This is a genomic window from Microbacterium sp. ZW CA_36, assembly GCF_044987475.1.
Taxonomy (GTDB): Bacteria; Actinomycetota; Actinomycetes; order Actinomycetales; family Microbacteriaceae; genus Microbacterium.
On sequence record NZ_JBJDRL010000017.1, the window covers coordinates 1 to 57,671 of the forward strand.

A 57,671-nucleotide genomic window follows, 5' to 3' on the forward strand; every position below is an offset into this window, starting at 1 on the left:
GGCGGGGGAAGTCTCGGGGGTGCTGTTCTTGTCATCCATGCTCCGATGGTGCCGACCGGTCGCTGAAGCAGGCCTGAAGCATCCTGAAGCCGTGTTCAGGATGCCGCGGGAAGCACGACCGAGAACCGCGCGCCGCCCAGCTGAGAGTCCTCGACGCCCACGCTGCCGCCCTCGGCCTCCGCGATCGCACGGACGATCGCAAGGCCCAGCCCACTGCCTCCGGCGTCGCGTGCACGTGCCTCGTCGAGGCGCACGAAGCGCTCGAAGATGCGCTCGCGCTCCGCCGCCGGAACGCCCGGGCCGTCGTCATCGACTGTCAGCAGCACCTGCCCGTCACGCTCGAGCACCCCGATCGCGACAGCCGACCGTGCGTGCCGCGCCGCGTTGTCGGCGAGATTGCGCACGAGCCGGCCCAGCAAGCGGACGTCACCGCGCACCCGTGCGGCATGGATGCCGGACCCATCGACCACCGCACCCCCGGCGCGGAGCCGTGTGATCTCCGCGAAGGCGAGGTCGTCGAGGTCGACGGCCTCGTGTTGGATCGCGGGACTCTCGTCGAGCCGCGTCAGCAGCAGGAGCGCGTCGACGAGATCCTGCATCCGCAGTCCTTCGTCGTGGACCACCCCGGCAAGATCGTCGATCGATGTCGCTTCCGGGTGCAGCTGCGCCAGCTCTGCGTGCTGGCGGATCGTCGCGAGCGGGGATCGCAGCTCGTGCGAGGCATCGGATATGAACCGGCGCTGCGCAGCGGCTGCGGCATCCAACCGATCCAGCATTCGATTCATCGTGCCGGCGAGCGCGGCGATCTCGTCGCCCGAGGCCGGCACGGCGACGCGCCGGTCGAGGCGGTCGGCGGAGATGTCATCGACCTCTAGGCGGATGCGCTCCACTGGGCGGAGAGCACGCCCGACCACCCACCACGTGATCGCGGCGACCAGCGCGACGACCCCGGCGACGGCGACGACGAGCAGCACCGCGACCGTGGCGAGGGTGCTCTGATCGTCCTCCACAGACACGGCCAGGAGCAGCGCGCCGCCGTCGTCGAGGTCTTCCCGCACGACGACCATCGGTTCGTCGTCGTACGTGATCGCGGGGGCTCCGTCGATGTCGGGCAGGTCGCCGCTGTCGGCTTCCTCCGACGTGGCGACGACACGCCCGCCCTCGTCGAGCACCTGCGCGATGTCGTCGTCCAACCCGGTCACCACGGCCGGCCCTTCGGCGTCGATCCGGGCCGCGAGCTGCTCGGCGCGCGTCTCGGCAGCACGCACGGTGGCCTCACGGATGCTGACGGACAGGATGCCGTAGAACGCCAGCGCCCCTCCCACCAGCGCGGCGGCGACGACCACCGTCGAGGCCGCGGTGATGCGGGTCCGCAGCGAACGGCGACGCCGCTCAGCCACCGTCGGCCGCCAGACGGTAGCCCGCGCCGCGGATGGTCTCGATCGCTGCTCGGCCGAACGGCCGGTCGACCTTGCGCCGCAGGTGGCCGACGTAGACCTCGACGATGTTCGGGTCGCCCTCGAAGTCGTCGTTCCAGACGCCGGCGATGAGGTCGCGCTTGGAGATCACCTGCCCGCGGTGACGCATGAGGTGCTCGAGCACGGAGAACTCCCGCGACGTGAGCTCGACATCGGTATCGCCGCGCCGCACAGTGCGGGCACCGGGGTCGAGCCGAAGATCGCCCGCCTCGAGCACCGTCGGCCGCTCGACACCGCCCCGGCGGATCAGCGCACGCAGGCGGGCGACGAGCACGGCGAACGAGAAGGGCTTGGTCACGTAGTCGTCGGCGCCGGTCTCGAGGGCCTCGATCTGGTCCCACTCGCCGTCCTTTGCGGTGAGCATGAGGACCGGCGTCCAGTTCTCCTCCGCCCGCAGCGCCTCGCAGACCCTCCATCCGCTCATGCCCGGCATCATCAGGTCGAGCACGATGGCGTCGTACGCGGTCTCCCTGGCACGCCACAGTCCGTCCACGCCGTTGTGGGCGACGTCCACCCCGAACCCCTCCGCCTCGAGTCCGCGACGGATGCCGTCGGCGAGGCGCACCTCATCATCCACCACGAGAATCCGCATCGGCCCCAGTCTGGCCCTCGCCTGCTGAATCCTGCCTGAAGCGCGGCCCTCTTCGACGCTCGCCCTGGTGGCCGGCCGTCATCGACGATCACCCGCGCCAGCCTGAGACGAGAGCGCGATCATGGCTCAGGAGCCGGTCAGCCCGTCGGGCGCCTGGTGCGGTCGAACTGCAGGCCGCTCTCACCCTCGCCGAAGGCGGGGGTGACCAGGCGGCCGATCCAGACGCTCCAGGTGCCGTCCGCCCTCCGCGCGGCACGCGGGATCCGCTGGATGCGGACTCCCTGCCGCGGAACCTCCGCCGCGATGAGCACTTCCTGCGCGTCCTCGGCGAGGAGCCGGCCCTTCGCCGCACCATCCACGGCGTCCGCCATGCGGGCGCGGCGCAACAGGACGCCATCCTCGCTGACCTGGGCGACGTAGGGGTGCCAGTTGTCGGGCACGAAGGTCTGCAGCTCGTATCCCAGCACCTTCTCGGCCGGCGCGTCGCCGGGGTTGATCGGGCGCGGAGGCGGCATCGCCCCCGCCTTCACGGGGGCGGGATCGCCCGACACCGCCGGCACGGTCTGCTCGATGGCCCAAACGAGGTTCGCGGTCTCGTCGCGCAGGAAGCGCACGTCCTCGATCGGCGGACCCTCGAACACCGCCGCGGCCGCGGGCGGCACGAACAGCCCTTCGAGCTCGCCGCGGGGCGCGCCAGGTTCGGGGGCGGCCTCCGTCGTCGTGAACATCCGCCACGGCGCGGCGGCGGCGCCGGCGGGCACCGGGGTCGGCTGCTCGGTGAGTTCCCACAGAGATCCGAAGGTGTCGACCCACCGCACACCGTGCACGCGCAGCACACCGCCGGGCGGCGTGTCGACGGGCAGCACGAGCCAGTCGTCGCCAGTGACGATCGCGGCTTCGACGACGAGCACGCGAGCGAGCTCGTCCGGGTCGGCGTAGACGGCGCCGAGCGACACCGCCGCATCCTCGAACTCCCAGAATCTCGAGACGGGCGATCCCGGGAACTCGAGGCGTGACGCGAGCACGTTGCGGGTGATCGGCTCGGGCGCGTGGCCCGCGGCATCCGGTGCGTTCTCTCGTGGGAGCAGATCGAAGCTCGACCAGCCCACAGTGCCGCCGCCGTACTCGGGGGCGCTGAGCACTTGCGCCGTCGTCGCCACGCTGAACCCGTACTCCAGGCGTCGGTCCACCCAGCTGGACGGGGCGGCTTCGGCTCCACTCTCTTCGGCGAACCACGCGCGCCACTCGTCGATCGCGGCGCGCGCGGCCTCGCGGCCTTCGCGCCTGAGAGCGGCGGTGAGCCAGGCCGGATGACTCCGCGCGATCGCCGTGGCGAACGCTTGGGCATCGAAGGTGCGACCCACGAGCATGCGCTGCGTCTGCGCCCAGTCGCTCGCGTCGTCGCCGACGGTCGTCACGGGGAACCGCTGCACGATCCTCGCGACTGCGGTGGCCTCGCCGAGCTCGGCGAGGACGTCCTGCAGCGCCCACGCCGCAACCACCGCGAACCGCGTGTGCCCCGAGCCATCGGGTGGAGGATCGGATGCCTCGGCCTCGACGTGCGGCTCGAGCAGGTCGCCGGCGCGCCATGCCTGCCAATCGCGGGATTCCCCTTCTTCGGGAAGCGGTCCCGGGTGCCAGGCTGTGATCGGATCGAACTCGGCTGAGACTGTCACCGCCAGCGGGGTCCCGGTGTCTTCGCCGGCGAACTCGCCGAACTGCCATTGCCGGCCCAGCATCCACAGCGGATCCCAGACCTGAGCCATGAGGCCGACCTCGGGGTCACCGCTGACCGGGTTCGGCTCGATCCGGGTCGCGAAGGGCACGATGCCCGTCACCGCGCTGACGGCCGTCGCGGGCCGGAACACACTCGCCATGTCACACTCCTCCCCTTGGCACGGGTCTCATTCGTTCTTCAGGAAGGCCGGAACCGAGAGCGCGACAGCGAGCAGGGCCCTCGGATCGACCGTGTGCGCGTCGACCCGGGACCAGTGGTCGATGCTGATCGCCGGCAGGATCTCCCCCATCCCGGCGATGTCCGCCGGGGTCGCGACGCGCATTCGCATGAGACTGCTGACCTCGTCGAGCAGGTCCAGCAACCGCGCCTGCGACCACCCCTGCTCATCCGGCGGAACGGCGAGCAGGAGCGCTTGGGGCGCTCGTGCCGACGGCGCCTGCGCGTGCACGGCCAGACCTGTCGTCACGAGCGCGGTACGCGTGTCGTCCTCCATGCGGCGCAGCGCCGGCCGCTTCTCGGCCCACTGATCGACGACGAGGCCGGAAAGAGCGCCGCCCGGCGAGAATTCCCGCGGCGGCGAGGTCGGTCCGAGCAACTCGACGACGACCGAGGTCACCGCATGATTCGGGTCGGGAAGTTCGGCATCCCCCGCCCAGTGCTGGGCGCCGAACAGCGCGATGCGCAGTGCTGCGGGGCTCCCGGACGCGCGTCGCAGGGCGGCGAGCGTCGCCCATGCGGCGACCGGCGGCCGCACCGTCGACATGCGGGCGAGCCAGCGGCGGACGACCGCTGCGTCCGTCGCCGCCGGACGCAGCGCGGCCACGATCGCCGGGGCATCGGGGGCGGCGGGGGGATCGAGAACCTGGACGACCGGCAGGCGCCCCACGATGTCGCCCAGCGCAGCGCCCGCGCCGGCGCCGGCGGCATCCGCCGCCGCGAGACGACCCTGGGCGACCGCGGCGAGGCCTCCCACGTAGCCGGCCAGCAGCTCCGGATCGATCGTGGCCGCATCCACATCGTCGCCGATGCCGATCGCGGCGAGTTCGTCAGCGCGCCGCAGCAGTGCGGAGGTGCTCGCACCCGGCGGAACGTCGGCGATGCCCTCGATGCCCCGGCGGGCCGTCTCCAGCCGGGCACCGAGGTCGGCGCCGTCGACGACGTGCCGGGGGTCGGCCGAGCCGTTGCCCACCAGGTCGTCGGGTGCCAGGCCGCGGGCCGACGACAGCACGGCGCGGGCGGCGGCGGCCAGTTGCCAGGCCTCCGCGATCGTGATGCGGGATGCGGCCGGCCCCGCCGGCCGGACGGTCAGCGGCTTCTCCGGCAGTCCTGCGGAGCCCCGACGGCATCGCGCCCAGAACCGCTCGAGCCCTTGCAGGCTGCCGTCGGAGGCCATGACGAACTCGAGGGCGGACACCCGGGCTCGGGCGAGCGTCCGCTGCGCTGCGGGTCCGGTGACAGAGATCGCGATCCGGGTGGCCGGTCCGAGGACGCCTCGGCACCAGAGCTCGAGGAAGGGATGCGCGCCGCTGCGGATTCCGGACACCCAGCCACTGTCGTCGTCGTCCGCCACCCTGGTCGCCCCGCCGACGACCGCCAGGCGGTACGTCGCGCCGTCCTGTTCCGGCGCGGCGAAGGGGATCTGGGGCTCTTCCGGGATCGTGTCACCGGAGACCGCATTCATGGCGGCGGCGGCGCGCGCGGGGTTGCCCGAGACGAGCTGGTGGACGCCCTCGGCGAGCAGCAGGTCCGACACCGCGTCGGCGAGCTGGTCGAGACGGTCGACGCACGCCACGACCTTGTCGAGATCGTCGACTCCCGGTGCGCCCGGAGCTCGGAGCGTCGGCGCGCGCCAGCCCTCGTACGTCTGTGGCGCGGTGAGCACGGGCTCGAGGATCTCCCGACGACGTGCGGGATCATCCAGCCTCTTCAGCAGCCCCAGCCCGTCGACGACCGCGCCGGTGTGCGACATCGGCGTCGCACCGTCCGCCGGCGTCTCGCGCCCGACGACCAGCGGCGCGAACGCGCGGAGAACCAGGAGGAACCTGTTGAGGGAGGCATCCGTCTCATGCAGCCGGCGTTCGAAGCGGTAGCCCAGGAGCGCACCCAGGTCCTGCCCGGCGCGCATGCCGCGCACGATGTCGACGGCCTGCCGCATGCGGGTGCTGCTGACGTCGAGCTCGAGCGGCGAATCCGGCCCGTCCATCGGGGCATGCGTCAGCCGGGCACCACGCAGCACGGCGGCCGCCGCGGCATGCGCCGTGGTGGGGGCCTGAATCCAGCCGACCCCGCTGGCGGCGGCGACGTCGTCGGCGGCGCGGGGCGTCAGCGCGATGTCTTCGAGCCATGCGAACGCGCCGATCGTCACACCGTCGGGCGCGCCCTGACGCACCTCGGAGAGGCGCCGGGTCGCCAGCGACGTCACCCACGCGTCGAGGCGGTGGGAGGCGGCATCCAGGGCGCCCGCGAGCAGCTGCTCGCGCACCTGCGAGTCGTCGACCGTCGCGAGGTTGCGGATGCCGTCGCGGGTGCGGCCGGCGAACGCGAGGGCGACGACGTACTCGACCAGCTGCGCGAGCGCACGCAGCGCCCGCGTGTACGCCCCGAACCGTTGCCGGACGCCGCGCAACCGCGCGGTCACCCTCGTGCGGGCGGCAAGGCTCGTCACCAGTTCCCCGAGGCGGGACCTCAACAGATCGATCACCCGAGCGCCGGTCTCGGCATCCAGGGCCGCGGGGACGTCGAAGAGGGCGGGATCAAAGATCGCGTCGAGCAGCTCGTCGAACGCGCCCTGATCCGCGACGAGCTCCCGGAGGGGCTCCAGCGTCTCGCGCAGCGCCGGAGCGAGCTCACCCGGCTCCCCGTGCCCGACGGAGTCGAGCAGCTGTCGCAGCTGGAATCGCGCATCGGCTTCGGCTGCCGCCCACGCCGAGCTCAGCAGCAGCTGAAGGACGCTTCCCTCGCACACCGCGTCGGGAGACTGTGCGAGAGCCTCGATCGCGGGAACGTCGTCGTCGGCGACGAGCGGCAGAGCGAGCATCCGAGGACCTCCGAGATGCGGCACACGCTGCAGCGTGAACGGCCTGAGGCCCATGCCGTCCTCGAGCTTGCGCGTGACGTCATCACGGTCGGCCTCGTCGGCGGCGAAGCGACCGGCCGAGAGCGCCGCGCCCAGCGGGCCGCTGGTGGGCAGCATCCGTCGCACGCGCACGTTCCGGCTCGCCGGCGCGAGCCCCAGGATCCACGGGAGCGTCTCCGCGAGATCGCCCACCCGCACCGTGCGGGGCTGCGCATTCGCCCACATCGGCCACGCGGCGCGTACCGCCCGTTGCACCAGCGCGTGCCCCCGGACGCCGGACGCGAGGGCACTCGTGAGCGTCACGGGCAGGATGCCGTAGGGCTGGCGTCCGACCCGCACCGCCGGGTACGGTCCCGCGGGCCGCACGAACGTCCGCACGTGGTCGGCCACGTCGAGGCGATCGAACGGGCCGATCGCCCGCGGGCGGATGGCCCGGCTCAGCCACGGACCCCATGTCACGGGCCACAGCGCATCGGCCATCCAGGAGGCCCGGGCGTCCACGGCGGTCGCGCCGGGCCAGTCCGCGAAGCTTCCCGCTTCGAGGCCGAGGGCTCGGGCGAGCGTGCCCGCACCGTCGCCGGTCGTCAGGCCTGCGTCGCCCGCGGTGGCGGTTCCCCAGCCGGAGCGAGCGGCATCCGTGTTGTTCGTGGGTGTGCCCGCCGCGACGAGGGCGCGGTCGGGGTGGGCCTGCAGAGCGGCGAGCACCTCACGTGCCGCGGCGGCCGGATCGAGTGGGTCGGATCGGCGCAAGCCGATGACCACCAGGCGCTGAATCGTGGCTGTTCCCGCGCTCAGCGGCACGGTGATCGCCAGGCCCGCGCCGACCGCGGCCTCGTAGTCGCGCAGCCAGAGGGCGGTTCCGCCCGTCCCTTCGGCGAGCGATCGCAGCGACGCGATGCCCTCGTCGAAGGCGTCGGTCTCACCTTCAGCGGGCGGCTGATCGATCTTCCCGAGTGGGATGCCGAGCGCCGCCGAATCGATCGGCGCGCCCTCGGCGATGGACTCGATCCCATCCTGCGTGACGATGACACGGAACGCGTCGGGCAGCAGGCGCAGCGCCCCGGCGGGATCGGTCGCGATGTCGTCAGGCCAGATCCGCACGCGGAGGTCGACGTCGCCCCCCGGCGCGTCACGCCAATACGACTTCGTCTCGACGCGGACGGGCACGAGCAGCAGCGGGAGCTCGGAAGCGGCGTCGAGCCATGGGTCCATGTCCATGCGTCATCCCTCGCCGATGAGTTCCTGCACGCGCCAGCCGACCCGCGCCGGTTTCTGGAAGAGCGCCCACGCGATACGAGCGCTCGTGTAAGTCCCCTCGGGTTCGGGCACGCCCGGCGGGTTGCCCGGCGGTCGCGGCGGCCAGATCCTGGGGACGAACGCGTTGAGGTGCTCGCCCTCCTTCTTCCAGTGCTCCCACGTCAGCTCGTCCCGAACCGGCTGAGGTTCGATCGGGTCCTCCGGCTCAGTGATGTCGAGCCCGAAGCGCGGAGCGCCGATGTGCTCGGCCAGCGTGAACCAGTTGGCACCCGACGCGGGATGGACCGGATCGGTTGTGGGGTCCTGTGCCTTCGCGACCTCGTCGGTGAGGTCGAATCCGGCGAGAAGCAGGTCCGGCGTCAGCGGGATGCGGAAGATCGGCTCCACCGGCTGCGCCGCGTACTTCACGGGGTAGTCCGGCGCGGTCGAACGGACGACCGTCGCGATCACATGGGGGAAGCGCCGGATGAGCTCGCCGCGCACGACGAACACGAGCTTGCCGGCTCGTTCCGGATCGGCCAGAACCCCGAGCCCTGCCGGTCCGCGGAGGGTGTGGATCGGCGCGATGTCAGGCTCCGTCGTCCAGAAGCGTCGCAAGCTCGACGCGCGACCGTCTGTGGGGTACTCGCGCCAGACCAGCTCCCGCGCGAACTCGTGGTTGACGCCGATGAGGAACGAGGACACGAAGCGTCCGTTGGTCTCCATCGCCGTCACCATGTCGTGGGGCTGGATGGCCGCCACCCCCGGCATGATCCACTCCTGGTCGTACCGGTTGAGCGCCTCGATGAGCGGCCGGCGGAACTCCGGCGCCGCCATCACGGTGTCGAGGTCGTCGGGAGCGCGCCCGAACATCTCCGCCAGACCCGGGAGGCGCGTGCGCAGTCGTCGCGGCACCGTGAGAGCGGGCAGCAGCCGCCCCGACAGATCCAGCACCGTCAGGTCGAGCCTCGGGCGCGGCGCCTCGACGGGCTCGGGGTCGCGAACCACCGCCTCGTTGAACGTCTCGAGGACGACGCCGCTCGGCCCCTCGAACAGCGGGCGGATCTCTCCTTCGTCGGGCCCGAACTCCTCCCAGTCGAGCGCGACGCCCTCGATCCGCTCTCCCTCGCAGATCCGCCGGACCTCCTCACCGATCGGATCGAAGACCCAGGCTCGCAACTCGTCTTGAGCGAAGGAGCGATACCCCGGTTCCGGCGGCAGACCGCTCGCCGGGAACCGCGCCACGCAGGCCATCGGCAACTCCCACTCCTGGCGACTGCGCGCGATCCCCCACGCGAGGGCCACGTCGGCGGCCGCATCGTCGAGCCGACCGGCGAGCGCCGAGTCACGCTGCCAGGCGTCGATCTCCTCCGGGAGCGGAAGGGCGTCCAGCAGGTCCGCAAGGATCGCTGCCGCCTCGCGCTCGCCGTCGACGTGGAAGACGTCCTCGAGCCCCTCTCCTTGTTCGAGCAGACGCATGGGCTCGGTATGGGTCAACACGCCGGGTCCGGGTACGGGAAGCACCCAATCGGCCCCGTTGCCATCGTCGTCCGCGAGGAGCGCGGTCGCCGCGAGCGTCCTCTCGTCCGCCGCCGTGAACCGCGCGACGCGCCCGAAGGGCCGGGCGATCCGTCGCAAGGTGGCGCCCGCAGCCGCGAACGGCAGAGCACTGGCCGAAACGGCGCCGCGCGCGGTGAGCTCGTCGCCGACCGGAATGTGGGCCAGGGCGCGCTGCGTCACGCCGAGCGTGTCGCCGGCGCTCATGCGCGCGATCGTGCGGCGGTGCAGCGCGGTCGACGCCAGTTCCGCGAACCGGGCGCGGTTCAGCACGCGGTTGGCCTCGAGCACATTTTGCAGCTGCGACCATGCACCGGCCATCAGCGGCTCCTGGTCCATCCGGACCACGGATGTCCCGAGCCCGGCCGCGATCCGCTCGGCCGGGTCGAGATTCAACTCGGCGAGCCAGGGCGGGTTCTCTCCCTCAGCAGGCAGCGCCGTCGCGAGCATGTGCGCTCCCCCGTAGAGCGGAGGACCGACCTCCGGATCGGCGTCGGTCGAGGCGGGCGCGTCGACGAGGTCGCGCAGCCTGTCCTCTGAGGCGGCGGTCAGCTGCCCAGGGTCGCCGGGCGCCGGTGCCGTCTCTGCACCGGGCGCCACGAGCGCTCCGAAGACGTCGCGCGGACCGACGGCGCCGGTGACTCCCATCCCGGCATCGGAGGTGTCGACGAGCCGCCGGCCGAGACCTTCGGGAGTGGGGACGCCCTCGATCCGTTCGGCGAGCTCTTCGAATCCGAGCAGCCCCGCAGTCGCGAACTCCCACGTGTCGTACGCCGGAAGAATGACCTTCGAGTCCGGCCCCGCCGCAGGACTCCACGACCAGGCCAGCGTGGCCATGGGAGCACGCCCGAGAGCCGCGTCGACTCCGGCCTGGAAGGTCGGCACCACGATCGCACGCCACTGCCGGTCGGGTGCCAGCCGGCGCGGTGCGAGCAGTCGCGACAGATTCAGCCGCGGCGACCCCGAACCGAGGCTGCGGGCGAGGAGTCCGGCATCCGTCCGGTGTGTTCCGAGCACCTGCGCGTGCGCCCATCCCCATGCCTCGTCGGGCCGCGGAAGGTCACCGATCCTCAGTTCGAAGGTCTCCGGCAGCTCCGGCCGCAGCGGCGGCTTGCGTAAGGCGTTCTCGGCCGGCACGACGACCAGCCGCAGCCACGGCGGGAGCCTGCCGTCTCCGCTCGGTGCGGTCGGTGTGAACAGCCAGGGAAGGTCGGGCTGGTCGAATTCGATGTGGGCGAGGTCGCCCGTCGTCGCATCCGCCGTGCCGGGTGCCGGGTAGCGCCGGATGATCTGCGCCGGGTCGATGCCGAGCACGGCCCCGGGACCGCGCACCTCCACCGCCTGCTGCACCCGTGCGAGGCCGCCGTGTCCGTCGGACAGGTCGAACGACACGTCGATGCGCGCGGTCGCCGAGGCATCGGTGGAGAACTGCGGATGACGGATGCCGGCTGCGGCGCCGGTGCGGAAGTAGGGCACGAAGGTGAAGCTCTCGCCGTGCGCAGGTTCGGCGATCACGGCCTGAAGCCGTGCCGCGACGTCGACCATGCCCATCACGCACCCACCCTCGTCATCGCGGCGAGTCCGCCCTGGACACCCCGGGCGCTGAAGAGCGCATCGCTCCAGGGCGCGAAGTCCGCGCGCAGGGCGCCGGAGGCGACATCCGTCACGCGCACCTCCGACACCGGGCGCACCTCGATGCGTCGCTCGGCCAGCTGGGGGCGCCAGTCCTCCGCGCTGCGCAGCGCCGAGCTGCCGGCGGGACCCGCGTCCAGTAGGAGCCGGAGCATCGCATCCGAGATGAGCAGGCGCATGGGCTCGATGGGTTCCTCGGGCCGGCCGGGCCAGGAGTCCTCGTATTCGAGCTCGACGGAGTGCACGAATGGCAGGAGGGCTGCGGCATCCGTCTCCGCCGTGGAGAGGTCGATGGTGAGCCCGCCTTGGCGGTCCTCGAAGTCGGGTGCGCCGAGCTGCTCGTCCGCCGAGAGCTGGAGGAGCTGGCCGATCGCGAACGACTCCGTCACCGAAGAGGAATCGACGGCGGCGCCGGGCGCTCCGCCGACAGCACCGACATGGACGCCGCCGGGGACGGCGAGCCGGCATTCGGCGGGGGCGACGGGCGCTGCTCCGACGCGTTCGATGGTCATCTGCCACGGGAAGCGCCGCTGTGAGCATCGGACGAGCTCCCACGGCGCGACGACGGTGGGGCTGTCGCCGCCCCCCACAGGCACACCGGGGACGGGTGTCATGCGGACCGGCACGTACTGACCCGCGCGCTCCGCGCGCTGCCACGCCTCGGAAAGGTTGAGGGCCTCCGCGACCTTGGCGAGCGGCGCGACGGCCTCGAGCGCGGGTGACGCCGGGCGCGAGGGGCCGAAGGTGATGGGTCCGACGTCGATGCTCGGGTCGGGCAGCGGCCACGGCAGCGAGAAGCGCCCGCGCCCCTCGATGGTCCAGGGGCTCGGGCCGGTCAGGCGACCGGACAGCTGCACGCCGAGGAGCGCGATGCCGAAGGCCTCCACGTGCACGCCGGCGCTGATCGCGACCTCGAACCCGAACGGGTCGAGCTGGATGAGGGCGTCCAGGGTGAGGCTCCCCCGCACGGCGGCGACCGCCACGGAGTAGCCGATCTCGATCGATCCGCCGAACTGCACCGTGTTCGGCGTGACGGCGACGTAGCCCTCCAGCCGGAGTTGCAGGCCGACGGGCGGAGACATCTCTGCGCCGATGCGCCGCATCCCGGTGAGCTCCCCGGGGATCGCCGTGAACTTCGGGTGGAACCCGCCGGCGCTGAGGTAGACGCCGGGGTCGTCGAACCGGATGAGCAGTCCGAGGCTGCCGTAGACGGAGAACAGTGCGATGCGCGAGTTGTAGAGCTCGGCACGCAGCAGCACCTTTCCGCGGCCGAACTGCGCCATCACCCCCGCGCGCAAGTCGATGATCGGGGCCTCTTCGGTGGGGAGCGCCGCCCTGGCAAGGCCGACGATCACGATCACCGGGTCGGGGACGGCGAGCACGACCCCCACGTCGAGCGTGAAGAGGCTGATCGGGCGACCCCACGCGAGCTGCACCATGGGACCGACGACGAAGCTTCCGGCCTTCGCCGGAAACACCCGGCCCAGCGTCTGAAGGATCGTCGGGGCAGCGGCGACGACGTCGGGCGGGAACATGAGCTGCTCCAGCACGCCGTCCTTGATGCCGGCGGCGATCGCGTCGGGCATCACGTCGACCCCGAGGCCCACGATGCCGCCCACCGCGTTCAGCGTGAAGAGGAGCCCCAGTTCGATCGGCACCGGGAACCGCATCGACATGACGACGACGAACGACATCGCGCCGTCGACTTCGCGGAAGAGCCCGAAGGCATCGACCTTGACGGGTCCGATCGTGAGGGCGAGCGCGCCCCCGAACCCGCCCTGAACCACTCTGAGGTAGCCGCCGCCGGAGACCGGTCCGGCGTCGAGCGAGATGCCGATCGCCTCGGGCACGAGGAACGACGGGTCGCCGAACGGCTGCTGGCCGGCGAGGATGCGGGCGGGGTCGATGGGCAGCCGGAGGCCGGCGCCGTCGACTCGGGCTTTGAGGACGCCCAGCAGCCCGGTGAGCAGCCGACTGCGGAGATCGATACGCAGGTCGCCGCCCTCGGCATTCAGCGCCAGATCGAGTCCCTGCAGCTCGACCACCTGCGCATCGAGCCGGGCGGGCAGGGCGATCGGCCCCACGGCCCCCCGAGTCGTGACGCCGCGCGCGTCGACGGTGAAAGCCAGGTCGGTCGATGCCGACCCTGCAGCGCCGATGAGCTTGCGGATGAGTCCGTCGGTCCCACGGCCGAGATCGATGCTCGCACCGCTGCCCGCGACGGTCATGCTGAGGCCCGGCGCACCGAACCGCACCGTGAGCTCGACCGCGTCGACCTGGAACGGCGGAGCCGATGCGCTGGTTCCCTTCCAGGTCACCTCGAGGAGCGGTGAGCCGTTGTCGTCGGCCTTCATGGCGGCGACGGGCGAGCGCAGGCCGAGGCCCTGGAGGAGCGCTCGCGGCGGGGCCTCTTCGATCGCCTTCTGCGCGACCACATCGAGCTTCACCCCGAGAATGGTCGCGGCCGCGTCGACTTCGCCCAGCGCATCCCACAGGTGCCGCGTCCCATTCGCCAGGTCACCGGCGTCCAGCGCCGTGACCGCGGTGGCGAGCTGCGTGCCGGCAGTGGTCAGATGGCCCTGCACCTGCACCGCATCCGCGAGCGGCTTCTCGACCAGTTCCGCGAGCTTCTGCGCCGTGTCGAGGGTGGCGAGCCGGGCCGCCGCGTAGCGCAGCGCGGCTGCAAGCAGCTTTCGAGCGGTATCGTCCACCGCGTGTCCCTGCGCTCAGAACTGATCAGAGCCCGGTGGAGCCCCATACCACCGGAGCGAGGCCCGGAGATCGTCGCACCGGACGACCGCGGGTTCGAGGAAGGCGCATATCTGCGCGTTATCGTCCTCGCCTCCGGACCTGGCTGTCAAGACCGTGCGCACGCACCGGGCTACAGCACGGGCACCCGGTTCTCGTGCTCGTCGAGCACCCATACCTGCAACGCCGTCGCCAGGTACAGCCGGTGGGGAGCGTCTGCCGAGACCGCCGACATGTCCCACGTCGACAGTCCGGATGCCTCGCACTTCGCGTTGAATATCGCAAGCGCAGCCGCGAGTTCGTGGTCCGGCACCTGCGCCGCGGCCGCTTCGACGTAGACCGCGCTCGCGGAGCCTACTTCGACAGTCGAGTCGAACACGACGAGCGCGATCTCGGCGCGCTGTGCGACGTTCAGCGAGTGCCGCCGCGTGGTTCGGGACACCCAGACATACTGGCGCAGACCGCGCTCCGCGAACCAGATCGGCGTCACCCACGGGCGACCGTCCACGTCGGCAGTGGCGAGTGTTGCGTAGGACTTCTCGTCGATGATGCGGCGCGCGGCATCTGTCGGCGACTCGTCTGCCGTGAATGTCATGCTCATGGCTACCAGACGGTGCCCGGCCCTGAGAAGGGCGGGCTTCCCCCGCGCCCCACTCCGCGGTCGGCGCCATGCCGGTGAGAAGGATGCGGCGGAGAAGATCGCCAGCCCGACGATGAGCATCTGCGGCGGCGGCCGGGTACCGCCGATCCGTGTAATGGCAGTCACTCCCTCTCTGCGGCGCGCCGTTCTAGCGTCGATGACATGACGAACCACCTGACCCTGAACAACGGCGTCGAGATCCCCGCCCTGGGCTTCGGCGTCTTCCAGACCCCGCCCGCCGAGACCGCCGAGGCCGTGGCATCCGCCCTCGAGACCGGATACCGGCTCATCGACACCGCCGCCGCGTACGCGAACGAGCGGGGCGTCGGCGACGCCCTCCGCGCGTCCGGCATCGACCGTGACGACGTCTTCCTCGAGTCGAAGGTGTGGATCTCCGATTACGGATACGACGAGACCCTCCACGCCTACGAGAAGAGCGCCCGGAAGCTGCAGGTCGACGTCATCGACCTGTTCATCCTGCACCAGGCCCTCCCCGGCGAGTTCGACAAGACGATCGCGGCGTACAAGGCGCTGGAGCAGCTGCTCGCCGACGGCAAGGTGCGCGCCATCGGCGTCAGCAACTTCATGATCGAGCACCTCGAACGGCTGCTCGCGGAGACGACGATCGTGCCGTCCGTGAACCAGATCGAAGTCCACCCCTACTTCCCGCAGAAGGAATTGCAGGCCTTCGGCGCCGAGCACGGCATCCTCACGCAGGCGTGGTCGCCGATCGGCGGCATCACCTCTTACCGCGGCGACGACGCCAAGAGCACCTTCAACGACCCGGTCATCCTCGAGATCGCCGCGGCACACGGCAAGACTGCCGCCCAGGTCATGCTCCGCTGGCACATCCAGAACGGTGTCCAAGCCATCCCGAAGTCGGTCAAGCCCCAGCGGATCGCTGAGAACTTCGACGTGTTCGACTTCGAGCTCACCGACGATGAGATCGCTCGCATCGACGCCCTCGACACGGGCGTCCGCGGCGGGCCGGCGCCCGAGGCCATCACCCTCGAGGCGTTCGGGCGCGACATCCCGGAGGAATGAGCCGCACACTCAAGGAGGAGGAGCGTGGCGCCTCCGGCTCCTCGGCAGCCTCGCCGCGACCAAGGTCGAACCTTGATCACGGAATAGGTCTCCTGTCTGCACGGTGAAGTCGGCACCCTCCTTCACCGTCGCGGTCGTTCGGGTCCGTGCCCGGCGTAGCGGATATCCGGAGCCGAAGGCGCCGTCATGCCGTCTCCCAGGAAGTAGTCCACATTGCTCGACTGCAGATACCCCTTGAGCGTCATGCCGTTGCGGTAAGCCGGGTTGTGCGCCAGCGTGTACAGGCGCATTTCGCTCGGCCGGTCGGTCGTGAAGATGACGAGCTCGTCGAACTCCGGGCTCGGCAGCACGACCTCCTCGCGCCAATCGCCGAGGATGTCCGCGATGAGAGTCGGATACACCGAGTTTCCGAGCGCCGTCGCGGCCCCATAGTCGGCGAAGGTGAGTATGCGCGGCACGGACTGCCGGTCCGTCGGGTTCTCCCAATCCCACTTCGCGATGCGCGCATCGCGTGCGGTCGGGAACGGGTCATTCGTGAACAGCTCCCGGAGGGGATCGCCATCCCACCAGACGCCCATATGCGGCCAGGGCTGCTTGGTGGTGTCCGGTTCCGCCAGCTCATTCGTCGGCGCGTTGTAGAGCCCCACGGCCGCACTCTGCTCGTAGTTCACCTCACCGTTGATCGACCAGGTCTCCATGCCGGGGAACCGCGGGTCGATGTCGGCCACCATTCCACGACCGGCATCGGCCGGCAGCTCGGCCGTATGCTTCCACAGCACCTCGCCGGTCGCCGCGTCGTAGTAGTAGTCGAGCAGGCCGTTGGGGTGATCCTGCTGGATGCCGTAGCCCTCGAGCCCCGGACGGGAAGGATCGATGTCGGCGATGAACCAGCGATCGCCGTGGATGATGTCCTGCGCTGCGAGGCTGTACCGCAGGGACCCGTCGCCGTTGAGCATGAACCCGATCTCGCCGATCTCGTCGCGCCCGTCGCCGTCGACGTCGACGATGCGCGTGTTGTGCCCGTCCGGAAGGTCCTGGTCGCCGCGGAGGAACTTCCACTCCTGCGTCAGGGCTTTGCCGTCGAACCGCCATGCCAGGTACATGAGGTTGAAGCCGTAGCCGCTGCCGCCGCTTGACCCGACCCGGTTCTTCAGGTAGCCGACGAGGCTCGGGTTGATTCCGTCGAGATACCCGACGCCGAACCGCGCGTACATCGGCCCGTCCGCGATGTAGTCGTCGGGCACGGGAGCGTGCGCGCGCAGAGCCCCCGTCATCCCATCGAGGATCGCGACGGACTGGCCGAGCTCGTCGGCGTGCTCGTCGAAGACGGTTCCGTCGCCGAACGTCACGCCGTCGGCGATACGGATAGTGACCTCGGCCTTGCCGTCGCTGTCGAGGTCGTAGACCGTGACGCCGTCATTGTGGCCGACGTCGATCGTTGACGACCCGCCCTCGATGTTGTTCTGGTCGAGGCTGTTCGGACCGAGATCGGCCGACCACAGGAACGTGCCGTCACTCCGGTAGGCCTCGATCGACTGCGGAGCGGTCTGGCGGTCGATCACATAGTCGTACGCGCCGTCGCCGTCGAGGTCGCCGACCCAGACGAACTTGATCGGCCCGCCTTCCCGCAGCGGGACCCTGACGACCGGCTCCACGGCGTGGTTCGCCGACAGCGTGAACGCCTTGCTCGGCGCCTTGGTGTCGCCGTTCACCGCTCTCACCCGGTAGCTGTTCGATACGCTCAGATCCGCGGTCGTATCGACGAAGCTGGTGCCACCGGTCAGGGGTTGCTCAGTGAGGCGGACGTAGTCGCCGGAGTCGGCCGACCGCTCTACGTGGAACCCGATACTCGGGTCGTCAAGGCCGAGCAGCCTCCAGCTGACATGCACCTCGGCGTCGCCTGATCGCACGGCAACGACGCCGCGATCGAGCCGCTCCATGATGCGGCCTTCACCCGCGGTGACGGCCGACACCGGTGTGCCGTCCTCTTCCGCGGCAGCCGAAGGCGCCATGACCAGTGCGGCACCGACGACGCAAGCCGACACGATGGCAAGGTTTCGCGCTCTGGTGCGCGACATGCGACTCTTCATCCATCTCCTCCTCGAAACGGTCCGGCGTGACGCCGGCACGGCAGCCGCCTTCGGATGCCGGGACCATGATGGGTCGCCGTTCGTGCGGACAGGCGAGAAACGATCAGAAGCGTTCAGGCGATCGCAGCGGCGCATGCACGATTCCGAGCAGCGGACCTGCCCCATTGGATGCTGCATGGTCGACGAGGCTGAGGCCCACGTCGGTGATGCCGCGTCCCATGTGGCGTCGCCGACATCCCGTCGTTGACGCGTAGAAACAAGAAAAGCGCCGGTGAAACGGCGCTTATCTCGACGGCAGCGGCGAGGAGTGCCGAGAACGCCGCGAGAATGGCCGCGATCCGGACATTCCGCTAGGTCGTGCTTCAGAACGAGGTTGTTCATGATCACGTGGGCGAGAACGGCGGAGTCGCCGAGACATGCAGACGGCCCTTCGGGACCATCTGCATGTCGGCGTCCAGGTGAACTCTCACCTGCCGAAGGGCGAGGACCTATCGGGCCCCGAGCGCTCCCTCGAGTGTCTCCACGACCACCTCATCCGCGCCATGCCGACGCGGTCGGCGCAGGAGCGTCCCCGCGAGCAGTGCGACGGCGCCGGTCACGATCGCACCGACGGCCATCGCTTCGTGCATGCCCGTGAGGAAGGCGTCCTGCGCCGCCTGCGCCGTGGCTGCGCTCAAGCCCGAGGGCACGACGCCCTGCGCGAGCGCATCGGCCTGGGCGTGATCGAGCGGAAGGTCGGCCGACTCCCGCGCCGCGCCCGCACCCACCACCGCCGCGAAGACGGCCGTGCCCAACGCTCCACCGAGTTGGAGCATCGTGGCCTGGAAGCCACCCGCCACACCCGCGAGGTGCACGGGGGCGCTGCCCACGATCGAGTCTGCGCCCGCGGTCATCGTCAGGCCGACGCCCATCGCGAGGGTGACGAAGGGCAGGGCCATCGCGACATACGGCGTGTCGACGCCCGTGAATGTCAGAGCCCACAGCGAGACGGCTACGAGGGCCAGCCCCACCGTCATCGTGATGCGCGGGCCGATCCGGCTCACCAGGATCGCGCCGATCGGCGAAGCGATGATCGATACCGCTGACAGGGGAAGCAGCATGACGCCGGCGGTGACGCCGTCCACGCCGCGGAGGTTCAGCAGGAACAGGCTGAGGAAGAACGTGACTCCCAGCAGCGCGAAGAAGTTCGCTGCGACAGCGAGTCCGCCGATGGAGAAGCCCCTCTCGCGAAACAGTGTGAGCGGGAGCAGCGGGTGGGAACTGCGTCCCTCGACGAGCACGAACAGTCCGAGAACGCAGAGCGCGCCGACGAGCAGCCCGATGGTGCGCATGTCGTTCCATCCCCAATCCTCCGACTGCACGATGGCCAGGACGAGGCCGGCAAGGCCGAGAGCGAGCAGGATGACCCCAGGCACATCGAAGCGGACGGAGCTGGTCCCTGCCACCGACTCGCGGATCACCAATGCGGCGAACACGATGGTGAAGACGGCGATGGGCGCGTTGATGAAGAAGATCGACTCCCACCCGAGGGTCGCCACGAGCGCACCGCCGACGATCGGGCCGGCAGCGATCGCCACCGATGAGACTCCGCCCCAGATGCCGACCGCCATGCCGAACTTCTCGCGGGAGAAGGTGGCTCGCAGAAGCGAGAGGGTCTGGGGCATCAGCAGAGCGGCGCTGATTCCCTGGATCGCCCGGAACACGATGACCCCGGTCGCGTTGCCGATGAGCCCGATCGCGATGGAGCTGACCGCGAACGCGGCGACACCGACGATATACATCCGGCGGCGTCCGAACCGGTCTCCCAGGGTGCCTCCGAGTATGAGGCAGACCGCGAGCCCGAGCAGATACGCATGGGTGATCCATTGCAGTTGCACGAAGGACGTGTTCAGGGACGTGGCGATCGCGGGGTTCGCGATCGACACCACGGTCGCATCCAAGCCGACCATGAACAGTCCCAAGGAAACGGCGACGAGGGTCGCGATCGGATGCCCGCGAAGCGGCGTACGCGGCTGGGCGACGGACGATGGAGGTGAGGTCATGAAGCGTGCTTTCGTCGAGTGTCGGGATGCACGACGGCGCAACGAGCCCAGGGCTACGCGAGGAGCGCCGTCGGATGCCCGGAGGACCTGGGTGGCAGCGACGGCTACACGAGCATGTCGGCCCCCGTGCCGGCGCGCTCCCTCAAAGCGTATGAAAGTATACAGTAATGATCGCGACGATGCCTATCTCCGCTGAACAGCTCGACGAGTTCGCCGATGCGGTGGTCTCCCTTGCACATCGCATCGATCCGCGCGGACGCGAGGTGCCTGGGGTGCGACGGCTCACGCCGGGAGAGATATTGGTGCTTCACGAGATCGCGACGGATCCGGGCTCGACCGCCACCACGGTCGCACGGCGCATCGGTCTGCAGCGGAGCAACGTCAGCGCCACTCTGCACCGCCTTGAGAGTGAGGAGCTCGTAAGGAGAGTTCCGGCGCACAAGTTCGATCGCGGCATCGGCTTCGAGTTGACGCCGATCGCCCACGGCGAGCTCGACCAGGTCCGGAAATACCGGTCGCAGAGGCTGCAGACGGCTCCGGCCGAGCTCTTGACAGCGGTGGTTGCCCACGCAGACGTGTTGTCGCGCCTCGCGCGAGAGGTCAGCGCTCTGCCGACGTCATGACACGAGGAAGGTTGGGGGCGACCCGCGTCGGCCAAAGGAATGAGCCTTCGCAACGCCACAGCGCACCACCGCACGCCATGCGGATGTGTGCACGCGTGTGTGCACCAGCCTCACGCCGGCATACCGATACGTGCTCCCACATTCAGATCTCACTCGCACGCGAAGAAACCCGCGCAACACCGTGAAGTCTGCTTTAGCCGAGGGGCCCGCAGGCTGACACCTGCGGGCCTGTCTCGTCCGCATCGCGGTCGAAAATGTTCCCTACTTCAAGGCTCCGGCGCCGATGCCCTTCACGATGTGCCGCTGCGCCATCAGGTAGAACACGATGACGGGCACGATCGAGATCGTCGTGGCGGCCAGCAGCACCTGCTGCTGGGGCGTCTCTGCAGATGTGAACGCGGTGAGGCCGCGCTGGATGGGCATGAGCTCGTTGTCGTCGAACAGCACGAGCGCCATCAGGTACTCGTTCCAGGCACCGAGTCCCTGGATCACCGCGACCGCCGCGAGCCCCGGTCGCGCGAGAGGCAGGATGACGCTCCAGAAGACGCGAAGCGGTCCCGCGCCGTCGAGTGCGGCGGCCTCCTCGAGGTCGCGCGGCTGGCTCACGAAGAAGCTGCGCATGATGAGCGTCGACATCGGGATGCCCGACGTGATGAGGATCAGCACGTAGCCCACCGGGTTATTGGTGAGTCCCAGCGAGATGAGCAGCTTGTACTGCGCGAGGAACATCGCGGGCGCAGGAATGATCATCACCGCGAGGATCACGAAGGTGAACACGCCCTTGCCGGCGAACTCGAGCCGCGCGAGTGCGTAGCCGGCAAGGCTCGACACCAGAAGGATGCCGAGCACGGCCGCACCGGTATAGATCACGCTGTTGCGCAGGTACGTGCCGAGGTCGCCCTCCACCCAGGCTGTGACGTAGTTTCCCCATTGCGGATCACTGGGCAGGAAGCTCTGGTTCGTCAGCAGCTCGGTGAGCGACTGCAAGGATCCCGACACCATCCACAGAAGGGGGAACAGGGCAGTCAGCGCCGCGATACCGAGCAGCCCGTAGAGGCCGATCTTGTGGACGGGCATGCGGCGGCGACGGGCCGCGGACGTCGCGGTGCTCTCATCGTGGGGGCGCGATGCCGGAGTCGGGGTGCCCGCGTCCGCCTTGTCGTTGGTGAGGGTCATGCGCGGGACCTCCGTCCCGTGATCGCCAGCTGGACCAGCGAGAGCAGCACGAGCGCGCCGCCGAAGATCACGGACATCGCTGCGGCGCTGCCGTAACGCCAGTTGACGAAGGCTTCGTTGTAGATCGCAAGGGTCGGCACCATCGTGTGGTAGCCGGGACCGCCGTTGGTCAGCACCTGCACGGTTCCGAAGATCTGCAGGGCGGCGAGCAGGGTGAGCAGACTCACGATGGAGGTCACCGGCGCCAACTGCGGCCAGGTGACGTACCGGAAGGTGGTCCATCGATTCGCTCCGTCGAGCTCCGCCGCCTCGTACAGCTCTTTGGGAACGTCCTGGAGGCCGGCGAGGAACAGCAGGAACGCGAAGCCCCAGTGGTACCAGACGAAGACGGCGGCGACGGAGATGAGGGCGAATGTCGGGTCGCCGAGCCAGTTCTGCGTCCACGCGCCGAGCCCGACGAGTTCGAGGAGCCGGTTCAGCACTCCCGAGTCGGGCGCGAGGATGAAGCCGAACAGGAGGCCGACGACCACCACGGAGAGCACGCCGGGCAGGTAGAAGACCGTGCGGAAGAAGGTCGTGCCCCGCGTGATGCTGTTGACGGCGAGCGCGAGGCCCAGAGCCAGTCCGTTGCCCACGAAGAAGCCGATGATGCCGAAGAGGAGGACATTCCGCATGGAGGCCCAGAAGATCGGGTCGCTCATCACGAACTCGTAGTTCGCCAGGCCTACCCACGGCGTGTCGGGGCTGACACCGTCCCACGACTGGAAGCTCAACAGGATCGCCTGGGCGAAGGGCGTGATGGTGAACACGCCGATGAGGACGATGGCCGGCGCGAGGAACAGCCAGCCGACGACGTTGCGCCGGACGCCCCGCCGCCCGTGCGGCGCCCGCAGAGGGCGCCGCACGGGGATCAGGAGCGGTGAAGTCACGACGACCGATCCTGAGCGGCCTGGATGGCGGCCAGCGCGTCGTCCACAGTGGTCTCCCCGAGCACGAGGCGCTGAGCCTCGGCGACGATCGCCGTCTTGACGTCGGTGGTGAACGTGGTGGACATCACCTGCAGCGACTCGACGCCCGCCGCGAAGCCGACGAGCTGCTCGGGTACATCGCCGCTCGCGAGCAGCTCCGGGTTGGTCGGGAGGATGAGACCCACCTCCGCGAACACCTGCTGCTGCTCCGGCTCGGTGAGCCACTTGACGAAGTCGAGCGCGGCCTCGGGGTGCTCGCCCTTCGGGTTGATGACGGCGCCCTTTCCGGGGATGCCGGGCGAGCGCGGCTCCAGCGGCGCGTCCTCGGCGCCCAGGATGCCGATCGAGAAGTAGTCGGTGAACTCCGGGTTGGTGCGGAAGCCGACCGACACGCCGGGCGACGCGTCGAAGATCGAACCGAGCGTCTGCGTGAAGAACGCCGTCTCCACGCTCGGGTTGTCGTCCTGACCCCCCGGGAGGGTGCCGTTCGCGATGACGCCGGCATCCTTCAGGTCGACCAGGAACTGGAAGGCATTGCGCCAGCCTTCGCTGTCCCAGCTCTCCTCACCGTTGAAGGTGGCGGCGATCTCCTCGTCGGTCAGCCAGTTGGACGCGAGTCCCTGCATCAGCTGCGGGGTCAGCGACGCGGCGATCGAGAAGTTGCCGTCGCCCTCGTTGGCGTCGATGAAGTCCTCGATCGTCGCCGGGGCGTCGTCCGCCGTCATCTCGGCCAACGCCGGGTTGACCATCATGCCGTAGGTCTGCGTCTCCCAATGCACGCTGTAGATGCCCGCCGGCACGTCGAGGTTGTTGCCGTCTTCGAACGTCGACATCTCGATGACCTCGGGGCTGAAGTCCTCGCTCCAGCCGCTCTCGAGCTCGTCGGTCAGATCCATCGCCCAGCCGGCCTTGTAGAACGGCGCCATGTCGGTGGCGGCGAACGAGGAGTATATGTCGGGCATGTCACCCGACTGGGCGCGCGCCTGCAACTTGGGGAGATAGTCGGCGGGTCCGGGAGAGTCGATGGTGACCTTCACACCCGTCTCCTCGGTGTACTGCTCGGCGAGCTGGGTGAGCGCTGCCTCTTGGCCGCGGGACTGATTCAGGAACGTCAGCTCGATGTCCTCCGCCGCGGTCGAATCAGCCTCCGGCGCGGGCTGCGAGCAGCCGGTGAGCACGAGCGCCGTCGCGATGGTCAGCGAGCCGGCGAGGATCGCGCCGCGGCGTCGCCGGGTCATGGGTGTGTTCATGGGAATTGGTCCTCGTCTTTGAAAGCCGTGAAGAACGCGGTCCGCGTCGCCGTCATCGGGAGAGGGACGGCTGCCGCGGGGCGCCTCCGCTGTGTGGTTGTGATCGGCTGGCGACAGCTGATCTGTCAATCGGTTGCCAGGCCCATTGTTCACCATGGCAGTTCCAAAATCAATAGACGACTCTCGAATTCGTGAAGCGTGTCCAGGTGTCCAGCCCCTCGACCTGGAGGTCCCAACCCTCGGGCATCGCAGCGCCGCCTCGCACAGCCGCGACCACGTGCGCAGCTGCCGCGAGGATGCCGCCGTTCGCCGGCAGGTAGATCGTGAGGAACCCGGGCATCTGCGGGTTGTGGCCGTTGGCCAGGAAGACGTTCTTCGGCGACGGATGCAGCAGCGCGTCCAGTGCGCGCGGGATGTCGCCGAGGCGCGTCGCGGTCATCGCCATCACCGAGTAGTCCCAGCACCAGCTGGACTGCAGCTCCCAGTCCCTCCAGACCGCGTCGAGTGTCGCACTCATGACGCCCAGGTCGATGAGGTCGGTATCGGGCAGCCACCCGGCCGCCATGAGCATGGACGGGTGATCCTTACGGATGAGGTGCGGCCACGTGGCCACGGCGGCGTACGTGCCATCCGCCAGCACGTGCGGCGGGCGCATATTCGCGGCCACTCGCTGCCAGTCTGCGCGCGGCGGCAACCCGAGGCGCTCCCGCCATTCGCTCGCCCGTCCCAGAGCCCACGACCAGTACGCGAGCTCGAACGTCGGGTTCTCGGTCGTGGCACGGTCGGCCAGATAGCTCTCCTGGGCGGGAATGAGCGGGGCGGGAAGCACGAAGGTTCCGTCTCGTTCCTCCGCGAAGTCGGCCATGAAGTCGGCTGTCGCCTCGATGAGCGGGTAGTGCTGGAGCAGAAATCCTTCGTCACGCCCCTCGGCGAGCAGCAGCTCCAGGAGGTGGATCAGGTGCGGCTGCTGCCAGATCAGGAAGACGCCGATGTTGCTGGGCGACTCTTCGGCCGAGGGGTCCGTCTGCTTTGGCCACCGCGCCCCGCGGTAGCCCTGACGAGCAGCCGTCTCGCGGGCGCGTTGGAGGGCGCCGTGGTACCAGCCGAGGCTGCGTTCGAGGAGGTGACCGCGGCTCCACAGCGGGAACTGGGCCGCATGCCACCAGTGCATCTCGAGATGGAACTTGCCCGTCCACGTGTTGTAGGTGAGACCCGATTCCGCCGGCGGCGTCGACCCCGCGCAGTTGACCGCGAGCACGTACTGCGACAGGACGATGCGACGCTCGAGTTCATGCGCCCGCTGATCCGAGCTGCCGCTGAAGCTGATGGCGCTGCCGTCGCACCAGTAGAGCCGCCACCAGTTCTCCGCGCGTGCCCTGACCTGCTCGAAGGACGACAGCTCCGCGGACTGTTCGGATGCCGCCGGGGCCAGCGCGACGACCACTTCCAGGGAAGGCGTGTCGTCCGCGCTCGCGATGATGCGGTCCGCGCGGTACGCGAGAGAGCCGGAGGTCTTCATCCTCACGACATACGTCGTGGATTCGACGCAACGCTCCGCTGTCCCCTGCCCGCGGCCCTCGGCCGTCCAGATCGTCGATTCCTCGAGCGGGACCTCGAAGGAGGCCAGCTCGTCCGCCTGCGCGTCGAACACCCATGCGACGCCCCATCCACGGGCGAGGAGCTCGGACTCGACGCGCACCGCGAAGGAGTCCGCGGTCGGGTCGGCGAGGGACACGACCGACACCCGTTCTCCGTCGAGGGTGTAGTCGGCGCGGACGCTCGCAGACCACAGATCCAGCTCCGTCCGCACGTCGGCGAGGAGGGACGGATGCCGAATCTCCTGGCCACGGGGGTCCACCAGCGCGAGACGCCCGAGGTGCGCCCGCCGCGGGTTGTAATGGAACCAGGCACCCGCCTCGTACTCAGGGGCGATCGGGTCGCTCGCTCGCTGGAGCCCCATCCGGTCGGGATAGGACACCGGTCCGCGGCTCGTCTCGTACACCGACTCGGTGTCTTCGAAGCGGAAGCGCCGCGTCGTCCGCGTCCGATACCAGCCCCAGCTGGACTGCGTCCGCAGCGGGATCTGGAAGTCGTCGGCATCGAACGGCCTCACCTCCTGCTCGGGGAGCCCGCCCACGCCGTCGGTCACGAGACGCCGGGGATCGGGCACGATCTCGTGGAAGCCGGGGAACGTCTGCAGGCCGGAGACGTCGACAGACATCGCGATGTCACCGTTGCCGACGGTGACCACCGCGGTCGGATGGGCGGCGGTGTACACGGGGTTATGTGTTCGCACCAGCCGGCGTCGATCGATGGTCACAAGAGCCTCGCGTTCTGAATTGAATTCTGAGTCATCTATCAATTTGAGTCCGAGCATAACATTGCAGGCGCGCTCCCCTTCGGGAGCGCGGGAACGGAGCCCGGATGACCAGCAAGCGCGGCCCTTACGCGAAATCCGACGTGCGTCGCCGGTCGCTGAGCGCGGCAGCTCTCGAACTGGTCCGGCAGAAGGGTCACCGCAACGTCGCCATTGCGGAGATCGCGCAGCTGGCGAACACCAGCGAGCCGACCGTCTATTACCATTTCCCCACCAAGGAGAGCCTCCTCATCGCGGCGCTGCAACAGCACGACGAGGAGAACGCCCGTGCACGCGGGCATGAGGCCGGAGCGATCGCCGAGATGGGAAGTCGGGCAGAGGCGGGTGTTCAGCGCACCAACTACGCCCGGCTCTACAACGAGCTCGCCGGCGCCGCCGCCGACCCGGCGCATCCCGCCAACGAGTTCTTCCGGCAGCGGTGGGCGCGGTCGGTGGACGTCGTGGCAACCGATATCCGCCGCCTGCAGCAGTCCGGCCGCGTACCCGCCGACGTGGACGCGAACGACGCGGCGCATCTGCTGCTCGCTGCGTGGGAAGGGCTTCAGCTGCAGTGGATGCAGGGCCCACCCTTCGACATCCGGGCACTCATCGAAGCCCACATCCGCGCACTGCTCGGACCCGACGCCCTCGACTGACCGCGACGGCCGACCGAGGTCGGATCAGAGCGCGTTCGCCGAAGCGACGCGACCGATCCAGCCGAGGCTCGGCGCCGGCCGACGTCGCGGTTGACGGCGACGACACCGAACGTCGGGTCCCAGCGACCGCACTCGTACTTGTCGAGCAGACGGCCACACCACCGCGCCGTCACCAGCGAGGAGTCGAGGTGGCACTCGTCAATCGGTTTCAGGTCCGCCGCAGAAGGGGCATCCTGCTTCGTCGCAGCCCCATGCTTTCAGAAGGGGTGCCATGCTCAGGGGTAGAGGCCGCGCAGCCGATGGGCTTCGGTGACGCGTTTGACGGCGAGAGCGGTGGCCGCTGCACGCAGGGTGAGACCGTGTAGTGACGCGAAGCCGTTGACGTCGTCCCAACCCGACCGCATCCGCTCGGCGAGGCGGGACTCCACCTCATCAAGGCTCCATCGGTAAGCCTGGTTCGACTGGACCCACTCGAAGTACGAGACGATCACTCCACCCGCGTTGGCGAGGATGTCGGGCACGACGAGGACGCCAGCATCGGCGAGAATTCGGTCGGCTTCGCGCGTGGTGGGCCCATTCGCGCCCTCGACGACGATGCGGGCCTGCACGCGGTGGGCATTGTCGGCGTGGATGACACCCTCCACGGCGGCAGGCACGAGGAGGTCGACTTCCAGCTCGAGCGCCTCAGCGCCGTCGAGCTCTTCCGCGCCGGGGAAGCCGACGACGGTGCCTACGGCATCGACGTGTCGACCAAGTGCTTCCACATCGATCCCACGCTGGTTGAACACCGCCCCGTACTGGTCCGATACGGCTACGACGGCGACACCGACTTGGTCCAAGAACCGAGCTGCGTCACGACCGACCTTGCCGAATCCCTGGACGACCGCGGTGGTTCTGACCGGATCGAGTCCAACGGACCTGAGGGCCGCGAGGGCGACGTGGACAACGCCGCGCGAGGTGGCGCTGGAGCGGCCGAGTGAGCCGCCGAGGCTGAGAGGTTTGCCCGTCACGACACCGGCGACGGTGTGACCCTGGCTGACGGAGTAGGTATCCATCATCCATGCCATGACTTTCTCGTCAGTGCCTATGTCGGGCGCTGGGATGTCGTGCTGCGGCCCGATCATCGGGAGGATCTCGGTGGTGTAGCGCCGCGTCACGCGTTCGAGCTCAGCGCTGGAGTAGAGGCGGGGGTCGATGGCGACACCACCTTTTGCGCCGCCGTAGGGCACGTCGAGCAGGGCGCATTTCCAGGTCATCCACATCGCCAGGGCGCGCACTTCGTCGACATTCACTGACGCGCTATAGCGCAGGCCGCCCTTGGCCGGTCCGCGTGAGATGTTGTGCTGTATTCGGTAGCCGCTGAGCACTTCGACGGTTCCGTCATCTCGCCGTAGAGGGATGCTGACGGTGAGCTCGCGCCGGCTCGACTTGAGCATGGCGTGAGTGCCCTCGTCGTAGCCATGGAAGGCGATCGCCTCGTCAAGTTGCCAGCGTGCGTCGGCCAGCGCTTGAGTTCCGGCGTCCTCGAGGACGGGTCGTGTCGCGGCTTGTGTTCCGCTCATCACGGCACCTCCGTCGGGTCGTTCAGCACGTCAAGAGCCGATCGCGTCGCAGAGATCGCGGAACAGCCGGGCATGCAGCCGGTTCCACTCCTCCGTCACTGGCTCGGGCCACGACGAAAGCTTCACTACGACCGTCCGGGTGCGTGGGTCGACCCAGATGAACTGGCCGTGGATTCCGACCGCGTAGTAGTCGGCGCGCGGGCTGCCCGTGATCCACCACTGGTTTGAATAGGCCCCGCCCGGGTGCACCCGCTGGAACACGGTGCCCGAGGCGGCTTGCGGGTTGCCGCCTTGGATCGTGCGCCGGACCCACTCCGCCGAGACCACCCGCCTGCCGTCGATGACGCCTTCATCGAGCATGAGTCGGCCGACGCGGGTCAGGTCCCGCGCGGTGCAGGAGATGCCGCCGTTCGCGAACCCGAACCCCCGGGCATCGACTGTGATCTGGGCGTCGTGCTCGCAGCCGAGCTTCGACCACAGACGCCGCGAGACCGCGTCGGGGTACCGCAGCCCCGTGATGTTCTCGACGATCCACGCGAGCACGTCCGTGCCGGCCGAGCAGTACCTGAACCGCTCGCCGTGCCGGCCACCGCCGCGCAGCGCCGCAAGGAACGCGTAGGTGTCGGGCGGATCCTCGGGCAGGCGCGGACGCCAGCCGGCGACCCGGTCCTGCGCCTGCACCTCCGAAGCGGGGTTGCGGTAATCCTCGTCGTAGTCGACGTCGACGGTCATGTCGAGGACCTGCTGCACGGTCGCGTCGCCATACGCGCTGCCGGCGAGTTCCGAGATGTAGTGGTCGACGCGAAGCTCGGGGTCGAGGAGCCCGTCGTCGACCAGGGTGCCGACCGTCAGCCCGCAGATCGACTTGGAGACGCTCATCAGCAGGTGCACGCCGTCGGGATCGACGCCGTCGCGATAGTACTCGGCCGCGATCGCGCCGTCGCGCACGACGACGAGGGCGTCGGTGTAGCTCTGTTCGAGCCGCTCGACCAGTCGGGGCAGCGCGGCCAGCCTTCCGAGCCCGAGCACCGGGCGGGCGGAATCCTCGGCGGGCCGATGCGCGATCGGCGCCGTCGGCACAAACTCCGCGACGTGCCCGAACGCCCAGCGGTTGTGCGGCGCATCCTGCCAGTTCTCGAGGGTCGGCTCGGCGGCTGAACCGCCGGGGACGCGTGATGGGTGCGCGCCGCGGGTGATGTGCGGGGGCAGCAAAGAGGTCACGACGGGATCCTGTTCTCGTTGAGTGACGGGTTAATGCGCGATGTCTCGATCGGAGTCCCGGGTGGGCCGCCCCGCGCTTCCTTGCCCCGGATGCGGGGCGGGGGCGGAACCGGTACGGCGCCTGGGGTTTCGGGCATCGCGGCGAGCAATCGCTGCGTGTACTCGTGCTGGGGATTCACAAGCACCTCCGACGCCGGGCCGACCTCCACGAGGCTGCCCTTCCGCATCACCCCGGCTGCGTCGCTCATGTAGCGCACGACGTCGAGGTCGTGGGAGATGAGCAGGTAGCTGAGCGAGTACTCGCGGCGCAGTTCCTGCAGCAGATTCAGTACCTGCGCCTGCACCGACACGTCGAGTGCGCTGGTCGGCTCGTCGAGCACGAGCATCTTCGGGCGGGTCGCTAGGGCGCGGGCGATGCCGACGCGCTGGCACTGGCCACCGGAGAGCTGGTGGGGCAGCCGCTCCGCGTGGGCCTGAGCCAGGCCGACCTCATCGAGGAGTTCGCGCGTTCGCGCTGCGAGGGCGCGCCCGCGTAGCGGTGTGTGCGTGCGCAACGGTTCCCCGATCGATTGCTCGATCGTGAGACGCGGGTTCAACGCGGCGACCGGGTTCTGGAAGACCATGCCGGTGCTCGCGCGAAGGCGGCGCAGCGTCTGGTTGCGGAGCCCGCCGATGGGCTCGCCGTCGATGCTCGAACTGCCCGACGTCGGCTCGATCAGTCGTAGCGCGCAGCGGGCAACGGTGCTCTTTCCGGATCCGGACTCGCCGACCAAACCGAACGTGGTGCCTGCCTCGACTTCGAAGGAGACGCCGTCGACGGCACGCACCTCGCTGCCGTGCGCCCGATAGACCTTCACGATGTTCTCCACCGTCAACATGGCGCTCATGGGCGGCTCCGTTCCACGCTGGCGGCCAGGATGCAGGCCGCTTCGTGCAACGGCGAGACGGGCTCCAGGCCGGGGTCGATGTCAGCGCAGGCAGCGACGGCGATCGGACAGCGGTCGCGGAAGGAGCAGCCTGTGAGGTTGAGCAGGTTTCCCGGCACTGAGCCTCGGATCGCGTCGAGCGGCTGGCCTGGCCGATGCCGCCCGGGCAGCGCGCCGAGCAGGCCGCGGGTGTACGGGTGGGCGGGTGCGCGCAACACGACGTCGGTCGGGCCGGTCTCGACGACCCGCCCCGCGTAGAGCACAGCGATGCGGTCGCAGACCTCGCGCACCACGCCGAGGTTGTGCGTGATGAGAAGCACTCCGAATCCGAAGCGATCACGCAGCGACAGGATGAGCTCGAGGATCTGCTTCGCGATCGTCACGTCGAGTGCGGTCGTCGGCTCGTCGAGGATCAGCAGCTTCGGTTCGCAGACCAGCGCCATCGCGATCATCGCGCGTTGCAGCATCCCACCCGACAGCTCATGTGGGTAGCTGCGGTAGATCCGTTCGGGATCAGGCAGGCCGACCTGTTCGAGGTAATGCAGGATATGCGCCTTCGCCGCCGCACGACGCAGCGGCCGTCCGTCGACTCGACGGTGGCGGTCGACGACGTCGCGCATCTGCTGGCCGAGCGTGAAGACCGGATTGAATGCCGTTCCCGGGTTCTGGAACACGATCGAGATGGCATCCCCCCGCGCCGATCCGCGACCGTCGAAGGGCTGCTCGATCCCGTCGAGCAGGACGCGGCCGCTCGGCACCGCGCCCTTGGGCAGCAGGCCGAGCACGGCCAGCCCGGTGAGGCTCTTGCCGCAACCGGTCTCGCCGACGATGCCGACGACCTCGCGGGGGGCGACGGAGAGGGTGATGCCGCGGACGGGGCGGTTCGTGAGCGCGCCGCGCTCCTCGAACGCGACTTCGAGATCGTCGATGCGGAGGAGGTCAGTCGTAGTCATCGCTTCACCTGCCGGGGGTCGAAGAAGTCGCGCAGCGCGTCGCCGAGCAGGTTGAAGCCGAGGACGGTCACGAAGATGGCCAGGCCCGGGAAGGTGGAGATCCACCACGCGGTGAAGATCTGCCCGCGCCCCTCGGCGACCATGAGGCCCCAGTCGGGCGATGGCGGCTGCGCGCCGAGGCCGATGAAGGCCAGGGAACCGGCGGCCAAGACGACGCTGCCGATGTCGACCGTCGCCTGGACGAGCACCGGGGTGAGGCAGTTTCGCAGGATGTGCCGCGGCAGGATCCGCCAGGCCGGGACGCCGATCGCGCGGGCCGCCTCGACGAACGGACGGTCGCGCAGTGCGCGAGCCTCGGCGCGGACGAGCCTCGCGTACCAGGGCCACCAGCAGATGGCGAGCGCGAGACCGGCATTCAAGAGGCTGGGGCCGAGGATGGCGACGGTCACCATCGCGAGGAGCAAGGGGGGGAACGCTTGGAAGATCTCGGTCACGCGCATCAGCACCTGATCGAGCCAGCCGCCGCGGTAGCCGGCGATGGCACCGAGCGGGATGCCTACGAGCGCGGCGATCGCCACGACCAGCAGGGAGACCGTGAGGGCGGGGCGGGCGCCGATGATGACCCGGCTGAGGATGTCGCGGCCGAGCTGGTCGGTACCGAACCAGTGCACCGTGCTGGGCGGCAGCATCCGATCGGGGACGCTCGTCGCGCCGTAGCCCTGCGCGGGGAATGGCGAGATCCACGGACCGAAGATCGCAAGGATGACGACCAGGACGATGAGGGCGAGGCCGAGCGCGGCGAGCCGGTCTTTGCGGAGCACGCGGCCGATGCGGCCCAGTGGGCGGGTGCCGATCGGGACGAAAGCGGGAAGTGCGGTGGTGGCGGTCACGACAGCGTCACTCTCGGGTCGAGCCGGGCCTGCACGAGGTCCACGACGAGGTTGGCGATGAGGTAGCCGGCGGCGCCGAGGAGGGTGATCGCCATGATGGCCGGATAGTCGACGGCGAGCATCGCCCCGGCGGCGAATTGGCCGATGCCGGGCCAGTTGAAGACGACTTCGACGAAGAAGGTACCGGTGAGCGTGTAGGCGGCGGCGAGCCCGATGATCGTCATCGTCGGCGGCAGCGCGTTCTTCAGCGCGATCTTCCACCGGATGAGGCCGTCGCGCAGTCCGTAGGCGTTTGCGGTGAAGACGTAGTCCTGGCCGAGCACCTCGAGCATGGAGGCCCGGGTCATGCGGGCGATGAGACCCAGCGGGTAGGCGGCGAGGGTGATCGCGGGCAGCACTAAGTGGGCAAGGCCATCGCTGTATGCGACCCAGTTGCCGGTGATGAAGCTGTCGAAGAGCGGGAATCCGGTGACGGTGGTGATCGGCGCGACGTACTCGACCTCGGTACTGAACTGTCCCGTTGCAGGCAGCAGCTTCAGCTGGCCGACGAAGAGCACCTGCAGGAGGAGTCCGAGCCAGAACGCCGGCATCGAGACGCCGCCGATGGCGAGGAATCGGATCAGCCCGTCCAGCGCCTTGCCCGGCCGTTTGGCGGCGACGACACCGAGGATGATGCCGAAGATGACCGCGATCAGCATGGCTGCGAAGATCAGCTCGAGGGTGGCCGGCAGTCGGGTGGCGAGTTCGTCGAGCACGGGGCGCTTCGTGGCAAGTGAGTTGCCCCAATCGCCGGTGACGAGCCCGCCGAGGTAGCCGAGGTACTGCAGGATGAGCGGCTGGTCGAAGCCGAGCTTTTCGCGGATGCGGGCGAGCTCCTCGGGCGGCGCCTTCGGCCCGGCGTAGACGACGGCCGGGTCTGCGGGGATGACGCGTGAGAGGACGAACACGACGAGAGTGAGCACGAACAGCACGATCACCGCGGTTCCGAGCCGACTGGCGAGGAAACGCAACATGGGTAACTCCTGGATCGGAGGGGGCGTCGGGTGGCCCGCTGTGCGGACCACCCGACCTGAGCGGGTGCGGCAGACGGTCAGCTGGCCGGGCGGATGGGAGCGAAGAATGTCGTGAACGGGTAGTTCTCGTTGAAATCCGCCACTTCGAGCCCCTTCGGCACGACGCTAACCGCCTGCGCGTCGTAGAGGAAGACACCCGGCGCCTGGTCGACGAGCAAGTCCATCGCCTCCTCGTACTTGGCCTGGGCCGCTTCGCGGTCGCTGCCGGTGAGGGTGCCCGCCTCCTCGACGAGGGCGTCGTATTCGGGGTTGTTCCAGTAGCTGAGGTTGAAGAAGGGCGTCTCGCTCGAGTGGAACAGTGAGTAGAGGTTGTCGGCACCGGCATCGCTGTAGGTCGGCCAGTAGTAGACGACGAAGATGTCCTGCGCGGTGGCCGGGTCGGCCTTCGCGTTCTCCCACTGCTGGTTGAACAGTTCGGCGCGCACATCGAGGGTCACGCCGATCTTGGCGAACGCGTCCTTGATGAGCGGCACGAATCGCGCCTCGGCCGGATTCTCGGAGGCGTACGTGAGAGTGAGGTTGATCCCGTCGGCATGGCCGGCCTCGGCGAGCAGCGCCTCGGCCTTGTCGAGGTCCTGGCTGTACTGCGGCACGTCCTCGGAGTAAGGGAAGATGCCCTTCGGCACCGGACCGTGCGCCTGTGTGCCGTATCCGGCGCCGCCGACCTCGATGATGTCCTCGTAGGGCACGGCGTAGCTGAGCGCCTGACGCACCTTCGGGTCATCGAGGGGCGGCCGGGTGGTGTTGAAGAACGCGAGGAAGTTGAACGGCGAGTTCGCTGTCGTCACTTCGGTGCCGAGATCTGACGCGACCGTGTCGACGTTCTCGAAAGGCAGGTTGGTCGCGAGGTCGACCTCGCCCGAGGTCAGCATCTGCTGTGCGGTGACCGCGTCGGGCGTGATCGCGATGTCGACGATGTCGTAGGTCGGTGCCGCCTCGTCATTCCAGTAGTCGTCGTAGGCTTCGAGCACGACCTTCTCGCCGGGGGTGTACGACTTGACGGTGTAGGGCCCGGTGCCGGCGTCGATGCCCGCCTCGAAGTACTGCTCGTCGTCGGCGGATGCCTCGAGCGCCTTCGGCGAGACGATCCAGGCGCCGTAGGTGGAGGCGGCGACGAGGTCCATCGGCGCCGAGTAGGCCAGGCGCATGACCACGGTCGTGTCATCGGGCGCTTCGATGGACTCGAGGGGTGCCCAGATGAAGGATGCCCCGGAGTGGTCCTGCGCGGCTTCGATGCTCGCCTTGACGGCTTCTGCGTCGACGGGCTCGCCGTCATGGAACGTGGCGCCTTCGCGGATCGTGAACGTCCAGGTGAGACCATCCGCGCTTGTCTCCCAGGACTCGGCGATGCCCGGCGTGAACTCCTCGTCGGCGCCCTCAGCGTTCTTCCACAGAAGAGGCTCGTAGACGTTGCCGAGGTAGAGCGCCTCGGTCGAGAAGGAGCGCACCGGATCCCACGTGGTGACCGCCGCCGACGCGGCCACGCTGAGCACGGAGGCGCTCGATGCGTCGCCGTCCGCGCCGCCGGCGGTGCAGCCGGCGAGGCCGAGTGCGCCGACGGCGCCGACGGCGAGAACTGAGAGTGCGCGAGGTGCTCGCGCTCGGGTGACTGCCATGTCTGCCTCCTGCTGTGGGATCGCCGCCATCGGGATCTTCAGCGACGAAGTTGGGCCAGTCTATGGACGTCAAGCGATAACACGCCAATACTTAGTTTCGGTCAGTCCGATACCCCGGAGGCATCAATGGATCTTCGTCTACTGCGCTATTTCCTCGCCGTCTGCGCGACGGGCACCCTGCACGGCGCGGCCGCCGTTGTCCACGTCGCCCAGCCATCGCTGAGCCGGCAGATCCGGCGCCTCGAGCAGGATCTCGGCTTCGCTCTCTTCGATCGCTCGGCTCGCGGGCTCTCGCTGACCGCCGCCGGCCGGGCGTTCCTCCCGGTCGCCGAGGATCTCCTCAGGCGCGCGACCCAGGCGACCGCCACCGCCCGCTCGATCGCGCGCGGGACGGTGTCGGATCTCACGGTGGTGGCCGCGCCGACCACCGTGGCCGACGTGATCTCTCCATTCATCGTGCATGCCGGCGCCGAGGGGATCATCGGCAATGCGATCGAGGTGATGCCTGAGCACGTCTACAGCGCTATCGAGCACGGTGATGCCGACTTCGCCGTCGGTACCCGCATCCCGCCCGCCGAGCTGCGTTCGATGGTGCTCGGGCATGCCTATCTTTGGGCACAGATGCCGGCGTGGCATCCGTTCGCGAGCCGCCCGACCGTCCCCATCGCCGAGCTCGTCAAGGAACCGCTCATCGTGATGAGCCGCGCACACGGGGTGCGTCAGATGTTGGACTCAGCCGCCGCGCGAGCCGGACTCGCGTTCACGGCGTCCGTCGAGACCACCTCCCCAGTGTTGGCCCAGGCACTCGCCGCGGCAGGTCGCGGCATTTGCGTGCTCTCCGACGATCCGCACTACGACCTCGTCGCCGTGCCCATCTCGACTCCGGGTGGAGAGCTGATCATCACCCTGTTCGGTGTGTGGGACGAGCTGCACTACGCGAGCGCGCACATCGCCGCCTGCCTGGACGAACTGAGCGCGTTCAACGCCGAGCTCTACCCGCAGACGATCAAGTTCGGAGTTGACGGTGCGGTGAGCTGACCGGGCGTAGGCCGCGCCCGGCAATACCTGCCGAGCATCGCGGAGGGACCGAACGGGTCGTGGACCGATCGTCGCGGGGACGTTCACACTGGCGTTCACCCATCTCAACGGGTCAAAGGAGATTCCGTGCGTCGTTCCCTCTCGCTCTTGCTGTGCGGTGCCCTCGCGGCAGCCGCGCTCACCGCTCTCGGCGCCGCACCGGCGTCGACCGCCACCGCGGCACCGGCGTCGAAACCGATCGCCACCGTGCCCGGTGACCCCCTCGCTGGCTCCGGTTCGGTGACCCGCTCGGCCCTCACCGCCGACCAGCTCGCCTCGAACACAGCGCCGACGGCGACCGTCGCGAACGATGCATTCGCGCTGCCCGCCGCGGCGGCGAGGCCGCACCACATCTTCGAGGGCACCCTGACCTTGAACGGGGTTGCCACCTCGGGAGGCTTCACAACAGTCAAGGACCCGTACGGCTACGCGTCGATCGCCGCACTCAAGCACCTGCCGCCGTTCTCGGTGCAGCTGGTGCAGAACGGCAGCCACCTCGTGCCGGTCGTGCGGGGCGTGCAGTACACCGATAGCCCTTACTGGAACCTCGCGGTCGGAGCCGGCCGAGTCTGGAGCGAGAAGGGCGACCGCGGCCAGACTCGCGCTGCCCTCCCCTTCGCGCTGATCGAACGCAACGCGAACTGCGTGCACAACGGCGTCCTCACCTTCCTTTTCAAGAACAAGACCGTCTCGAACGTTCGATACCAGATCACGAGCGAGACGTGCCAGTACTTCCAGTTCGACCTATGGGGGCAGGTGAACGCCAGCTACACACCCGGCGGCATCGCAGGGGCGAAAGAGATCCGCAACGCGTACGCGGCCGAGGTCGCCGACCGTTTGCCGACGAAGCCGATCTCGGCCCTCGCCACGGACCACCCGCGCTCCGGCCTCGATCTGTCGGCGTTCGGCCGCGGGATGACACCGAGCGCGCTCAGCACCCTTGGGTTCGTCTACGGCGGTGTGAACTACGTGGGCAGTTGTCCGACCAGGCAAGGCGAATACCCCTTCTGCGAGCAGATGCTGCTGCCCTCGTACTCCACCGCGAAGTCGGCATTCGGCGGAATGGCCCTCCTGCGTCTCGCCCAGAAGTACGGTCCCGAGGTCGCCGACGAACTGGTGAAGGATCATGTCGCCGAGGCATCCGGTTCGGCCTGGGACGGCGTCACTATCGACCACACGCTGGATATGGCGACCGGCAACTACGCCTCGGCCGCCTACCAGGCTGACGAGGGTGGCCCGACGATGTCCGCGTTCCTTGGCGCCGAGACGTACGTCGACAAGATGACAGCGGCGCTTTCGTTCCCCCATCAGGCGGCACCCGGCACCGTCTGGACGTACCACACGTCCGATACCTTCTTGGCGACCCGGGCGATGGATGACGTGCTGAAGGACCGCGCCGGGGCCAGCGCTGAGATCTTCGCGATGCTGCGCGACGAGGTGCTGAAGCCGGCGAAGGTGGGGCCCGACTCGCTCACCACGCTGCGCACCGGCAACGATCCGGCCGGGGCTCCCTGGGGTGGCTACGGCATGTTCTGGACGCAGGACGACATCGCCAAGGTCGCAACACTCCTCACCGTCGACGGCGGCGCCGCGGGTGGCAACCAAGTCCTCCACCCTGGGCTTCTCAGCGCGACGTTGCAGGAAGACCCCGAGGATCGTGGCGTCACGACCAGCGGTGCGATCCCGTTCCACTACAACAACGGGTTCTGGGCCCAGGACTTCAGCAGCGCAGACAACCCGTCATTCACATCATCGTTCTCGGTGCCGTTCATGTCCGGTTTCGGCGGGATCACGGTCGCACTCATGCCGAACGGCTCGAGCTACTACGTTTTCAGCGACAACAACGAATTCGCCTGGCGCAGCGTGATCGCGGAGTCGAACAAGCTTGCCCCGATGTCGGGCGGCGGCAGCTAACCGCGGAGATCTGCTCGGCAACGGCCCGCGGGCCGGCACGGCGACCCCGTGCCGGCCCGCGGGGCCTTCTTCTGGCGCTGTCAGCGGCGACCGCGAATCGAGCGGCCCCGGCATGTCCCGCACGGAGTTCTTGGCACGGATATCGCGTCAGAACGGGTTGGGTGTGAGGGTGTACTTCGTCTGCAGGTACTCGTGGATGCCCTCGGCGCCACCCTCGCGGCCCAGGCCCGACATCTTCCAGCCGCCGAACGGCGCGGCGGCGTTGGAGACGACGCCCATGTTCAGGCCCATCATGCCGGTCTCGAGGCGCTCGATCATGCGCTGCCCGCGGGCGAGGCTCTCGGTGAAGACGTACGAGACGAGACCGTACTCGGTGTCGTTCGCGAGGCGCACGGCGTCGTCCTCGGTGTCGAACGGGATGATGGCGAGCACCGGTCCGAAGATCTCCTCGCGGAGGATGTCGGACCCCGGCTGCACGTCGGTGACGACGGTCGGCTCGTAGAACGTCCCCGGCCCGTCGATCTCGTTGCCGCCGGTGGCGACCTTCGCACCGCGCGAGACGGCATCCTGCACCAGCTGCGACGCCTTGGCGACCGCACGGTCATCGATCAGCGGGCCGATGGTCACGCCCTCCTCAGTGCCACGGCCGACCGTGAAGCCATTCACCCGCTCGGTCACGCGCCGCGCGAACTCGTCGGCGACCGAGCGGTGCACGATGAACCGGTTCGCGGCCGTGCACGCCTGGCCGATGTTGCGGAACTTCGCAAGCATCGCGCCGTCCACCGCCTTGTCGAGATCGGCGTCGTCGAAAACCACGAACGGCGCGTTGCCGCCGAGCTCCATCGACGTGCGCAGCACGCCGGCCGCCGCTTGCTTCAGCAGGCTCACCCCGACAGGGGTGGACCCGGTGAACGACAGCTTGCGCAGCCGCGGATCGCGGATGATCGGCTCCGACACGGCGGAGGACGATGTGGTCGCGACGACGTTCACCACGCCCGCGGGCACTCCCGCGTCCTCGAGCAACCTTGCGAAGTACAGGGTCGTCAGCGGCGTGAGCGCCGCGGGCTTGATCACCACGGTGCAGCCGGCGGCGAGCGCCGGCGCGATCTTGCGGGTCGCCATCGCCAGCGGGAAGTTCCACGGCGTGATCAGGAAGCACGGACCCACCGGATGCTGCGACACGATCATGCGACCGGTGCCCTCGGGGTTCGCGCCATAGCGGCCCTGCACCCGCGCCGTCTCCTCGCTGAACCAGCGCAGGAACTCACCGCCATACGCGACCTCGCCGCGCGCCTCCGCCAACGGCTTGCCCATCTCGATCGTCATCAGCAGCGCGAAGTCCTCCTTGCGCTCCTGCAGCAGATCGAACGCACGACGCAGGATCTCAGCCCGCTCGCGCGCCGGCGTCGCCGCCCACCCGGGGAACGCCTCGACCGCCGCATCGAGCGCGGCCTTGCCGTCCTCGGGCGACGCGTTGGCGATCTCCTTCACGACCTCGCCGCTGGCGGGGTCGTAGACCTTCAGCGTCCTGTCGCCGGAGGCCGCGCGCCACTGCCCGCCGATGAACAGCCCGTCGGGCACGGACGCCAGCAGCTCGGACTCACGGGTTTCGGTGATCGTCGTGGTCACGGGGACTCCCTTGTCGTCTCACGGACGCCGCAGCTCACGGCATCCGTTCTGTCGATGTCTACGGGCGAACTCTGCCCGCCGCCGCCGAAGCGGCGCACAGACGCGATGCAGAGCTCGCGTCCTGAGCCAGACTGATGCCTTTCTTCCGTTCCCGCAGTGTGGTCGGTGCACATAAATCCACGAATAGGTGGTTGCGATCTACATTCCGCAGGTGTCGCGGTCCGTGCAGACTCATTTCAGCGCAAGGAGGCGGAAGTCAATGAGGATACGTGGAGCGGTGTTGACCACATCGTCCAGCACAGCACCCTATAGGGAATCGATGCCGATCGTGGTGGAAGAGCTCGAGCTCGACCGTCCGGGTCCCTGTGAAGTGCTCGTGCAGATCGAGGCGGCGGGCGTCTGCCATTCGGACCTTTCAGTAGTCAACGGCAGTCGCCCCCGGCCACTCCCGATGCTGCTCGGGCATGAGGCGGCTGGGCGGGTTCTGGCCTCGGGAGATGATGAAGGAAATGATCTGATCGGACGCCGTGTCGTCATGGCGTTCCTTCCGAGGTGCGGCGAGTGCCGTGCCTGTGCCACGGAGGGACGACTGCCCTGCGAGCGTGGCTCAGCCACGAACGGTGCCGGCAGCCTTCTTTCAGGCGCCCGGAGGATCTCACTCGATGGCCGTGAGGTCGCACATCACCTCGGAGTGTCCGGCTTCGCAACGCACGCGGTAGTCGATCGCCGATCGCTCGTCCCTGTCGGTGACGACGTACCGCCCGACATCGCCGCATTGCTGGGGTGTGCCGTGCTGACCGGCGGCGGTGCGGTGTTGAACGCCGCTCGACCCGAGGCCGGGCAGACGGTTGCCGTCGTGGGCCTGGGCGGCGTGGGAATGGCCGCGCTGCTCGTGGCACGCTGTATCCCGGACGTCCGAGTGATCGGCGTCGACCCGGTCCACGAGAAGCGCCTCAAAGCGTCCGAGCTCGGAGCGGACGAGGTCTTCGACCCCACAGAAGCCGTCGGTTCGGTGAAGGCCGACGCAGTGATCGAGGCGGCCGGGTCCGCGGCGGCCTTCGAGACGGCAGTGTCGATCACGGCGATCGGAGGGCGCACGGTCTCCGTGGGCCTGCCTGCGAGCGATGCCCGAGCTGCGATCTCTCCGCTCGCGCTGGTCGCGGAAGCGAGAGAGATCGTCGGCAGCTACCTCGGCTCCGCGGTGCCTTCACGGGACATCCCGCGCTTCGAGCAGCTGTGGCGCGACGGGCGGCTGCCGCTGCAGCAGCTGATCTCGGCCCGCATCGGTCTCGACGACGTCAACCACGCAATGGACGAGCTCGCCAGTGGGCACGCCATCCGACAGCTGATCGAGTTCCCGCGATGAGCGTGCGTGAGCTGACACAGATCCGCGTTCGCACGCCTGACGATGCCGTGTTGCACCTCGAGGGGTCACGGACCGGCCGGGCCGTGCTGCTCCTCCATGGTCTCGGCTATGCGTCGTGGGCCGCCCAACAGTTGCGACTAGCCTTCGACGACGAACTCGCACTGTGGTCTCTCGATAACCGCGGTACCGGCCGCTCCACCCGTGGCCGGGAGGACTTTTCGATCGAGCTGCTCGCCCAGGATGCAGCCTTGGCGATCGAAGCGCTGGGTCGTCCGTCCATCGTGGTGGGTTACTCGATGGGTGGGTACATCGCACAGCTGCTCGCCCTTTCACGGCCGGACCTCGTCACACAACTCGTACTGCTCGGCACGAGCCCTGGTGGCCCGAGGGCTGTGCCCGTTCCCGCCCAGACTCTCAAGGTCTGGCTGGACGCGGCCGACCAGACACCCGAGCAGTATGCCCGGCGTACGATGCCGCTGTCGTTCAGAGATGGGTGGCCACAGTCGCACCCCGACGAGTACGAGGCCGTCATTCAGGCTCGTCTGACCTACCCGACGTCGAGAGAGATCTGGCGCGAGCAGTACCAGGCGTGCGAACGGTTCCTGCAAACGGGGGCTCGGACGGCGGAACTCTCCGTCCCGACGCTGGTGATCCACGGCGGCGCGGACCGGGTGCTGCCGCCTGCGAACGGTCGCGCGATCGCCCGCATGCTCCCTGTAGCGCGGTACCGAGAACTGCCGGGTGCCGGGCACCTGCTTCACCTCGAAGAGCCGGACACCGTCGCAGCAGAGGTCCGCCGCTTCGTCTCACCTCCCGTTCACAGCCACGGCAATACAAAGGAGTAACCATGCCCAACCTCGAAGTGGAACCCGGTGTGAACCTCGCCTACGAGGATCGCGGATCAGGCAAGCCGATCGTGTTCGTACACGGATGGGCTGGCAGCGGGGATGTCTGGGACTATCAGGTTCTCGACCTTGCGCCGTCCTACCGATGCATCACCGTCGACCTGCGTGGACACGGCGCCTCGGACAAACCGTGGGGGGACTATGACTACGATCTGTTCGTCCGCGACCTCGACGCCCTCATCGTCGGGCTTGACCTGACCGACGTCACGATCGTCGGCTGGTCGATGGGCGGCCATATTGCCCTGAAGTATGCCCACATGCACCCGCGGCGCGTCGGACGGCTCGTGATCACCGGAAGCGGACCTCGCTTCTGGCAGGCGCCCGATGCCCCCTTCGGAACGCCGCCGGACCAAGTGGAAGGCCTCATCGACGCCATCCGATTGGCGCGGACGGAGACCATTGCCGGGCTGTACGCCAACAACTTCCACCGAACAGACCTGAAAGCAACCGAAGACCTCTTCATCCAGATCGGCTTGAAGGTGCCCGCGTTCGTCGGCGTCACCAGCTTCCAATCACTCATCGATGTGGACATGCGACCGCACCTGCCTGCCATCGAACTACCCGTCGCCATCTTCACCGGACGACATGACCTGATCTGGGACCCGCGATGGTCCGAGTACGCATCCCGACTTCTTCCGAACGCCTCATTGACGTACTTCGAGAACAGCGGTCACGTCGCCTTCATCGAGAACCGGGCGGAATGGAACGCGGCGCTCGTCGACGTCATCGAAGGGTGGGCGCCCGCCTCATCCCTCGGAGCCTCGCAGAACATCGCGGTCTGACGCTGCGAGCCCATCCAGCGCCGAACGCATCCGCGAGCGCCGGCGGAAACAGACACGAACGCGATCTCTGACGGATCGCCCACAACTACAAGGAGGTAGTCGCCATGACAACCAACAATTCGCCTTCCAGATCGCTGGGGAACACCGCGTCCCCGCAAGCTCCGGGGTCGCCTCCCGCCCGCAGCGGCCTGCGCCGGGTCGTCACGGCTTCGATGGCCGGCACCGTCGTCGAGTGGTACGAGTTCTTCCTCTACGCCACCGCGGCGACGCTCGTCTTCAACAAGATCATGTTCCCGCCGTCGGACGACCCGTATGCGCCGATCATCGCGGCGCTGGGGACCTACGCGGTCGGGTTCATCGCCCGCCCGCTCGGCGGCATCGTGTTCGGCCATTTCGGCGACAAGTACGGACGCAAGAAGCTCCTGCAGCTCGCCATCATCCTGGTCGGCGTCGCCACGTTCCTGATGGGATGCCTTCCCACGTACGACCAGATCGGCTATTGGGCCGTCGGGCTCCTGCTCGTCCTGCGCTTCGCCCAGGGCTTCGCCGTCGGCGGCGAGTGGGGCGGCGCCGTACTGCTGGTCGCCGAGCACTCGCCCGACAAGACGCGCGGCTTCTGGGCGTCATTCCCGCAGGCCGCCGTCCCGATCGGAAACCTGGTCGCCACACTCGTCCTGCTGGTCCTCAGCCGCACCCTCACCGAGGAGCAGTTCCTCGCGTGGGGCTGGCGGATCGGGTTCTGGCTGTCGGTCGTGATCGTCGCCGTCGGCTACTACATCCGCACGAAGATCACCGACGCGCCGATCTTCCTCGAGGTGCAGAAGGAGATCGAGGACTCCAAGCAGACCCGGTACGGCGTGCTCGAAGTGCTGAAGCGCTACCCCCGCGGCGTCTTCACCGCGATGGGCCTGCGCTTCGCCGAGAACATCATGTACTACCTGGTGGTGACGTTCTCGATCACGTATCTGAGCGTCGCAGTCGAGGTGAACACGGCAGAGATCCTGGGGCTTCTGGCCCTGGCCCACGTCGTGCACATGATCGTCATCCCGCTGATCGGCGGACTGGCCGATCGCATCGGCCGCAAGCCCACCTACCTGATCGGGGTGCTCGGCGCGGCGGCGTGGGGGTTCATCGCCTTCCCGCTCTTCGACACGAAGAACCCGTTGGTCATCGTGTGCGCGATCTCGCTGGGCCTGTTCATCCACGCCTTCATGTACGCGCCGCAGCCGGCGATCATGTCCGAGATGTTCCCGACCCGGATGCGGTACTCGGGCGTCTCACTCGGCTACCAGGTGACCTCGATCGTGGCCGGCTCGCTCGCTCCGATCATCGCAGTGGCGCTGCTCTCGCAGTTCGACTCCTATGTGCCGGTCGCGATCTACCTGACGATCGCCGCCGGAGTCTCGCTCGTCGCGGTGGTCTCGCTGCGTGAGACCAAGGGCTCATCGCTGCACGAGCTCGACCGCGTCGACCAGGAGAAGCGGGCCGCCGATCGAGTGACCACTGGCGCCTGACCCGGCGACATACGGAACGCCCCGCCACGTGTGGCGGGGCGTTCCTGCGTTCGCCCGGTGACCGTGCCGGAGCGTCACCGGGCCGGGCGTCCGGGCAGCAGATTCGCCGGCGTCCGGCGCGCCAGCATCCGCGCTGTCGGCGACCGCGCCATATGACTCAAGCGAAGGGCAGACCTGCCGGCACGGCAAGCTGTCGGATGAGTCCGCGCCGGTCTGCTGCGCCGCGTCTATCGCTCCTCGCTTTCCCTGGCGGATCAGGCAACGACGGATTCCCGGCACCGCTCGGCGGATGCCACGTGCGATTTCGTCTCCAGGAAGCTGGGGCTTTCGTGCCGAACGCGCTGGCTGGACTGGCAGCCCGCATGCGTTTGCACCGTCGCGCGGCTGAGGGCCGGGGTTCACGGTCCGGACGGATATCGACCGGCCCAGTGAACCCCGGCCCTCATGTGTGGAGACCGGCTCGACCGCTTCGCAAGCGGACGAGTGTCGATCTAGTTACAGCTGTAGACCACCGTCCATGATCCGGACGACTGCTGTCGAAGGGTGGTCACCGTGGAGTCCCCCAGCCCCATGTACGCCAACGAACCCTTCGCGTAGTACGTCGTGTACGGGGCGAAGCCGTAGCTCAGCGCCCGGCCGGCCGCCTGATGCGCTGCGTTAGACGCGGCGATGCAAGACGATTCCGTCGGCGTCGGGGTCGGCGTCGGCGTCGGGGTCGGCGTTGGAACGGGAGTCGGGCCGGGCGTCGAGGCCCCGCCGACGCGGCGGTTGTTCTCGAAGAAGAACTTCGTCACATAGGCGGGGTAGTCGATGCTATTGCCTGCGATGTAGGTGCCGTTCGTGCCCGTGCCGGCAGGCCAGTTGTGGCCGAGACCCGTGTTCTGGATGACAGATACTCGTGGCCCGGTCCCATCGCTGTAAAGCGTGCCACTGCCGGCCGTATTCGTGCCTGCGAGGCCGCTGAGCGAGAACGTCGACGAGGTCTCTGCGCCGTAGATACCGGCCATGATCTGTGCGTTCAGGGTGTTGTACCCGGCCGCCACCGTCGCATCGTTGCTTCCGTAGACCACGGAGGTGAGTTGCGTCTGGAACGCGGCCGAGTTGTCACCGGCGAAGCGCTGACAGGTGTCCGTTGCGGTCGTCTTGCTGGTGCTGACCCACGAATACCCGCTTGCGGTGGTGCCGATGGTGGGACCGGCGTTGATTCCGACGCCGGCGAACACCTGCGGGAACAGGCACCCGACGACCATCGACTCCGCGCCTCCGGATGACAGCCCGCTGACATATGTCTGGTCGGGGTCGATTGCAAGTGACCCGCGGGACTGCAGCGTCTGAGCGAGCGCGAGCACATTGTCATCATGGCGTGACGGGTTCGTCGAGCTGTGGCTGGTGTCGTAGTAGTCCCAGCAGCCGAGGTACACGCCTCCGTTGGGTGCGTCGGGCAGCGCCACGACCATTCCGTACTCGTCGGCGACGTCGGTCCAGTTCCCGTCCTGCTGCAGGTCCTGCGCCTTCTGCTGACAGCCGTGCAGTGAGATCATCAGGGCCCGTCCGCTTTCGAGGGCAGGCGGCGTGGCGGGAGTGTAGACGCGAACCGACATGCCCGCGATCGTCTCGGTCGTCCATGCTCCGGACGCGGCGCGTGCCGGTGGCGCCAGCCACATGCAGGCGAGGACGACTGCGATGGTGAGCGCAGCGATCAGCGCGGTGCGGCCAATCGAGTGGTGCAACGCACCGGTGGTTGCTGACTTCATGAGATTCTCCTTCGACGACGTTGTCTTGGGCGAGAAGCGTGCAGTTGCCCGCTGCGCTGCTCAGCTGTGAGGTGGATCGCTGGCGCGGGACCAGGGCATGTCGTAGACGGGTGCGCGCTGTTCAGCGACCTGCTACGTGGACAGGTGTGCCGGGGCAGCTGACCCCTCAGGTTCAGCTGCCCCGGTCCATTCAGTTCGCCGGAGTTCCTCCCTCTGCCACGGGCGGGAAGTCGGCGTCGATCGCCTCAACGTCGCCATCCATGACGCGATAGGTCGCGCCGACGTAGTCCTGTACACCGTCTTCGACTACTTGGATACCGGCCGCCGGATAGGCCTCGTGGGAGTCCTTCGAGAACGCCAGTGGGACGATACCGTTGCCGGTGAGGTCACCTGACGTCAGTGCCTCCAGCAGCGACTCACGTGTGGGGTTCTCCCCCGCCGCCTCCAACGCTTCGGCGAACAGGTACGCCATGCTCATGCCGTAGATGGTGTTGCCGTCGAAGACGGCTCCATTGTTGTACTCGTCGTTGATCGTGCTGAACAGCTCGACCCAGTCAGAGGTGATGCCGGGCATGTAGTTGGCGCTGACGAAGCCGTCCAGAAGCTGTGGAGCGGCATCCTTGAGCAGACCCGACAGGGTGACGTAGTCGGCACCGACGGACGTGGCGAACCACATCGGCGACCAACCCAGCTGTGCGGCGGTGCCGATGGCGAGGGCCGAGAACCCGGGGATCGTACCGAGCATCACGATCTCGCAGCCTGCTGTCTTGAGAGCACCGATCTGCGCCGACACATCGGGATTGGACACGGCGTAGCGTTCGACCGCGACGAGCCCGTCATCCCCGAGTACGTGTTCCGCCCCCTCGATGAATTCGGTGCCGAAGTCGTCGTCCTGACCGAACAGGCAGACCTTCTTGCCAGGGTGCTCATCGGTGGCGTACTGCGCGAGCGCGGCGCCCTCGACGATGTAGCTGGCGTTGAACGAGAACGTGTACGGGTACTTCTCGGGCTGGTTCCAGTCGGAGGCGCCGGACGCGACGAACAGGTCGGGCACCTTGTTCTGGTTCAGGAATTCGAGGACGGACAGGTGCGTCGGAGTCCCGAGCCCGTTGACGATGGCGAAGACGTTGTCCTCTTGAACGAGCTCTCGCACGACGGTCTGCGTGTTGGACGGGTTGTAGCCGTCGTCCTTGACGATGTAGTCGATGGACCGCCCATGAACTCCGCCGTTGTCGTTGAGGTACTCGAAGTACGCGGTTGCGGCGGCCGAGATTCCGGCGTAGCCGGCTGCGGCGGGGCCTGTGAGCGGAGTGTGGGTGCCGATCGTCACGGTGTCTTCTGTGACACCGGGGACATCAGCACCCTCCGATGGTGCGGCGGCGGGGGTGCTGCACGCCGCCAGCGTGACGAGTAGCGCAGCAGCGCCGGCTGCGGCTGTGATGCGGTGGAGGTGTGATCGATGTTTCATAGTCATTGCTTTCTCTCTTGGTGTGCGGACGGGACGTTCGGGGTGGCGAGTTCAAGCACCGGCTCGGGGGCATCCGACGACCCACCCGCTGCGGTGGAATCCGGCTGGGGGCGCGCTGGTTTGGCTGCTCGACCATCAAGTCGGGATCCCTTGCGGAAGCGGATGCCGGCCAGACCGCGCGGTGCTGTTGCCATCACGATGATGAGGAGAAGGCCGAAGAGCAGGACCGGCAGATTTCCGGAGAGCCGCTGGGCGAGTTCCGCGGGCAATGCCTCGGTTGTCAGGGTGACCGCCCATGGCAGCAGGACGATGAGCGCGGATCCGATCGCCGCACCGCCGATGCTGCCGAGTCCGCCGATGACGGCGGCGACGACCAGGAGCAGCGAGAATGCCAGGGTGTACGCACCGGGGCTGACCGCTTGCGTGATGAAGCACGCCAGTGCACCGCCGGCGCCGGCCGTGACGGAAGACGCGACGAAAGCGATCACCTTGATGCGACCGGTGCGGATTCCCGAGAGCCGAGCGGCTGTCTCATCGTCCCGAGTGGCACGCATATGCAGCCCGACGCCGCTCTGGGCCAGGGATGCCAGTGCGGTCACGACCACTCCGGCGACCAGGATCGCGACCCACGCCTGCCACTGTTCCATCGCGATGAGCGTCGCGAGCATCGGCGGCACGCTGTCGTACGCGATCTGAAGGCCGGCATCCCCGTTGAACACCTCGGAGAAAAACGTCGTCACGGGTGCGATCGCGATGGTGATCGCCAGCGTCAGCCCTGCCAGGTAGGGCCCGCGCAGACGAGCGGCCGCCAGTCCCAGCAGCAGCCCGAGAAGGCCTGAGGTGACGATGCCGCCCATCATCGCGAGGAGGAATCTGGCCAGGCCGTCGACTCCCACGTCAGTGAGTGCATTCGCAGTCAGTGCGTAGCCGTATCCGCCGACGGCCATCATCGCGGCCTGTCCCAGTGAAAGCTGTCCGCTGCTGCCGACGAGCACCGTGAGGCCTGCGACGGCGCAGAACGTGGCGGCGATGGTCGCGAGCTGGAAGTTTCGGTAGGGGTCGAGCAGGAACGTCACGCCTATCGCGAGGATGGTGAGCAAGGCCCCCCAGAGGATGATTCGACCGGACGCGGCGGTGGCCCTGGAGGATCGGGGTCGACGGGTCATGCGCTGCGCACCTCTCGCATCGAGAAGATTCCACCGGGCCGCACCAGCAGCACGGCCAACAGGAGAACGAGCAAGCCGATCGGCGCCAGCGTCGCGGCGAGGTAGCCGCTGACGAGCGTGATCACGACTCCGACGGTCAAGCCTGCGGCAAGCGCTCCCAAGGGGGAATCCAGGCCGCCGATCACGGCGACGGCGAAGCCGTACACGAGCAGCATGTCTGTCGCGTGGGGATTCAAGCCCAGTTCGGTCGGCACCAGCAAGAAGGCTGCGAGCGATGCGACTGCCGAGGAGAGCATCCAGCCGATGGTCACCATGCGCGGTACCCGCACTCCCAGCAGGCGCGACACCTCGGGCGCGAATGCGGCAGCCCGCAGCTGTAATCCGATAGACGTGAACCGGAAGAGGAGGGCGAGCGCGACCATCGTGACAGCAGCGACGGTGAGGACGAAGATGTCATACGGAGAGAGGAGCGGCGTTTCGCCGATCATCAGAGGACTGTCGTCGAACGGTGCCTGCATCGGCCGATACTGAGGCCCGAAGAGGATCCCGAGCAGCGACTGCAGCACCATCACGATCCCGATCGCGACGATGATCCCGGCGAGGTGATCATGAGCGGGAACGAGTCTCATCACCCCGCGTTCGACGCCGACTCCGATCAGCGCGCCGGCGACCAGCGCCGCGACGAGCCCCGCCCAGTACGATCCCGTCGCGGCAGTGACGGTGAAAGCGACGTAAGAGGCGACGAGCGCCTGCGCTCCCTGAGCGAAGTTGATGATCCGCGCAGCTCGCCAGATGAGCACGAGCGAGAGTGCGAAGAGTGAGAAGACGGCGCCCCGGGCGAGCCCGGTGGCGAGGAGGAAGATCAGCTGGTCCATCAGAATCCGAGGTAGGCGTGTCGAAGGGTGGAATCGCGTAGAAGTTCCGGTGATGGCGCGTCGGCCACGACCCGGCCGAGATCGAGGAGAACTCCCCGATCGGCAATCGAGAGCGCGCTGGTCACGTTCTGCTCCGCGAGGAGGACGGTGAGGCCGCGATCAGCGGCGATGTCCCGCAGGGCTCCGAAGATCTTGGCGATCGTGAGCGGGGCGAGTCCGAGCGATGGCTCGTCCAACGCGAGCACCAGAGGTTCGGTGATCAGGGCGCGGCCCAGTGCCAGCATCTGGCGCTCACCGCCGGAGAGCTGGTGACCGGCGCTGCTGCGTCGACGCGCGAGCGGCTCGAACAGCTCGTAGATGGCCTCGATCGCACGCTCTCTCGCCGATCCTCGGTGCCGCCACAAGGAACCCAGCCGGAGATTCTCCTCGACGGTGAGCTCTGCCACGACGCTCTGCCCCTCCGGCACGAGGGCCACTCCTCGTCGAGCACGTTCCTCGGTGACCAGGTCCGTGAGGTTCGTGCCGTCCAGGCGGATGCTCCCGGAACGTGACGGCATCAGACCCGCGAGAGTGCGCAGCAGAGTGGTTTTTCCCGCTCCATTGGCGCCCAGCAGCGCGACGATCTCACCAGGCTGCAGGGCGAAGCTGACGTCATGCAGCACGGGTGTGCCTCCGTATCCGGCGGTCAGCGCCTCGATCGACAGCGCACCGGCGACGGTTCGCGTTCCCGCTGGCCCGCCACTCATGCGACAGCCTTCACGCCGAGGTAGGCTTCCTCGACCCGCGGATCGACCCGGATCTGGTCCGGCGTGCCACGCGCGATGCACCGACCGAAGTCCAGCACGACGATCTGGTCGGCCGCGTTCATCACGAAGTCGACATGATGCTCCACCAGCAGGATCGAGCATCCTCCAGCAGCGACCGCCTGAATGATGCCGGCGAGATCGGCGATGTCGTCGGCGCCGAGTCCGCCGGCGGGTTCGTCCAGCAGGAGCAGACGCGGATCCGTCACCAGCGCGCGTGCCAGCGCGACACGCTTTCGATCCGGATAGGAAAGCGCTGAAACCGGGACGTCCGCCATGCCGGTCAGGTCGAGCGAGTCGAGCTGCGCTGCCACGCGGATGTCCGCGGCTCGAACGGTCGCGATCGGCGCCAGCACGTTCTCCCAGACGGTCAACCCGGCGAACAGACCCAGCCCCTGCAATGTTCTTGCCAAGCCGCGACCGGTCAGATCAGCGGTTCGTCTCGGCGCTGCGAGGCCGTCGATGGCGATGCGTCCCTGTCGACTGACCAGTCCGCACACGGCGTTGAACACCGTGGTCTTGCCTGCGCCGTTCGGCCCGATAAGTGCCACCACTTCGCCAGGATGGACGTCGAAGGAGACGTCGTCCACAGCAGTCAGGCCGCCGAATCGTACGGTCAGCCCGCTGACCGCCAGCCGGGGCTGCGCTCCTTGCTGGCCATCACGGGGCCGGTCCCGTGACCGTCGTCCGCCAAGTATCTTCATCGATCCTGCCTTCGCTTGTTTGTCGGCGCCGGACGCCGCACGAGGTCCGCATGCAGACGAACACAACGAAAGGCCCACGCCGACACCGGTGTCGGGCTGATCTCCCCGACTGTGTGAAGGAAGCGCCTCGCCCTGGCTCACGGAAGGTCGTCGCAGCGTCCTTCCCTCGCGTTTCGCTTCCTCGCGTCGCATTGAGTTTGGCCTGCGTCATCAAGAAGCGGGATGTGTAAACCAGCCATTCCTTCGACAGAAGATGTGCATTCGACACACTTGAGCGCGAGAATGCCGATATGACCCCGGCGCAATCGACCATCGCGGCAACTCTTACCGACATCGCCCGAGACATCTCGACTCTTCGCGATCCAGAGCTGCTTCTGTCCTCGATCGTGCGCCGAGCACGCCTGTTGCTCAACACAGACATCGCGTATCTCAGCCTCAACGATTCCGAGCGCGCCGAGACATTCATCCGGACGACAGACGGGGTACGCACCGAGTCCTACGCCGCGATCCGCATGCCCTTGGGCACGGGCGTGCTGGGCCTGGCGGCCGGCGGAGTGATCGCGGAGACACCTGACTACCTGCCTGACGAGGGCAAGACGCACTTGCCCGACATCGACCACGTCGTCGTCGAAGAGGGAGTCCGCGCGATCCTCGGTGCGCCGCTTCGCATCGCCGGCAAGGTGGTCGGTGCGCTCATGACCGCGAACCGGACACCCGGCGCATTCACACCGGCGCAGCGCGAACACCTGGAGCGGATTGCGAGCCTCGCCGCAGCGGCGGTTGAACTCGTCGGCGCGAAAGAGAACGAGAGAACGGCCCAGCTGATCGCCCAGAAGGCGACCGATGAGCTCAGTGAGGCATTGGCCGCCGAACGTGTGCGCAGTGAGCTGGAGGTCCGACTTGCCGGGGAGCTCGCCGAGCATCGCGGCCTCGACGAGCTCCTCGCCGTCGCCGGATCCTTGACGGGGACGCAGCTGCGCGTCGTGGATTCCACAGGTCGTGAGCTCGCCCACTCATCTCAGACCGGTGACGATGAGGCCGCTGCCGGCACAGATCGAGGGGACGGCCTGCATGAAGAACAAGCGCCCCTCATCGGCGACGCCGGACCCGGCTTCATCATCGTCACTCGCGCAGCACCACCCGAGATACCCGATGTGGTCGCCGCAACCGTCGCACGCTACGCGAGCATCGCCCTGCTCTACGACAGGACGATCGATGACGTGCGCCACTTCCACGAGAACGAACTCGTGAGCGCACTCGTCTCCCCGCTCGATCCGGAGCGACCGACACTCTCCTCGACGATGGTGCAGCGCGCACTCGGCACGGACCGCGAAACCAGCATCGCGGTCCTGGTGCCTTCTGATCCGGACGACGCAAGCCGACGCCGCCTTCTCGGGCGCGTCCGCCAACTCACCAGAAGCGGACACACCATCGTGGCCGGGTACCTTGGCCGCGTCGTGATCGTGGCGCGGAGCCCGGAAGCCGCCCTCAGGATCAGGGTCACCGCACTCATCCAGGACCTCCCGTGCTTCGGGGGCATCGCCAGCTCACCGGAACTGGCAAAAGTGCCGGGCGCCTACGCCGAGGCGGCCGCAATCGCCTCAGCCATGCGAGCTATGGGCGCCCCCGGCGCCATCGCGGGCGCCGCGGAGGCGGGAGTCGCCGGACTCCTGCTGAGGGACGGGGACCCGGCAACTGCCCACCGCTACCTCACCGCGCATCTCGGTCCGCTTCTCGACCAACCACGAGGAGAGATTCTGCTGGGAACCGCGCTTGCCTACCTCGACGCGCATGGATCGATCAACGACACCGCCGAGCTCCTGCGTATCCACCCGAACACCGTGCGACAGCGGATCGAACGGATCGACACCGAGCTCAACCCGACCTGGCGGCGTGGACCACACCGCCTGGACACTCACGTCGCGTTGCGCCTCTGGCGGCTCAACAGCGCAGCCAGTAGTCAAACCGACAGGTGACGCGAATTCACGCGCGAACAATCGGGACAGTCTGATCTAGCAACGTCCTCGTGCAGGCGTCGTCGTTGAATTGGACCAGTCATCGGCCATCGGCGAGCGAGCTGGGACGAGCACGTCGAGCGCCGAGAACGCCTCGTCGAGCACAACGAACTCAGGCTCGAGGCAATCAGAACTGCGGCCTGGATACAGAAAAAGCCCCTCAGGGGGGCTTCTTCCGGTTACTGTCTCAACACAGTGCGCGCCCGAAGGGACTCGAACCCCTAACCTTCTGATCCGTAGTCAAGGGCTTCTCCGCCAGGATCCGCATGATGACGCGGAGCAAGGGGCCCGGTTCACACATTGGTGCACACATCGGCGCGCTGCCTGTTACTACGAGACCTACGCCGACATGCCGTGGGATTTGGCCCCACGGAGACTCGATCCATCGCCGTCCGTGTTGGCCGAGATCCCCGGAATCCCGCTGCTTGCGACGGGCGGTTAGCTGTTGCCGTTCCCTCGAATCGCTCCCGATCCAGATCATACGTACGCACGATGTGGGCACGAGATCTTCGGGCGCGGCCGACTCGCCAGCTCATCGGTCGCCGGGCTCTGTAGGGCCGCACGCCTATGCGCCTCACCGCAAGCCGTCGGCGGGTCCTCGTCCGTCGGCCCCGACCGTCAGCGGCTGGGCACCCCGCCGAGCGGCAGGTCAAGGAATGGCCCGCCGAGGGGTGACCGTGGGTCGGGCGGCTTCAGCATCCCGCCGTGGATCTCAGCGAGTCGTTGGACGGCGTCGTCTTCGGGCTGATAGCCGATACGCTTCCCCGCTTCGAGCGGGAACCAGGCGGGGCTGTTCGCTGAGACACCCCACACGAGGTGATGCCCCGGTGTGTCAAGCGCGACCACAGCCTCAATAAGCCGTGCCGTGTCGGCGACCGACAGCCACGTGGCGACCGTCCGGCCGGCGGACGGCTCCCGCCCGAACGTGCAGATGCGTGCCGAGACGACACACATCCCATACCGGTCGGCGAAGAGACTTCCCAGTGCCTCCATCGCCACCTTGCTGACCCCGTAATACGAGTCAGGACGAGACGCACGCACGTCGGCATCAGCACCGGTCAAATACCCGCCGGCATGGATGGAGCTCGCGAGCAGCACGCGCCGGACCCCCGCGTTGTGGGCGGCTTCCAGAACGCGCTTCGTCCCGTCGACGTTCACCTGGAGAAGGTCATCCCACGGCGCTTCGGTGGAAATCCCGGCGAAGTGCACCAGCGCGTCCGCGCCTTCCAGCACCCCGGCGAAGGTCTCCGCATCGGTGACCGAGCATCTGGTCCAGGTGCCGTCGGCGTGCTCGGGCACGTCAATGTCCACCAGCCGCAGCCGGTGGCGGCCGGCGAGCAGAGGGGTGACGGCCCGTCCCATGACGCCGGCTGCGCCGGTGACGACGACGGTCGCCATCAGGCGGTGAGGAGCCGGCGGGTTTCGTCGAGGCGCTCACGCGGGACGAACTGGCCGAAGGTGTCGTTGGCGAAGAAGGTCACCCCGTCGGTGAGGTGGCGGTGTGAGCGGAGCACTTCGCGCTGGTATTGGTAGCTGCGGATGTCGTCCAGGTGGGTGCGGTACGCGTACCAGGGGTCTACGAAGTCGACCGCGTAGAGCGTGCGCGCACGCATCCGGGCCTTGCTCTGCAGGTTCGGGATGATCTCGGTCCGCTCCACGAGGACGGCGAAGGTGGAGACGACGATCGCGTCCAGCGCGTCATAGCACTCGTCGGTCATGCCCCACACATCGCGTTCGACCTCCGCGCGCCAATAGCTGTCCATCCAGTAGATCTGGCGGTCGCCCATCGCTGCACGCAACCCGAGGAAGAACGCCCGGATCCCCTCCTGCCGTTCCGCGGTCAGCTCCGGCGCGTTCTTCGGATTCCAGAAGCCCAGCAGCCCGAACTGATTGCCGAGGAGTACTCCGTCCAATTCGAAGTCGGAGACGAACGCTGCCGTCTGACGCGCGACGAACTCGCCGGCGAGGGTGCCCACCGGGATACCTGCGGGCCAACCGGCGTAAGCCCGGGAGTCGGCGTTGAGCGGGAGGGTGACGTCGATGAGCCCGGGAATTTCGTGACCGCCGGCGTCGGCGCGAGCGGCTGCTACCTCCGGATGCCGGACGGTCTTCCATTCGCTGCGGCAGAACTCGGGGCCGGGCTCGAGGTATTCCAGCAGTCGCAGTTGCACACCGCGTCGGGCGGCTTCCTCACGAATGGTCGCGTAGATGTGAGCGAGCGAGCGGTAGTCCATCAGCTGTTCGGACAGCACCATCATCGGTCCCGCCGAGTACGGGTTCGCGGATCGCTCACCACCCTCGCGCACCCGGTCCAGCCAGTTGGCGTTGTGGTTGCGTATCGCCGTCTCGAACGTCTGCCCCGTGTCGGGGTCCCATGCGTACGCGTTGTACCGTGCCCAGTCGAAGGCGTCGTCCAGTCCGTCCGGTCCCCGCCAGTCCAACACGTGGTCGCCGTTGCCGGCACAAAAGACGATCGTCAGGTCGTTTCCGTCGATCCAGTCCGCATGGTGGTCGAAGAACGCTGCGACGCCGGTGCTGGGTTCGCGCAGATCGTCGAAGATCTTGGGGGTGACCCACAGGCAGACTTCGTGGGGGACGGTCATGAGATTCCTTTCACTGCGGTCAGTGCCGCGTCGAGTCGAGAAGTCGAGGCGAGGCCCGCGCGGTACACGAGAAGTTCGTTGGCGCCCGCCTGAAGTGCCGCCCACGCGTCGGTGAGCTCGGTGGCGGTGGGTGCCGGATCGTTGAGGATGGTGACGTGTGCGGCGGCGGCGCGCAACTGGGCGACGTCTTCGATACCTCGGCCGGCCAGCCAGCCGGCGGCGGGATCCCCGTCGATGTCCCACGGGAACAGGCTGAAGGTGACGCGCATCAGAATCGCGGCAGTCCTGCGTCGTAGCCGGGGTCGACCGACCGCATGTACCCGGTGTCATCACGGACCGTTCGTCCGGACTCGACGTAGGCGCGATGGAGCCGTTCCACGGCGTCGCGGCGCAGCTCGACGCCCAGGCCGGGTCCGTCGGGCACGGCGAGAGCACCGTCCCGGAATGAGAACGTGCCGTCGTGGACGATGTCATCACGCACGTTCCACGGATAGTGGGTGTCGCTGGCGTATGTGAGGGCCTCAGATGCGGCGGCCACGTGTGTCATCGCAGCCAAAGACACCCCGAGGTGGGAGTTGGAGTGCATGGATACGCCCAGCCCAGCCGCAGCGCACTCGCGGGCAAGGTCCAGTGCGCTGGACAGACCACCCCAATAGTGATGGTCGGCCAGGACGATGTCCAACGCCGTCGCGGCGACGACTTCGTCGAGGTCTTCCAGCGTATTGACGATCATGTTGCTGGCCAGCGGCAGAGAGGTCGACTCGCGCACGCGCGCCATCGCCGGGATCGACAGCACCGGATCCTCCAGGTAATCGAGGACGCCTTCGAGCGCGGCCGCCGCCCGGAGGGCGGTGGGTTCGGTCCACGCGCCGTTCGGATCGATGCGCAAGGGCACGTCCGGGAACGCCGCCTGCAGCGCCTGGATCGCGGCGACCTCCTGTTCAGGCCCGAAGACGCCCGCCTTGAGCTTGAGGGACCCGAACCCGTACTCGTTCACCATGGTGCGCGCGAGCTTGACGACGTCGTCCGCGCTGAGGACGCCGCCCCAATCGTCGGTGGGGCGACCCGGGTGGCCCGGCCATTTGTAAAAGAGGTAGCCGGCGTAGTCAACGCGTTCCCGTACCGCTCCGCCCAACAGGTCCACGACCCGGACCCCTTCCAGACGGGCCCAGGCGTCAACCGCAGCAACGTCGAACGGTGACCGCGCGATGTTGCGCTCTACGAGCGGCGTGTCGGGGCCGAGCACAGACAGCACCACTTCGGTGATGTCCTCCGGAGAATCCACCCGCGTGCCGATGAGGTGCGGAGCGATGGCTCGAAGCCGGTTGAGCAGTGTCAGATCTCCGCCCGCTTCGCCGAGGCCGGTCGTCCCGTCTTCGGTGGTGAGCACCACGAGGCTGCGCAGCGCCAGCGGTTCATGCACGCCCCACGTGTTCAGAAGCGGAGGATCGGAGAATGCCAGCGGAATGACTTCGACTGCGGTGATGCGGCTCATCGCGGCACCACCGTGTCGAGCCCGAGAGGGGCAGGAAGGCGGCGCGCCCCCTCCCCCTCCCGGACGGAGGTTCCCGTCAGAACGGACGTGAAGGTCCGCCCCAGCGGCTGGTCGGGGTTGCGGGCGAGGTCGGTCAACCGCCCAGCCATCAGGTCGTGTCCGTCCTGGTTCGGATGGAGGTCGTCGCGGCGCTCGATGTCTACCGCGCCGAAGATGGCGGCCTCGAGCGCGTCCGGGGAGACGGTGTGCACTCGGGTCATCCCTCCTGCAGGGACGTGGCACGCACCATCAGCTGCGGGGCGTACAACTCGGCGGCTGAGTCGCCGACGGGGTCGAGGTTGAGCACCTGCCGGACGGCGGCAGCGCCCATCTTGTTGCCGGCGTGACGGATGCTGGTCAGCGGGACGATGGCGTACTCGGCGAACTCTATGTCGTCGTAGCCGACAAGGGAGACCTGC

General features: G+C 68.3%; 43 protein-coding genes (1 of these 43 running past the window's edge). 10 read left to right on the forward strand and 33 right to left on the reverse strand.

The window, feature by feature from the left end; translation table 11 throughout:
* Positions 1–95 precede the first annotated feature (95 nt).
* The 7 genes from ACI3KX_RS09475 to ACI3KX_RS09505 all read right to left on the reverse strand — a co-directional run bounded on the left by ACI3KX_RS09475 (position 96) and on the right by ACI3KX_RS09505 (position 14,652).
* The gene (locus ACI3KX_RS09475) at positions 96–1,400 is read right to left on the reverse strand and encodes an ATP-binding protein (RefSeq protein WP_404909528.1); all 1,305 of its coding nucleotides are present in this window, start codon (positions 1,398–1,400) and stop codon (positions 96–98) included.
* Positions 1,393–2,070, reverse strand: coding sequence for a response regulator transcription factor (locus tag ACI3KX_RS09480; RefSeq protein ID WP_363354475.1), 678 nt, complete (start codon positions 2,068–2,070; stop codon positions 1,393–1,395). Before ACI3KX_RS09480 ends, ACI3KX_RS09475 begins: the two co-directional genes overlap by 8 nt.
* A 137-nt stretch (positions 2,071–2,207) precedes the next feature.
* On the reverse strand, positions 2,208–3,947 hold the full coding sequence (locus tag ACI3KX_RS09485; protein WP_404909529.1) for a hypothetical protein: 1,740 nt from the start codon (positions 3,945–3,947) through the stop codon (positions 2,208–2,210).
* 27 nt (positions 3,948–3,974) lie between these two features.
* Entirely contained in the window at positions 3,975–8,102 is a 4,128-nt protein-coding gene (locus ACI3KX_RS09490) for a hypothetical protein (RefSeq protein WP_404909530.1), read from the reverse strand.
* A gap of 3 nt (positions 8,103–8,105) precedes the next feature.
* Positions 8,106–11,231 (reverse strand): hypothetical protein, encoded by a 3,126-nt coding sequence (locus tag ACI3KX_RS09495; protein ID WP_404909531.1) that lies wholly within the window; start codon positions 11,229–11,231, stop codon positions 8,106–8,108.
* Positions 11,228–14,020 (reverse strand): DUF6603 domain-containing protein, encoded by a 2,793-nt coding sequence (locus ACI3KX_RS09500; RefSeq protein ID WP_404909532.1) that lies wholly within the window; start codon positions 14,018–14,020, stop codon positions 11,228–11,230. Before ACI3KX_RS09500 ends, ACI3KX_RS09495 begins: the two co-directional genes overlap by 4 nt.
* A gap of 170 nt (positions 14,021–14,190) precedes the next feature.
* Positions 14,191–14,652 (reverse strand): pyridoxamine 5'-phosphate oxidase family protein, encoded by a 462-nt coding sequence (locus ACI3KX_RS09505; RefSeq protein WP_404909533.1) that lies wholly within the window; start codon positions 14,650–14,652, stop codon positions 14,191–14,193.
* Between the two features lie 207 nt (positions 14,653–14,859).
* Here ACI3KX_RS09505 and ACI3KX_RS09510 point away from each other — a divergent pair, with 207 nt between their 5' ends.
* The gene (locus ACI3KX_RS09510; RefSeq protein WP_404909534.1) at positions 14,860–15,741 is read left to right on the forward strand and encodes an aldo/keto reductase; all 882 of its coding nucleotides are present in this window, start codon (positions 14,860–14,862) and stop codon (positions 15,739–15,741) included.
* A gap of 122 nt (positions 15,742–15,863) precedes the next feature.
* On the opposite strand, the gene ACI3KX_RS09515 is transcribed toward ACI3KX_RS09510, so the two are convergent.
* Both ACI3KX_RS09515 and ACI3KX_RS09520 read right to left on the reverse strand, forming a co-directional pair.
* A complete protein-coding gene (locus ACI3KX_RS09515) occupies positions 15,864–17,831 on the reverse strand; it encodes a hypothetical protein (protein ID WP_404909535.1) in 1,968 nt (655 codons plus the stop codon).
* 488 nt (positions 17,832–18,319) lie between these two features.
* Positions 18,320–19,873 (reverse strand): MFS transporter, encoded by a 1,554-nt coding sequence (locus tag ACI3KX_RS09520; RefSeq protein WP_404909536.1) that lies wholly within the window; start codon positions 19,871–19,873, stop codon positions 18,320–18,322.
* Between the two features lie 167 nt (positions 19,874–20,040).
* Here ACI3KX_RS09520 and ACI3KX_RS09525 point away from each other — a divergent pair, with 167 nt between their 5' ends.
* Complete coding sequence (locus ACI3KX_RS09525; protein ID WP_404909537.1) at positions 20,041–20,496, forward strand: MarR family winged helix-turn-helix transcriptional regulator; 456 nt, start codon at positions 20,041–20,043, stop codon at positions 20,494–20,496.
* A gap of 261 nt (positions 20,497–20,757) precedes the next feature.
* Here the strand turns inward: ACI3KX_RS09525 and ACI3KX_RS09530 are convergent, their stop codons facing one another.
* The 4 genes from ACI3KX_RS09530 to ACI3KX_RS09545 all read right to left on the reverse strand — a co-directional run bounded on the left by ACI3KX_RS09530 (position 20,758) and on the right by ACI3KX_RS09545 (position 26,168).
* Positions 20,758–21,672 (reverse strand): carbohydrate ABC transporter permease, encoded by a 915-nt coding sequence (locus ACI3KX_RS09530; RefSeq protein ID WP_363354493.1) that lies wholly within the window; start codon positions 21,670–21,672, stop codon positions 20,758–20,760.
* Positions 21,669–22,601, reverse strand: a complete 933-nt coding sequence (locus tag ACI3KX_RS09535; RefSeq protein WP_404909538.1) for a carbohydrate ABC transporter permease — start codon at positions 22,599–22,601, stop codon at positions 21,669–21,671. The genes ACI3KX_RS09530 and ACI3KX_RS09535 overlap by 4 nt, the downstream gene beginning before the upstream one ends.
* Positions 22,598–23,890 (reverse strand): ABC transporter substrate-binding protein, encoded by a 1,293-nt coding sequence (locus tag ACI3KX_RS09540; RefSeq protein ID WP_404909539.1) that lies wholly within the window; start codon positions 23,888–23,890, stop codon positions 22,598–22,600. The genes ACI3KX_RS09535 and ACI3KX_RS09540 overlap by 4 nt, the downstream gene beginning before the upstream one ends.
* Positions 23,891–24,059: 169 nt before the next feature.
* Positions 24,060–26,168 (reverse strand): hypothetical protein, encoded by a 2,109-nt coding sequence (locus ACI3KX_RS09545; RefSeq protein ID WP_404909540.1) that lies wholly within the window; start codon positions 26,166–26,168, stop codon positions 24,060–24,062.
* Between the two features lie 146 nt (positions 26,169–26,314).
* On the opposite strand from ACI3KX_RS09545, the gene ACI3KX_RS09550 reads away from it, so the two are divergent.
* Positions 26,315–26,902 (forward strand): TetR/AcrR family transcriptional regulator, encoded by a 588-nt coding sequence (locus tag ACI3KX_RS09550; RefSeq protein WP_404909541.1) that lies wholly within the window; start codon positions 26,315–26,317, stop codon positions 26,900–26,902.
* 275 nt (positions 26,903–27,177) lie between these two features.
* Here ACI3KX_RS09550 and ACI3KX_RS09555 read toward each other — a convergent pair whose 3' ends face one another.
* From ACI3KX_RS09555 to ACI3KX_RS09585, 7 genes are all read right to left on the reverse strand, one after another.
* A complete protein-coding gene (locus ACI3KX_RS09555; RefSeq protein ID WP_404909542.1) occupies positions 27,178–28,464 on the reverse strand; it encodes a Glu/Leu/Phe/Val dehydrogenase in 1,287 nt (428 codons plus the stop codon).
* A 30-nt stretch (positions 28,465–28,494) separates the two neighbouring features.
* Positions 28,495–29,685, reverse strand: a complete 1,191-nt coding sequence (locus ACI3KX_RS09560) for a serine hydrolase domain-containing protein (protein WP_404909543.1) — start codon at positions 29,683–29,685, stop codon at positions 28,495–28,497.
* Entirely contained in the window at positions 29,682–30,512 is an 831-nt protein-coding gene (locus ACI3KX_RS09565; RefSeq protein WP_404909544.1) for an ATP-binding cassette domain-containing protein, read from the reverse strand. The genes ACI3KX_RS09560 and ACI3KX_RS09565 overlap by 4 nt, the downstream gene beginning before the upstream one ends.
* Before the next feature lie 56 nt (positions 30,513–30,568).
* Positions 30,569–31,564 (reverse strand): ABC transporter ATP-binding protein, encoded by a 996-nt coding sequence (locus ACI3KX_RS09570; protein WP_363354511.1) that lies wholly within the window; start codon positions 31,562–31,564, stop codon positions 30,569–30,571.
* Entirely contained in the window at positions 31,561–32,454 is an 894-nt protein-coding gene (locus ACI3KX_RS09575; protein ID WP_404909545.1) for an ABC transporter permease, read from the reverse strand. Before ACI3KX_RS09575 ends, ACI3KX_RS09570 begins: the two co-directional genes overlap by 4 nt.
* Positions 32,451–33,467, reverse strand: a complete 1,017-nt coding sequence (locus ACI3KX_RS09580) for an ABC transporter permease (RefSeq protein ID WP_363354515.1) — start codon at positions 33,465–33,467, stop codon at positions 32,451–32,453. The genes ACI3KX_RS09575 and ACI3KX_RS09580 overlap by 4 nt, the downstream gene beginning before the upstream one ends.
* Before the next feature lie 77 nt (positions 33,468–33,544).
* Positions 33,545–35,143, reverse strand: a complete 1,599-nt coding sequence (locus ACI3KX_RS09585; RefSeq protein WP_363354517.1) for an ABC transporter substrate-binding protein — start codon at positions 35,141–35,143, stop codon at positions 33,545–33,547.
* A gap of 126 nt (positions 35,144–35,269) precedes the next feature.
* Between ACI3KX_RS09585 and ACI3KX_RS09590 the strand changes: the two genes are divergently transcribed.
* Entirely contained in the window at positions 35,270–36,181 is a 912-nt protein-coding gene (locus ACI3KX_RS09590) for a LysR family transcriptional regulator (RefSeq protein ID WP_404909546.1), read from the forward strand.
* A 126-nt stretch (positions 36,182–36,307) separates the two neighbouring features.
* Positions 36,308–38,134, forward strand: a complete 1,827-nt coding sequence (locus ACI3KX_RS09595) for a hypothetical protein (protein ID WP_404909547.1) — start codon at positions 36,308–36,310, stop codon at positions 38,132–38,134.
* A gap of 147 nt (positions 38,135–38,281) precedes the next feature.
* On the opposite strand, the gene ACI3KX_RS09600 is transcribed toward ACI3KX_RS09595, so the two are convergent.
* Positions 38,282–39,751 (reverse strand): NAD-dependent succinate-semialdehyde dehydrogenase, encoded by a 1,470-nt coding sequence (locus ACI3KX_RS09600; RefSeq protein WP_404909556.1) that lies wholly within the window; start codon positions 39,749–39,751, stop codon positions 38,282–38,284.
* Between the two features lie 271 nt (positions 39,752–40,022).
* Between ACI3KX_RS09600 and ACI3KX_RS09605 the strand changes: the two genes are divergently transcribed.
* The 4 genes from ACI3KX_RS09605 (at position 40,023) to ACI3KX_RS09620 (ending at position 44,330) form a co-directional block, all read left to right on the forward strand.
* The gene (locus tag ACI3KX_RS09605; RefSeq protein WP_363355742.1) at positions 40,023–41,129 is read left to right on the forward strand and encodes a zinc-binding dehydrogenase; all 1,107 of its coding nucleotides are present in this window, start codon (positions 40,023–40,025) and stop codon (positions 41,127–41,129) included.
* Entirely contained in the window at positions 41,126–41,974 is an 849-nt protein-coding gene (locus ACI3KX_RS09610; RefSeq protein WP_363354523.1) for an alpha/beta fold hydrolase, read from the forward strand. Before ACI3KX_RS09605 ends, ACI3KX_RS09610 begins: the two co-directional genes overlap by 4 nt.
* Positions 41,975–41,976: 2 nt before the next feature.
* Positions 41,977–42,816, forward strand: a complete 840-nt coding sequence (locus tag ACI3KX_RS09615) for an alpha/beta fold hydrolase (RefSeq protein WP_404909548.1) — start codon at positions 41,977–41,979, stop codon at positions 42,814–42,816.
* Between the two features lie 104 nt (positions 42,817–42,920).
* Positions 42,921–44,330, forward strand: coding sequence for an MFS transporter (locus ACI3KX_RS09620; RefSeq protein ID WP_363354527.1), 1,410 nt, complete (start codon positions 42,921–42,923; stop codon positions 44,328–44,330).
* A gap of 491 nt (positions 44,331–44,821) precedes the next feature.
* Here ACI3KX_RS09620 and ACI3KX_RS09625 read toward each other — a convergent pair whose 3' ends face one another.
* The 6 genes from ACI3KX_RS09625 to ACI3KX_RS09650 form a co-directional block, all read right to left on the reverse strand.
* On the reverse strand, positions 44,822–46,084 hold the full coding sequence (locus ACI3KX_RS09625) for a PHB depolymerase family esterase (RefSeq protein ID WP_363354529.1): 1,263 nt from the start codon (positions 46,082–46,084) through the stop codon (positions 44,822–44,824).
* Positions 46,085–46,274: 190 nt separating this feature from the next.
* Positions 46,275–47,414 carry an ABC transporter substrate-binding protein gene (locus tag ACI3KX_RS09630; protein ID WP_363354531.1) on the reverse strand — a complete coding sequence of 380 codons (1,140 nt, stop codon included), beginning with the start codon at positions 47,412–47,414 and terminating at the stop codon, positions 46,275–46,277.
* 140 nt (positions 47,415–47,554) lie between these two features.
* A complete protein-coding gene (locus ACI3KX_RS09635) occupies positions 47,555–48,652 on the reverse strand; it encodes a branched-chain amino acid ABC transporter permease (protein ID WP_363354533.1) in 1,098 nt (365 codons plus the stop codon).
* 62 nt (positions 48,653–48,714) lie between these two features.
* Positions 48,715–49,593: a branched-chain amino acid ABC transporter permease gene (locus tag ACI3KX_RS09640; RefSeq protein WP_363354535.1), complete on the reverse strand. Its 879-nt coding sequence runs from the start codon at positions 49,591–49,593 to the stop codon at positions 48,715–48,717.
* Positions 49,593–50,339 carry an ABC transporter ATP-binding protein gene (locus ACI3KX_RS09645; protein WP_363354537.1) on the reverse strand — a complete coding sequence of 249 codons (747 nt, stop codon included), beginning with the start codon at positions 50,337–50,339 and terminating at the stop codon, positions 49,593–49,595. The genes ACI3KX_RS09640 and ACI3KX_RS09645 overlap by 1 nt, the downstream gene beginning before the upstream one ends.
* The gene (locus tag ACI3KX_RS09650) at positions 50,336–51,100 is read right to left on the reverse strand and encodes an ATP-binding cassette domain-containing protein (protein WP_363354539.1); all 765 of its coding nucleotides are present in this window, start codon (positions 51,098–51,100) and stop codon (positions 50,336–50,338) included. The genes ACI3KX_RS09645 and ACI3KX_RS09650 overlap by 4 nt, the downstream gene beginning before the upstream one ends.
* Positions 51,101–51,390: 290 nt before the next feature.
* Here ACI3KX_RS09650 and ACI3KX_RS09655 point away from each other — a divergent pair, with 290 nt between their 5' ends.
* Positions 51,391–53,076 carry a helix-turn-helix domain-containing protein gene (locus ACI3KX_RS09655; protein WP_363354541.1) on the forward strand — a complete coding sequence of 562 codons (1,686 nt, stop codon included), beginning with the start codon at positions 51,391–51,393 and terminating at the stop codon, positions 53,074–53,076.
* Between the two features lie 657 nt (positions 53,077–53,733).
* Here ACI3KX_RS09655 and ACI3KX_RS09660 read toward each other — a convergent pair.
* The 6 genes in view from ACI3KX_RS09660 to ACI3KX_RS09685 are tightly spaced (each overlapping or abutting the next) and all read right to left on the reverse strand, a layout consistent with a single transcriptional unit that may run on beyond the window.
* On the reverse strand, positions 53,734–54,513 hold the full coding sequence (locus ACI3KX_RS09660) for an NAD(P)-dependent oxidoreductase (RefSeq protein WP_363354543.1): 780 nt from the start codon (positions 54,511–54,513) through the stop codon (positions 53,734–53,736).
* Complete coding sequence (locus ACI3KX_RS09665) at positions 54,513–55,718, reverse strand: hypothetical protein (protein WP_331907430.1); 1,206 nt, start codon at positions 55,716–55,718, stop codon at positions 54,513–54,515. The genes ACI3KX_RS09660 and ACI3KX_RS09665 overlap by 1 nt, the downstream gene beginning before the upstream one ends.
* Positions 55,715–55,987, reverse strand: coding sequence for a hypothetical protein (locus ACI3KX_RS09670; RefSeq protein ID WP_363354545.1), 273 nt, complete (start codon positions 55,985–55,987; stop codon positions 55,715–55,717). Before ACI3KX_RS09670 ends, ACI3KX_RS09665 begins: the two co-directional genes overlap by 4 nt.
* Entirely contained in the window at positions 55,987–57,213 is a 1,227-nt protein-coding gene (locus ACI3KX_RS09675) for an enolase C-terminal domain-like protein (RefSeq protein WP_363354547.1), read from the reverse strand. Before ACI3KX_RS09675 ends, ACI3KX_RS09670 begins: the two co-directional genes overlap by 1 nt.
* A complete protein-coding gene (locus ACI3KX_RS09680; RefSeq protein WP_363354549.1) occupies positions 57,210–57,473 on the reverse strand; it encodes a hypothetical protein in 264 nt (87 codons plus the stop codon). The genes ACI3KX_RS09675 and ACI3KX_RS09680 overlap by 4 nt, the downstream gene beginning before the upstream one ends.
* Positions 57,470–57,671, reverse strand: the 3' end of a protein-coding gene (locus tag ACI3KX_RS09685; protein WP_363354551.1) for a LacI family DNA-binding transcriptional regulator. Its footprint extends 812 nt past the window's final position; the window shows 202 of its 1,014 coding nt (coding positions 813–1,014); its start codon lies beyond the right edge, outside the window; it ends in the stop codon at positions 57,470–57,472. The genes ACI3KX_RS09680 and ACI3KX_RS09685 overlap by 4 nt, the downstream gene beginning before the upstream one ends.

Excerpts from the sequence above, each read along its gene's own strand:
- ACI3KX_RS09655 (WP_363354541.1), top strand. The coding sequence starts at position 51,391 with ATGACCCCGGCGCAATCGACCATCGCGGCAACTCTTACCGACATCGCC.
- ACI3KX_RS09530 (WP_363354493.1), bottom strand. The coding sequence starts at position 21,672 with ATGACCCTCACCAACGACAAGGCGGACGCGGGCACCCCGACTCCGGCA.
- ACI3KX_RS09660 (WP_363354543.1), bottom strand. The coding sequence starts at position 54,513 with ATGGCGACCGTCGTCGTCACCGGCGCAGCCGGCGTCATGGGACGGGCC.
- ACI3KX_RS09640 (WP_363354535.1), bottom strand. The coding sequence starts at position 49,593 with ATGGACCAGCTGATCTTCCTCCTCGCCACCGGGCTCGCCCGGGGCGCC.
- ACI3KX_RS09650 (WP_363354539.1), bottom strand. The coding sequence starts at position 51,100 with ATGAAGATACTTGGCGGACGACGGTCACGGGACCGGCCCCGTGATGGC.
- ACI3KX_RS09605 (WP_363355742.1), top strand. The coding sequence starts at position 40,023 with ATGAGGATACGTGGAGCGGTGTTGACCACATCGTCCAGCACAGCACCC.
- ACI3KX_RS09680 (WP_363354549.1), bottom strand. The coding sequence starts at position 57,473 with ATGACCCGAGTGCACACCGTCTCCCCGGACGCGCTCGAGGCCGCCATC.
- ACI3KX_RS09525 (WP_404909537.1), top strand. The coding sequence starts at position 20,041 with ATGATCGCGACGATGCCTATCTCCGCTGAACAGCTCGACGAGTTCGCC.
- ACI3KX_RS09510 (WP_404909534.1), top strand. The coding sequence starts at position 14,860 with ATGACGAACCACCTGACCCTGAACAACGGCGTCGAGATCCCCGCCCTG.
- ACI3KX_RS09590 (WP_404909546.1), top strand. The coding sequence starts at position 35,270 with ATGGATCTTCGTCTACTGCGCTATTTCCTCGCCGTCTGCGCGACGGGC.
- ACI3KX_RS09480 (WP_363354475.1), bottom strand. The coding sequence starts at position 2,070 with ATGCGGATTCTCGTGGTGGATGATGAGGTGCGCCTCGCCGACGGCATC.
- ACI3KX_RS09580 (WP_363354515.1), bottom strand. The coding sequence starts at position 33,467 with ATGTTGCGTTTCCTCGCCAGTCGGCTCGGAACCGCGGTGATCGTGCTG.
- ACI3KX_RS09570 (WP_363354511.1), bottom strand. The coding sequence starts at position 31,564 with ATGACTACGACTGACCTCCTCCGCATCGACGATCTCGAAGTCGCGTTC.
- ACI3KX_RS09555 (WP_404909542.1), bottom strand. The coding sequence starts at position 28,464 with ATGAGCGGAACACAAGCCGCGACACGACCCGTCCTCGAGGACGCCGGA.
- ACI3KX_RS09645 (WP_363354537.1), bottom strand. The coding sequence starts at position 50,339 with ATGAGTGGCGGGCCAGCGGGAACGCGAACCGTCGCCGGTGCGCTGTCG.
- ACI3KX_RS09585 (WP_363354517.1), bottom strand. The coding sequence starts at position 35,143 with ATGGCAGTCACCCGAGCGCGAGCACCTCGCGCACTCTCAGTTCTCGCC.
- ACI3KX_RS09520 (WP_404909536.1), bottom strand. The coding sequence starts at position 19,873 with ATGACCTCACCTCCATCGTCCGTCGCCCAGCCGCGTACGCCGCTTCGC.
- ACI3KX_RS09620 (WP_363354527.1), top strand. The coding sequence starts at position 42,921 with ATGACAACCAACAATTCGCCTTCCAGATCGCTGGGGAACACCGCGTCC.
- ACI3KX_RS09610 (WP_363354523.1), top strand. The coding sequence starts at position 41,126 with ATGAGCGTGCGTGAGCTGACACAGATCCGCGTTCGCACGCCTGACGAT.
- ACI3KX_RS09670 (WP_363354545.1), bottom strand. The coding sequence starts at position 55,987 with ATGCGCGTCACCTTCAGCCTGTTCCCGTGGGACATCGACGGGGATCCC.
- ACI3KX_RS09615 (WP_404909548.1), top strand. The coding sequence starts at position 41,977 with ATGCCCAACCTCGAAGTGGAACCCGGTGTGAACCTCGCCTACGAGGAT.
- ACI3KX_RS09485 (WP_404909529.1), bottom strand. The coding sequence starts at position 3,947 with ATGGCGAGTGTGTTCCGGCCCGCGACGGCCGTCAGCGCGGTGACGGGC.
- ACI3KX_RS09625 (WP_363354529.1), bottom strand. The coding sequence starts at position 46,084 with ATGAAGTCAGCAACCACCGGTGCGTTGCACCACTCGATTGGCCGCACC.
- ACI3KX_RS09515 (WP_404909535.1), bottom strand. The coding sequence starts at position 17,831 with ATGAAGAGTCGCATGTCGCGCACCAGAGCGCGAAACCTTGCCATCGTG.
- ACI3KX_RS09675 (WP_363354547.1), bottom strand. The coding sequence starts at position 57,213 with ATGAGCCGCATCACCGCAGTCGAAGTCATTCCGCTGGCATTCTCCGAT.
- ACI3KX_RS09490 (WP_404909530.1), bottom strand. The coding sequence starts at position 8,102 with ATGGACATGGACCCATGGCTCGACGCCGCTTCCGAGCTCCCGCTGCTG.
- ACI3KX_RS09540 (WP_404909539.1), bottom strand. The coding sequence starts at position 23,890 with ATGAACACACCCATGACCCGGCGACGCCGCGGCGCGATCCTCGCCGGC.
- ACI3KX_RS09665 (WP_331907430.1), bottom strand. The coding sequence starts at position 55,718 with ATGACCGTCCCCCACGAAGTCTGCCTGTGGGTCACCCCCAAGATCTTC.
- ACI3KX_RS09550 (WP_404909541.1), top strand. The coding sequence starts at position 26,315 with ATGACCAGCAAGCGCGGCCCTTACGCGAAATCCGACGTGCGTCGCCGG.
- ACI3KX_RS09505 (WP_404909533.1), bottom strand. The coding sequence starts at position 14,652 with ATGACATTCACGGCAGACGAGTCGCCGACAGATGCCGCGCGCCGCATC.